Source organism: Bradyrhizobium niftali (assembly GCF_004571025.1).
Taxonomy (GTDB): domain Bacteria; phylum Pseudomonadota; class Alphaproteobacteria; order Rhizobiales; family Xanthobacteraceae; genus Bradyrhizobium; species Bradyrhizobium niftali.
The window spans coordinates 53,549-110,633 of the sequence record NZ_SPQT01000012.1 but is presented as its reverse complement, the minus strand read 5'-3'; the positions used below and the strand labels follow the sequence as shown (position 1 = coordinate 110,633).

The 57,085-nt window shown below is 65.9% G+C and carries 46 protein-coding genes, 1 other RNA gene and 1 pseudogene (1 of these 48 only partly in view); 14 read left to right on the top strand and 34 right to left on the bottom strand.

All coding sequences use genetic code 11. The annotated features are described in order from the left end of the window. Positions 1-133: 133 nt before the first annotated feature. Entirely contained in the window at positions 134-751 is a 618-nt protein-coding gene (locus tag E4K65_RS21475) for a CGNR zinc finger domain-containing protein (RefSeq protein WP_135175873.1), read from the bottom strand. Positions 752-871: 120 nt separating this feature from the next. Between E4K65_RS21475 and E4K65_RS21470 the strand changes: the two genes are divergently transcribed. Both E4K65_RS21470 and E4K65_RS21465 read left to right on the top strand, forming a co-directional pair. Next, positions 872-1,567, top strand: coding sequence for an alpha/beta fold hydrolase (locus tag E4K65_RS21470; protein ID WP_135175872.1), 696 nt, complete (start codon positions 872-874; stop codon positions 1,565-1,567). Positions 1,568-1,631: 64 nt separating this feature from the next. Continuing rightward, a complete protein-coding gene (locus tag E4K65_RS21465) occupies positions 1,632-2,483 on the top strand; it encodes an alpha/beta fold hydrolase (protein ID WP_135175871.1) in 852 nt (283 codons plus the stop codon). A 109-nt stretch (positions 2,484-2,592) separates the two neighbouring features. On the opposite strand, the gene E4K65_RS21460 is transcribed toward E4K65_RS21465, so the two are convergent. Next, entirely contained in the window at positions 2,593-3,312 is a 720-nt protein-coding gene (locus E4K65_RS21460) for a hypothetical protein (protein WP_135175870.1), read from the bottom strand. 276 nt (positions 3,313-3,588) lie between these two features. Here E4K65_RS21460 and E4K65_RS21455 point away from each other — a divergent pair, with 276 nt between their 5' ends. Continuing rightward, positions 3,589-4,512 carry an ABC transporter ATP-binding protein gene (locus E4K65_RS21455; RefSeq protein WP_135175869.1) on the top strand — a complete coding sequence of 308 codons (924 nt, stop codon included), beginning with the start codon at positions 3,589-3,591 and terminating at the stop codon, positions 4,510-4,512. Next, positions 4,509-5,270 (top strand): ABC transporter permease, encoded by a 762-nt coding sequence (locus E4K65_RS21450; RefSeq protein WP_135175868.1) that lies wholly within the window; start codon positions 4,509-4,511, stop codon positions 5,268-5,270. Before E4K65_RS21455 ends, E4K65_RS21450 begins: the two co-directional genes overlap by 4 nt. Positions 5,271-5,387: 117 nt before the next feature. Here the strand turns inward: E4K65_RS21450 and E4K65_RS21445 are convergent, their stop codons facing one another. Beyond that, positions 5,388-5,711, bottom strand: a complete 324-nt coding sequence (locus E4K65_RS21445; protein ID WP_135175953.1) for a hypothetical protein — start codon at positions 5,709-5,711, stop codon at positions 5,388-5,390. Between the two features lie 326 nt (positions 5,712-6,037). Between E4K65_RS21445 and E4K65_RS21435 the strand changes: the two genes are divergently transcribed. Beyond that, positions 6,038-6,817, top strand: coding sequence for a L,D-transpeptidase (locus E4K65_RS21435; protein WP_167771006.1), 780 nt, complete (start codon positions 6,038-6,040; stop codon positions 6,815-6,817). 72 nt (positions 6,818-6,889) lie between these two features. Further along, positions 6,890-7,873, top strand: a complete 984-nt coding sequence (locus E4K65_RS21430) for a glycerophosphodiester phosphodiesterase (protein ID WP_135175866.1) — start codon at positions 6,890-6,892, stop codon at positions 7,871-7,873. Between the two features lie 110 nt (positions 7,874-7,983). Here E4K65_RS21430 and E4K65_RS21425 read toward each other — a convergent pair whose 3' ends face one another. Continuing rightward, positions 7,984-10,263: a spermidine synthase gene (locus tag E4K65_RS21425; RefSeq protein ID WP_135175865.1), complete on the bottom strand. Its 2,280-nt coding sequence runs from the start codon at positions 10,261-10,263 to the stop codon at positions 7,984-7,986. Positions 10,264-10,467: 204 nt separating this feature from the next. Between E4K65_RS21425 and E4K65_RS21420 the strand changes: the two genes are divergently transcribed. After that, positions 10,468-12,078 (top strand): phytoene desaturase family protein, encoded by a 1,611-nt coding sequence (locus E4K65_RS21420; protein ID WP_135175864.1) that lies wholly within the window; start codon positions 10,468-10,470, stop codon positions 12,076-12,078. Positions 12,079-12,367: 289 nt separating this feature from the next. Here the strand turns inward: E4K65_RS21420 and E4K65_RS21415 are convergent, their stop codons facing one another. Next, the gene (locus E4K65_RS21415) at positions 12,368-12,523 is read right to left on the bottom strand and encodes a Flp family type IVb pilin (protein ID WP_135175952.1); all 156 of its coding nucleotides are present in this window, start codon (positions 12,521-12,523) and stop codon (positions 12,368-12,370) included. A gap of 164 nt (positions 12,524-12,687) precedes the next feature. Between E4K65_RS21415 and E4K65_RS21410 the strand changes: the two genes are divergently transcribed. Beyond that, a complete protein-coding gene (locus E4K65_RS21410) occupies positions 12,688-13,575 on the top strand; it encodes a 50S ribosomal protein L11 methyltransferase (RefSeq protein WP_135175863.1) in 888 nt (295 codons plus the stop codon). Positions 13,576-13,705: 130 nt separating this feature from the next. Here E4K65_RS21410 and E4K65_RS21405 read toward each other — a convergent pair whose 3' ends face one another. Further along, complete coding sequence (locus E4K65_RS21405; protein ID WP_135175862.1) at positions 13,706-13,885, bottom strand: hypothetical protein; 180 nt, start codon at positions 13,883-13,885, stop codon at positions 13,706-13,708. A 188-nt stretch (positions 13,886-14,073) separates the two neighbouring features. Between E4K65_RS21405 and E4K65_RS21400 the strand changes: the two genes are divergently transcribed. Both E4K65_RS21400 and E4K65_RS21395 read left to right on the top strand, forming a co-directional pair. After that, a complete protein-coding gene (locus E4K65_RS21400) occupies positions 14,074-15,903 on the top strand; it encodes an aminopeptidase P family protein (protein ID WP_135175861.1) in 1,830 nt (609 codons plus the stop codon). A 322-nt stretch (positions 15,904-16,225) separates the two neighbouring features. After that, on the top strand, positions 16,226-17,503 hold the full coding sequence (locus E4K65_RS21395; RefSeq protein ID WP_135175860.1) for a multidrug effflux MFS transporter: 1,278 nt from the start codon (positions 16,226-16,228) through the stop codon (positions 17,501-17,503). Between the two features lie 169 nt (positions 17,504-17,672). Here E4K65_RS21395 and ligA read toward each other — a convergent pair whose 3' ends face one another. The 19 genes from ligA to rsmH form a co-directional block, all read right to left on the bottom strand. After that, positions 17,673-19,820 carry an NAD-dependent DNA ligase LigA gene (gene ligA / locus E4K65_RS21390; RefSeq protein WP_135175859.1) on the bottom strand — a complete coding sequence of 716 codons (2,148 nt, stop codon included), beginning with the start codon at positions 19,818-19,820 and terminating at the stop codon, positions 17,673-17,675. Positions 19,821-19,987: 167 nt separating this feature from the next. Then, positions 19,988-21,661: a DNA repair protein RecN gene (recN, locus tag E4K65_RS21385; protein WP_135175858.1), complete on the bottom strand. Its 1,674-nt coding sequence runs from the start codon at positions 21,659-21,661 to the stop codon at positions 19,988-19,990. 13 nt (positions 21,662-21,674) lie between these two features. Continuing rightward, positions 21,675-22,565 (bottom strand): outer membrane protein assembly factor BamD, encoded by an 891-nt coding sequence (locus E4K65_RS21380; protein WP_027544674.1) that lies wholly within the window; start codon positions 22,563-22,565, stop codon positions 21,675-21,677. 246 nt (positions 22,566-22,811) lie between these two features. Beyond that, on the bottom strand, positions 22,812-23,774 hold the full coding sequence (gene lpxC / locus E4K65_RS21375) for a UDP-3-O-acyl-N-acetylglucosamine deacetylase (protein ID WP_135175857.1): 963 nt from the start codon (positions 23,772-23,774) through the stop codon (positions 22,812-22,814). A 356-nt stretch (positions 23,775-24,130) separates the two neighbouring features. After that, positions 24,131-25,930, bottom strand: a complete 1,800-nt coding sequence (gene ftsZ / locus E4K65_RS21370; RefSeq protein WP_135175856.1) for a cell division protein FtsZ — start codon at positions 25,928-25,930, stop codon at positions 24,131-24,133. An 87-nt stretch (positions 25,931-26,017) separates the two neighbouring features. Continuing rightward, positions 26,018-27,340 (bottom strand): cell division protein FtsA, encoded by a 1,323-nt coding sequence (ftsA, locus tag E4K65_RS21365; RefSeq protein ID WP_027544671.1) that lies wholly within the window; start codon positions 27,338-27,340, stop codon positions 26,018-26,020. Continuing rightward, complete coding sequence (locus E4K65_RS21360; RefSeq protein ID WP_135175855.1) at positions 27,337-28,365, bottom strand: cell division protein FtsQ/DivIB; 1,029 nt, start codon at positions 28,363-28,365, stop codon at positions 27,337-27,339. The genes ftsA and E4K65_RS21360 overlap by 4 nt, the downstream gene beginning before the upstream one ends. A gap of 339 nt (positions 28,366-28,704) precedes the next feature. Then, the gene (locus tag E4K65_RS21355) at positions 28,705-29,691 is read right to left on the bottom strand and encodes a D-alanine--D-alanine ligase family protein (RefSeq protein WP_135175854.1); all 987 of its coding nucleotides are present in this window, start codon (positions 29,689-29,691) and stop codon (positions 28,705-28,707) included. A 124-nt stretch (positions 29,692-29,815) separates the two neighbouring features. Beyond that, on the bottom strand, positions 29,816-30,733 hold the full coding sequence (murB, locus tag E4K65_RS21350) for a UDP-N-acetylmuramate dehydrogenase (protein WP_135175853.1): 918 nt from the start codon (positions 30,731-30,733) through the stop codon (positions 29,816-29,818). A 187-nt stretch (positions 30,734-30,920) separates the two neighbouring features. Continuing rightward, complete coding sequence (gene murC / locus E4K65_RS21345) at positions 30,921-32,324, bottom strand: UDP-N-acetylmuramate--L-alanine ligase (protein ID WP_135175852.1); 1,404 nt, start codon at positions 32,322-32,324, stop codon at positions 30,921-30,923. Between the two features lie 123 nt (positions 32,325-32,447). Continuing rightward, positions 32,448-33,548 (bottom strand): undecaprenyldiphospho-muramoylpentapeptide beta-N-acetylglucosaminyltransferase, encoded by a 1,101-nt coding sequence (murG, locus tag E4K65_RS21340; RefSeq protein WP_135175851.1) that lies wholly within the window; start codon positions 33,546-33,548, stop codon positions 32,448-32,450. Positions 33,549-33,726: 178 nt separating this feature from the next. After that, positions 33,727-34,878, bottom strand: a complete 1,152-nt coding sequence (ftsW, locus tag E4K65_RS21335) for a putative lipid II flippase FtsW (RefSeq protein ID WP_027544664.1) — start codon at positions 34,876-34,878, stop codon at positions 33,727-33,729. Positions 34,879-35,117: 239 nt separating this feature from the next. Next, positions 35,118-36,518 (bottom strand): UDP-N-acetylmuramoyl-L-alanine--D-glutamate ligase, encoded by a 1,401-nt coding sequence (gene murD, locus E4K65_RS21330; RefSeq protein WP_135175850.1) that lies wholly within the window; start codon positions 36,516-36,518, stop codon positions 35,118-35,120. 7 nt (positions 36,519-36,525) lie between these two features. After that, positions 36,526-37,629 carry a phospho-N-acetylmuramoyl-pentapeptide-transferase gene (mraY, locus tag E4K65_RS21325; RefSeq protein WP_011089345.1) on the bottom strand — a complete coding sequence of 368 codons (1,104 nt, stop codon included), beginning with the start codon at positions 37,627-37,629 and terminating at the stop codon, positions 36,526-36,528. A gap of 161 nt (positions 37,630-37,790) precedes the next feature. Continuing rightward, entirely contained in the window at positions 37,791-39,170 is a 1,380-nt protein-coding gene (locus E4K65_RS21320) for a UDP-N-acetylmuramoyl-tripeptide--D-alanyl-D-alanine ligase (RefSeq protein ID WP_135175849.1), read from the bottom strand. Beyond that, entirely contained in the window at positions 39,167-40,624 is a 1,458-nt protein-coding gene (locus E4K65_RS21315; RefSeq protein WP_135175848.1) for a UDP-N-acetylmuramoyl-L-alanyl-D-glutamate--2,6-diaminopimelate ligase, read from the bottom strand. Before E4K65_RS21315 ends, E4K65_RS21320 begins: the two co-directional genes overlap by 4 nt. 70 nt (positions 40,625-40,694) lie before the next feature. Beyond that, positions 40,695-42,437, bottom strand: coding sequence for a peptidoglycan D,D-transpeptidase FtsI family protein (locus tag E4K65_RS21310; RefSeq protein ID WP_135175847.1), 1,743 nt, complete (start codon positions 42,435-42,437; stop codon positions 40,695-40,697). Beyond that, positions 42,434-42,826, bottom strand: coding sequence for a cell division protein FtsL (gene ftsL, locus E4K65_RS21305; protein WP_135175846.1), 393 nt, complete (start codon positions 42,824-42,826; stop codon positions 42,434-42,436). The genes E4K65_RS21310 and ftsL overlap by 4 nt, the downstream gene beginning before the upstream one ends. 3 nt (positions 42,827-42,829) lie before the next feature. Further along, the gene (rsmH, locus tag E4K65_RS21300) at positions 42,830-43,819 is read right to left on the bottom strand and encodes a 16S rRNA (cytosine(1402)-N(4))-methyltransferase RsmH (RefSeq protein ID WP_167771004.1); all 990 of its coding nucleotides are present in this window, start codon (positions 43,817-43,819) and stop codon (positions 42,830-42,832) included. A 510-nt stretch (positions 43,820-44,329) separates the two neighbouring features. Between rsmH and E4K65_RS21295 the strand changes: the two genes are divergently transcribed. Beyond that, positions 44,330-45,109: an N-acetylmuramoyl-L-alanine amidase gene (locus E4K65_RS21295; protein WP_135175844.1), complete on the top strand. Its 780-nt coding sequence runs from the start codon at positions 44,330-44,332 to the stop codon at positions 45,107-45,109. Between the two features lie 118 nt (positions 45,110-45,227). On the opposite strand, the gene E4K65_RS21290 is transcribed toward E4K65_RS21295, so the two are convergent. The 3 genes from E4K65_RS21290 to E4K65_RS21280 form a co-directional block, all read right to left on the bottom strand. Continuing rightward, positions 45,228-46,463, bottom strand: coding sequence for an RNA polymerase sigma factor (locus E4K65_RS21290; RefSeq protein ID WP_135175843.1), 1,236 nt, complete (start codon positions 46,461-46,463; stop codon positions 45,228-45,230). Continuing rightward, on the bottom strand, positions 46,460-46,810 hold the full coding sequence (locus E4K65_RS21285) for a YciI family protein (protein ID WP_135175842.1): 351 nt from the start codon (positions 46,808-46,810) through the stop codon (positions 46,460-46,462). Before E4K65_RS21285 ends, E4K65_RS21290 begins: the two co-directional genes overlap by 4 nt. A 100-nt stretch (positions 46,811-46,910) precedes the next feature. Then, a complete protein-coding gene (locus E4K65_RS21280) occupies positions 46,911-47,261 on the bottom strand; it encodes a YciI family protein (RefSeq protein ID WP_135175841.1) in 351 nt (116 codons plus the stop codon). Between the two features lie 149 nt (positions 47,262-47,410). On the opposite strand from E4K65_RS21280, the gene rnpB reads away from it, so the two are divergent. Continuing rightward, positions 47,411-47,887: RNase P RNA component class A (gene rnpB / locus E4K65_RS21275), an RNA gene on the top strand. Positions 47,888-48,113: 226 nt separating this feature from the next. Here rnpB and E4K65_RS21270 read toward each other — a convergent pair. Together E4K65_RS21270 and E4K65_RS21265 are read right to left on the bottom strand one after the other, a co-directional pair. Then, positions 48,114-48,827, bottom strand: coding sequence for an alpha/beta fold hydrolase (locus tag E4K65_RS21270; RefSeq protein WP_167771003.1), 714 nt, complete (start codon positions 48,825-48,827; stop codon positions 48,114-48,116). 70 nt (positions 48,828-48,897) lie between these two features. Next, positions 48,898-49,326, bottom strand: a complete 429-nt coding sequence (locus E4K65_RS21265; RefSeq protein ID WP_135175839.1) for a DUF983 domain-containing protein — start codon at positions 49,324-49,326, stop codon at positions 48,898-48,900. Between the two features lie 79 nt (positions 49,327-49,405). Here E4K65_RS21265 and E4K65_RS21260 point away from each other — a divergent pair, with 79 nt between their 5' ends. Then, a complete protein-coding gene (locus E4K65_RS21260) occupies positions 49,406-50,776 on the top strand; it encodes an aminotransferase-like domain-containing protein (RefSeq protein WP_167771002.1) in 1,371 nt (456 codons plus the stop codon). Positions 50,777-50,911: 135 nt separating this feature from the next. Beyond that, the gene (locus tag E4K65_RS21255; protein WP_135175837.1) at positions 50,912-51,655 is read left to right on the top strand and encodes a sulfite exporter TauE/SafE family protein; all 744 of its coding nucleotides are present in this window, start codon (positions 50,912-50,914) and stop codon (positions 51,653-51,655) included. 50 nt (positions 51,656-51,705) lie between these two features. Here the strand turns inward: E4K65_RS21255 and E4K65_RS21250 are convergent, their stop codons facing one another. The 4 genes and pseudogenes from E4K65_RS21250 to E4K65_RS21230 all read right to left on the bottom strand — a co-directional run. Further along, positions 51,706-53,112, bottom strand: coding sequence for an MATE family efflux transporter (locus E4K65_RS21250; protein ID WP_135175836.1), 1,407 nt, complete (start codon positions 53,110-53,112; stop codon positions 51,706-51,708). Between the two features lie 66 nt (positions 53,113-53,178). Then, a pseudogene (locus tag E4K65_RS21245) lies at positions 53,179-54,979 on the bottom strand (ABC transporter ATP-binding protein). A gap of 475 nt (positions 54,980-55,454) precedes the next feature. After that, on the bottom strand, positions 55,455-57,038 hold the full coding sequence (locus E4K65_RS21235; RefSeq protein ID WP_135175834.1) for a DHA2 family efflux MFS transporter permease subunit: 1,584 nt from the start codon (positions 57,036-57,038) through the stop codon (positions 55,455-55,457). 28 nt (positions 57,039-57,066) lie between these two features. Beyond that, a protein-coding gene (locus tag E4K65_RS21230) for an HlyD family secretion protein (protein WP_135175833.1) crosses the window boundary here: on the bottom strand, positions 57,067-57,085 show its 3' end. 1,298 nt of this gene lie beyond the right edge of the window; the window shows 19 of its 1,317 coding nt (coding positions 1,299-1,317); its start codon lies off the right edge, out of view — the gene reads right to left on this strand; it ends in the stop codon at positions 57,067-57,069.

Here is a 57,085-nt window from a genome sequence, read left to right as displayed (position 1 = left end):
TTGGGGCACGGAACCACGGAAATTGTCGCATCCCGCAGGGCCATGAGGAGCCTCGATGCGCGCGCCGAGCCGGACGCAGGTCCTCGGCCGATGTGCCCAGCCTAGGCTGCGCCGCAGGTAGCGCTGCCGTCGGTCAGTGCCTGCTCTTGAGCCGGCTGCGGTGCGCAGCCTGCTTGGCCCGGTTGCCGCAGATCGCCATCGAGCACCATCGTCGCGCGCGTCTGCGGGTGTGGTCGGCGAACAGCATCGTGCAGTTATGGCCCTCGCACGCCTTCACGTGTGAAAAGTCCTCGTCGCAGACGAATTTCGCCAGCGCTTCGCCGACCGGCAAGAGCAGGGATTCGGGCGATCGCCAGTGCCGCATTCTTTGCAGCGCAAGCCCGCCCGCACCCTGGCGTCGCGCGATCTGTCGGAACGAGTCGTCGCGCGCCAGGAGGCTGTTCAGCGGCCCGAGCTCCTGCAGCGCCTTCACGGTGAGCGGCCGGCCTGCATGCTCAACCACAAAGCCGCGAAACCACTCGCGCAAGGCGCGGGCCTGGTCCGCGACCTTGTCCAGCTCGCCAAGCAAGGCACGCGCCTTCATCGCATCGAGCTCATCGACTGCAACGAGCCTCGCCTGAGCGAGCCAGTCGATCAGCCCATCACCATCGTCGATCCAATCGACGGGCGTATCGACCGGCGTGGCGATCGAATTGAGAAAATCGAGGCCAAGCGAGTCGGCGACGAACATGGCGGGCGGTCTACGTGACATGTGGGCTCCCCAGCCAAAACGGAACATTCCCCACATAACCTGTTAAATTCAAGTTGACAAGTTACGCATTACAGACATAACCTAACTGATGCTATTTTACAGGTTACTAAGGAGGCAACGATGGCTAGAGGCAGTGTGACGGCGGTCCTGGCTCACGGGGCGTGGGCGGATGGATCGAGCTGGGCACGAGTCATCACCGCGCTCGAGGCCGAGGGGATCAAGGCGCACGCGGCGCCGCTTCCACTGACCTCCCTTGCCGACGATGTCGCGGCACTCAACCGGAGCCTCGATCGCATTGAAGGCCCGGTCGTGATTGCCGGGCACGCCTATGCCGGCGCCGTCATCGCACTTGCGCGTCCGGCGCGCGTGAAGGCGCTGGTCTATGTCGCAGCCCTTGCGCCCGAGGAGGGGGAGAAGGTTGCAGACGTGTTCTATCGCCTTGTCCCCCACCCGCAGGCGCCAAAGCTTGCTCCCGATGACAATGGCCTGATCTGGTTGCCTGAGAATGCCTTTGCAGCGGCATTCGCACAGAACGCTTCAGCGCAGGATCACACTGTGCTGGCATCCGTGCAGCGGCCTATCTCGCTGAATTGCATAACGGTCCCGGCGGGCCGCCCGCTGTGGAAGGACGTTCCGACCTGGTACCTGATCGCCGAGCAGGACCGCATGATCGTGCCCGAGACGCAGCGCTTCATGGCGGAACGCATGAAGGCGAACATCCGAACGCTCGCCGTCGATCACACGCCCAGCGTCACGGCGCCCGCGGCTGTTGCCGATATCATTCGCGACGCGGTCCGCGCTGTGAGCGGCAATTAGCGCGCCCGACGTCCAGCAAACCCGCTCACGTCAACAACATCCCTTGCCAGGAACGGAGACTGCCATGACCTCCACCCGATATCGCACCGCCGACGTTGACGGATTCAAGGTCTTCTATCGCGAGGCCGGGCCGTCGGGGGCGCCGAAGCTTCTGCTACTGCACGGTTTCCCGAGCGCCGGCCACATGTTCCGCGACTTGATCCCGCTGCTTGCGGACAAGTTTCACATCGTGGCCCCGGACCTTCCCGGCTTCGGCCAGTCCGACATGCCCGCGCGCGAAACATTCAATTACACATTCGACAATATCGCGCGGGTGATCGAGCGGTTCACCGAAGTGATCGGCTTCGATCGCTTCGCCGTTTATGTCTTCGACTACGGCGCGCCGACCGGTTTCCGGCTCGCGTTGCGCCATCCTGAGCGGATCACGGCGATCATCTCGCAGAATGGCAACGCCTATGAGGATGGCCTCAGCGACGGCTGGACACCGATCAAGGCCTATTGGCAGGATCCGTCGTCGGCCAACCGCGATGCGCTGCGCGCTTTCCTCGTGCCGGAGGCGACACGCTGGCAGTACACCCATGGCGTCCCCGATGCGACCATGGTGTCGCCAGACGGCCAGAACCTCGACAACTTCTACCTGGCGCGTCTGGGCTCCGACGATATCCAGCTCGATCTGTTCGGCGACTACAGGAGCAATGTCGCGCTCTATCCGTCATTCCAGGAGTATTTTCGCAAGCACAAGCCGCCGTTCCTCGCGGTCTGGGGCAAGAACGATCCGTTCTTCATTCCGCCCGGCGCCGAAGCGTTCAAGCGCGACAATCCCAACGCCGTCGTGGAGTTCTTCGACACCGGTCATTTTGCGCTGGAAACGCATGCAGGCGAGATCGCGGATGCCATTCGCGCCTTCATGAGATGACGAGGGAGCGCGGGATGACGCGCACACGCTCACTGCCGCCCCTCGCGATCTCTGCACTTGCCGGAAAGATCGCGGCGCGACGGACAGCAGCCCGTCGCGCAAACGCGCCCTAGTTCCTGGCCGGCGCCGTCGCGGCCGCCGAGCGCGCCTGCCTGGGCGCGCCGGGTTCGGCAACCGGCGCCGGGGCGCGCGAGCGCATGATCGCGGCGTCGATCTCGGCGATGACGCGGCGCTGGATCGCCTCGTTCTTGTCGATCGAGATGTGGCCGACGCCGGTGCCGCGCACGTCGACATTGTCGAGCTTGCCGCGCAGGCCGGCCGCGGCCCGCACCGGCTCACCGGGACCATCGCCGATATAGATGTTGATGTAGCGTTCGGCGCCGGTCGAGAGTTTGGTCTTGAACACGGAATCGAGTCCGATCGCGAGCTTCACGGGCACGCCGAGCTGGTTGAGCTTGGCGATCATGTCCGGCAGCGCGGTCGCGCCCGAGGAATGGCCGACCAGGACGATGGTCTTGATGCGGCCGGCCTTGTAGGCGGTCGCGGCCTCATCGGCGAGCGAGGACCAGGACACGAAATTGGCAACCGTTACGGGAATGCCCTGCGCCTGGAGCCGGGAGCCGATCGTGTCGAGCCCGAGCGAGAAGATGTTGAGCACGCCGCGGAGCAGGTAGACATGCGTGGTCGCGGCCGCGGCCTGGCTCGTCGGCGCCGCCTTCGCGGTGGTCGGACTCATGGCAACAGCTGACAGCAGGAGCAGGCACATCGCCCACGCACGGATGGCGGGCAACTGGCTGGCGCCGGCGGTGTGACGGCCGTTCGGTCTCATCGATGGATTCCCTGGGGACAATACGCTTTGCGATCGGCCGGAATCGTAGCCATGGCCCGCTCGCAGACGCAACAAAGAGCCGCGTGAGCGGCAATCTTAGCCGCAGGCCGTGACCATCGCGCAACACTTGCCCGGAACCTGACACCGAAGGGCCTGTTTTGAGACCATTTTTCTCCGGCCAATTGCGACCCGGCAAGGGCATTCCTATGTCAGGACACCCGCTGACCTGCCCGCCCGGGCGGGTTCCAGCCTCCCTTCCCCATCCCGCCGGCCATCATGTCATCCATCATTTCCGTCGCCAATCTGTCGAAGACCTATGGGTCCGGCTTCAAGGCGCTCAAGAACGTCAATCTCGATATCAAGCGCGGCGAGATCTTCGCGCTGCTCGGGCCCAATGGCGCGGGCAAGACCACGCTGATCTCGATCATCTGCGGCATCGCCAATCCGAGCGAGGGAAAGGTCCTCGTCGGCGGCGAGGACATCCAGACCTCCTACCGCAAGGCGCGCTCGCTGATCGGCCTCGTGCCGCAGGAACTCCACACCGACGCCTTCGAGAGCGTGTGGGCGACCGTGAGCTTCTCCCGCGGCCTGTTCGGCAAGCCGAAGAACCCTGATCATGTCGAGAAGGTGCTCAAGGACCTCTCGCTGTGGGACAAGAAGGACAGCAAGATCATCACGCTCTCCGGCGGCATGAAGCGCCGCGTGATGATCGCCAAGGCGCTCTCGCACGAACCGCAGATCCTGTTCCTGGACGAGCCCACCGCCGGCGTCGACGTCGAGCTGCGCAAGGGCATGTGGGAGGTGGTGCGCACCCTGCAGCAGTCCGGCGTCACCATCATCCTCACCACGCACTACATCGAGGAAGCCGAGGAGATGGCCGACCGCATCGGCGTCATCAACAAGGGCGAGATCGTGCTGGTCGAGGACAAGGCGACCTTGATGCAGAAGCTCGGCAAGAAGCGGCTGACGCTGCATTTGCAGAACGAGATTACCTCGCTGCCGGAGAGCCTTGGCCATTACGAGCTCGACCTCTGCGATTCCGGCGCGACGCTGGTCTACGACTACGACACCAAGGGCGAGCGCACCGGCATCACCAGCCTGCTCAGCGACCTGCGCACCGCCGGCATCCGCTTCAACGATCTCGACACGACGCAATCGTCGCTCGAGGACATCTTCGTCGATCTCGTGAGGACGTCATGAATCACCGCGCCATCCGCGCCATCTATCTGTTCGAAATGGCACGCACCTGGCGCACGCTGCTGCAAAGCATCGTCTCGCCGGTGGTCTCCACCTCGCTCTATTTCGTGGTGTTCGGCGCCGCGATCGGCTCGCGCATCAGCCAGGTCGAGGGCGTCAGCTACGGCACCTTCATCGTGCCGGGCCTGATCATGCTCTCGGTGCTGACGCAGAGCATCGCCAACGCCTCGTTTGGCATCTACTTCCCGAAATTCACCGGCACGATCTACGAGATCCTGTCGGCGCCGATCTCCTATTTCGAGATCGTGCTCGGCTATGTCGGCGCCGCCGCGACCAAGTCGATCATCCTCGGCCTGATCATCCTCGCCACTGCCGGGCTTTTCGTTCCGTTGCATATTCACCATCCGGTCTGGATGCTGACCTTCCTGGTGCTGACGGGGGTGACGTTCAGCCTGTTCGGCTTCATCATCGGCATCTGGGCCGACGGGTTCGAGAAGCTGCAGATGATTCCGATGCTGGTGGTGACGCCGCTGACCTTCCTCGGCGGCAGCTTCTATTCCATCGACATGCTGCCGCCCACCTGGCGCACGGTGGCGCTGCTCAACCCGGTCGTCTATCTGATCTCCGGCTTCCGCTGGAGCTTCTACGAGATTGCGGACGTGAGCGTATCCGTCAGCATCGGCATGACGACGGCGTTCCTTGTGATCTGCCTGGTCACGATCTGGTGGATTTTCCGCACCGGGTACCGGCTGAAGAATTGACCCTTGCCGTCATTCCGGGGCGTGCGAAGCACGAGCCCGGAATCCATCGTGCGACAGGGTTGGTGGATGAATGGAGTCCGTGTTCGCGACTTCGTCGCGCTCCGGAATGACCAGCGGCTATCGATAGCAATGGAAACGGTGATAGCCGTCATAATAACCGCGGCAGTGGCGGTAGTGACGGTGGGGGATGCCGAGCACGCCCTCGACCGCGCCCACGGCGCCGCCGACACCGGCGCCGACCGCGCCTCCGACCACACCGCCCACCGGGCCGGCAATGCGGTTGCCTTCATGGGCGCCTTCCTGGGCACCGCGCACGATGCCCTGGGCATGGCCAGCTTGCGGCAGCGATAACAGTGCGAGCAGGATGGCGGCGGCTGCGAAAAGCAGGCGGACAGGTAAGGCGGCCGGCAATGGCGCAGCGGCGATACGGACTCTGTTCATCTTCGATCCCAAGGGAAATACACGAGGTAAACGGCGGCGAAAGCCGCCTGTCAGGCAGGCGATCATCAACGCCCAGAGCGGCCAAATGGTTGCGCCTTTGTGACGAATTGTCGGCGTCGTGAACGCGGCTCCGCTCGCGAAAATGTCAGCATCGCCGCGGGCGGCGCGGCACAAAGCGGCCTTGCTTACGCCCGGCATCACGTTAACGATGGCTGGGCCGGCTGCTGGAACGAAAGCCGGATTGCAGGCATAGTGCACGCCGGGGGACGGAGAGCCGCGGCGCTTGCGTGAACAGGCCGGAGGCCAGAACTCAAATGCGTTTTCAGATGCGTTCGTTTTTTATTGCTTTCACATCCCTGCTGCTTTTGAGCGCGGGCACCGCACAGGCCAAGGTCGAAATCACCGTCGACAAGGACAATCAGCAGATGACCGTCGCCGTCGACGGCGTCGCGCGCTATCGCTGGCCGGTGTCGACGGGCATTCCCTCGCGCGAGACGCCGAACGGAGCGTTCCGCGCCTTCCGCATGGAAGAGGATCACTACTCCAAGGAATTCGACGACGCGCCGATGCCGCACGCGATCTTCTTCACCAAGATCGGGCACGCCATCCACGGCACGGACTCGGTCGGCCGGCTCGGCGCGCCGGCCTCCCATGGCTGCGTGCGGCTGTCGCGCCAGAACGCATCGACGCTCTATGCGCTGGTGCAGCAGCAGGGCGTGCTCAATACCACGGTGACGCTGACCGGCTCGGCGCAGGTGGCGCTGGCGCGCAATCCGCGCGGCCGCACCAACAATGCCGTGGCCCGCGCCCCGCAGCCGGCCGAAGAGCAATACGCCACATCAGGCGATCCCGTGAATCTGGCGCCGCCGGCGCAGCCTGCCCGCCGCTACATGCCGCAGGACGACAACTACATCTACCCGGCCGACGGCAGCGACACCGGCACACGCTATCCGGCGCCGCGCTCGGCCAGCCGCCCGCTCTATGACGCGCAGGTCTATCATGAGCCGGCGCAGCAATATTACAACCAGGGCTACGGCCAGCAGGGCTATTATCAGCCGCAGCCCCGGCAGCTTTATCAGCCGCGCGGCTATTACTACCAGAACTGACGTGGCCGTCCGCCGTCGCCATCAACGGCGCTCGCCGGTCAGCACGAACTCCCGATCGCCATTCGAGGCACCATGTCATCACGTGCCACGACCGTTCTGACTTCGCTCTGGGTTTTGATGGCGGGACCGGCCATGGCCTTCGATCTCGAGGCGCATCGGGGCGGCCGGGCGCTGTTGCCGGAAAACACCCTGCCGGCCTTCGCCAACGCGCTGTCGATGGGCGTGGATACGCTGGAGCTCGACGTCGGCGTGACCACCGATGGCGAGGTCATCATCTCGCATGAACGCGGGCTCAATCCCGATCTCGCACGGAATGCGAACGGCGCCTATGTCACTCCGCCCGGTACGCCCTTCGTAAAATTGCAGTTCGCCGACGTCAGGACCTATGACGTCGGCCAGATCCGGCCGGACAGTTCTTACGCCAGGCAATTCCCCGAGCAGCGCCCCGTGCCGGGGACACGCATTCCCACCTTGAGGCAGCTGTTCGCACTGGTGCGCAAATCCGGCAACGATCGCGTGCGCTTCAACATCGAGACCAAGATCGATCCGAACCACCCGGACGAATCCCTCGACCCGCAAGGCTTTGTCGCCAAACTGCTCGGGCTAATCGAGGCCGAGAAGTTCTCCGAGCGCGTCATGATCCAGTCGTTCGACTGGAGGACCCTGCAACTCGTGCAGCGGCAGGCCCCGAACATTCCGACCGTGTACCTGACGCTCCAGCGCGGCTCGGGCCAGACGATCGCGCTGGACAAGGCCACCAGCTGGACTGCGGGTTTCAGTCCGGCCGATCACGGCGGCTCGCTGCCGCGAACCATCAAGGCTGCAGGCGGCGCGATCTGGTCGCCTTATTTCGGCGACGTGACTGCGGCACTCGTCTCGGAGGCTCACGGGCTCGGGCTGCGCGTCGTAGTCTGGACGGTCAACCAGCCTGAGGACATGGCGCGCATGATCGAGATCGGCGTCGACGGGATCATCTCGGATAGGCCCGACCTGTTGCGGCAGGTGGCGGGCGAGAGGGGAATTGCGCTGCCGGCGGGGACGCCGGTGGCGCCGTAGCTGCAAACCGTCTCATGTCCCGGATGCGGCGCGGCATGAAATGACGCGACGCAGAGCCGGGACCCAGGCTTACGCTCCGCTCCATCCGGCTACGAAGTTGCGAAGCGGCCCTACTCCCCATCCCTCAAACGCCGATACAGCGCGCCGAGGATGTTGGAATAATCGTCGGTCCAGACTCGCACCCTGTCGTCGGCTTCGGTCTGCTCCCAGACCTTGGACGAGGCGATCTTGCCGACGTCGGCGTCCTCGCGCGCGGAGATGACGACGTCGGTCGAAAAGATGTAATCGCCATCCCGCCCGGAATCCTCGTTGAAGACCCAGCTCTTGAGATCGTTGGCATCGGCGATGCCGACCACGACGGTCTCGAGATCGAGATGCCGGTTGGAGACGTGCATCACCACGGCGCCCTGGGGCGCGAGCTTGTCCTTGTAGATCTTCATCGCCTCCTCGGTCGCAAGATGGATCGGGATCGCATCCGACGAATAGGCATCGACGATGATCAAGTCATAGGCGCCGTCCGGCTCCTTCGCGAAGGTCAGGCGCGCGTCCCCGATCACCGGCTTCAGGTCCGGCAGGCAACTCGAGATGTAGCGGAAATTCTTCGGGTCGCGCGCCGCGTCGACCATCGACTGGTCGATCTCGAAGAATTTCCAGCTCTCCCCGGGCTCGGCGGCGCAGGCCAGCGTGCCCGATCCGACGCCGATCGCGGCGACCTTCAGCGGCGCGCCCTTGCGCTCGCGGAGCGCGGTGATGGCCTGACCGATGCCACCGTCCTTGTGATAGTAGGTGATCGGCTCGGGCCGGCCGGTGACCGGCGTGCCGTCATTGTTGCGGAAGCGCTCGGCGCCATGGATCGTGGTGCCGTGCATCAGCACATGGAAATAGCCGCCGGGCGTCTCCACGATCTTGTGGACGCCGAAGAAGCTTCGCACGGTGGTGACGCGGCCCTCGTCCGCCGGATAGACACGGATCAACGCCAGCGCGAGCGCAACGGTGGCAAAGATCTTCCAGCGGCCGGCATTGAGCGCCAGCGTCAGCAGCGCAGCGAGCACGCCGACGGAGCCCGCGACCCAGACGCGGTGATCCTCGAACCAGGTCGAGAGGCTGCCTGTGGTGTAGGACGGCGCAACGAGTGCCACCGCGAGCGCGGCGAGCGCCAGCCAGTACCATTTGACGATGCCGGCAAGACGCTCGTTGGCGGACGGGCGGCACAGCGCCGCGAGCGCGACCAGGATCGGATATTCGGCGATCCATGAGAAGGTGAATGGAGCAAAGAGGCCAGCAAAGAGGCCGCCGACCATGCCGCCGAACGACAGCGCGACATAGAAGCCGGTGAGATATTTGGCGGCCGGCCGGGTCCGCGCCAATTCGCCGTGACAGGCCATGGCGATGACGAAGAAGCACAATTGATGACCGCCGAGCGTCAGCAGCAGATTCTGTTCGCCGCCGAAGGCCAGCAGGAACACCACGCCCGCGATCGCGACCGGCTGGAGCACCAGCATCCATTTGTGCGGCAGCAGCGGCCGCGACTGGAACACCACCACCCAGGTGAGCAGATACAGCGACAGCGGCAGCACCCACAGAAGCGGCGCCGCCGCGACGTCGGTGGAGATGTGCGCGGTGACGGCGATGAGCAAGCCCGACGGCACCGCGGCGAGGAAGATCCAGCGCAGCCGCGTCACGAGGCCGGGTGCCGGCGCATTGATCTCCTCGGTTCGTGCATCGACCACCGCCAGTTTTGGCGAGCGCAACAACAGCACGCCGCAGGCGGCGATCAGGACGATCAGGAGGCCATAGCCGCCGGTCCAGAAGCGGTTCTGCGTGTGCAGCGTGAACACCGGTTCCAGCAGGAACGGATAGGACAACAGTGCGAGAAAGCTGCCGATGTTGGAGGACGCATAGAGGAAATAGGGATCGTGCCCGGCGGGATGGCCGGTGCGGACGAACCAGGCTTGCAGCAGCGGATTGTTGGCGGCGAGCGCGAAGAACGGCAGCCCGATCGAGACCACGAACAGGCCGAGCAGCCAGACCGCATAGCCCGACGCGGGCGGCTCGCCATAGGCGGTGGCAATGCCGAGCGGCAGCGTCGCGAAGGCCAGGACCAGCAACACCAGATGCACCGCCACCGGAACGATCCGGTTCCTCACCTGCATCAAGAGATGCGCATAGGCGTAGCCGGCCAGCAGCAGCGACTGGAAGAACACCATCGCGACCGACCACACCGCCGGCGAGCCGCCGAGCCGCGGCAGCACCATCTTCGTGAACAGCGGCTGCACCGAGAACAGGAGCAGCGCGCTGACGAAGATCGCAGCGGTGTAGACCGCCAGCAACAGCCGGTTGCGCGACGACGACGGCTGCTCCGTGGCGGCGGGGTGCACGATCGAATCCATGGAATCTCCGGCTAAATTCCGGCGGGCGCCGGGCGCGCGCAATGGAGCACACCACGCCTGAACGGGCAACAAAGGGTCTCGTGATGTTGCAGCGAGGAATGCTTGATATAGAGATGTCATTCCGGGGCGATGTGAAGCATCGAACCCGGAACCTCGAGATTCCGGATCGCGCTTCGCGCGCCCCGGAATGACGCCAGGGACATCATGACCGAAACCGACGTCGTCATCATCGGCGCTGGCCATAACGGCCTCACCTGCGCGGCCTATCTCGCGATGGCGGGCCTGCGCGTGCGCGTGGTCGAGCGTCGCAAGGTGGTCGGCGGAGCGGCAGTCACGGAGGAGTTTCATCCGGGTTTCCGCAATTCTGTCGCGGCCTACACCGTGAGCCTGCTCAATCCGCAGGTGATCCGCGACCTTGAGCTTGCCGGGCAGGGCCTGCGAATCGTCGAGCGGCGAGCGCAGAATTTTCTCCCCGCGCCGGACGGCAGCTATCTGCTCACCGGCGAGGGACGGACGAAACCGTCAGTCGCGCGGCTGAGCGCGCGTGATGCGGATGCACTCGACGGCTTCTCGCGCGAGCTGGAAGACATCGCCGACGTGCTGCGCCAATTCGTGCTGCGCGCACCGCCGAACCTGCTCGACGGTTTTGGCACGAACGCGATCCGCGAGGCCGTGAACGCATTGCAGAGCGCCAACATCCTCCGCGGCCTGACGCTGGAGCAAAGCCGCAGCCTGCTCGATCTCTTCACCCGCTCGGCCGGCGAGATGCTGGAGGAACGGTTCGAGCATGATCTGGTCAAGGCGCTGTTCGGCTTCGATGCCATCGTCGGCAATTATGCGAGCCCCTACGCCGCCGGCTCGGCCTATGTGATGCTGCATCACGCCTTCGGCGAGGTGAACGGCAAGAAGGGCGTCTGGGGCCATGCCATCGGCGGCATGGGCGCGATCACCCAGGCGATGGCGCGCGCCGCGCAGGGCCGGGGCGTCGCGATCGACACGGATGCCGGCGTGCGCGAGGTGATCGTCGAACGCGACCGCGCCGTCGGCGTCGTGCTGGAGAACGGCGCGACGATCCGCGCGAAATACGTCGCGGCCAACGTCAATCCAAAGCTGCTCTATACGCGGCTGATCGCGGCCGACGCCCTGCCGAAGGACTTCCTCGCCCGCATCCGCCACTGGAAGAACGGCTCCGGCACCTTCCGCATGAACGTGGCGCTGGACCGCCTGCCCTCCTTCACGGCGCTGCCGGATGACGGCGATCACCTCACCTCGGGCATCATCCTGGCGCCGAGCCTCGGCTACATGGACCGGGCCTTTCTCGATGCGCGCGCGCAGGGCTGGAGCCGCGAACCCGTGGTCGAGATGCTGATCCCCTCCACGCTCGACGACACGCTGGCGCCCGCAGGCAAGCATGTCGCGAGCCTGTTCTGCCAGCACGTCGCGCCGGAGCTTCCCGACGGCAGATCCTGGGACGACCATCGCGACGAGGTCGCCGATCTCATGATCGCGACGGTGGACAGCTACGCGCCGGGCTTTGCGGCGAGCGTGCTCGGCCGCCAGATCCTGTCACCGCTCGATCTCGAACGGCAGTTCGGCCTCCTCGGCGGCGACATCTTCCACGGCGCGCTGACGCTGAACCAGCTGTTCTCGGCCCGGCCGATGCTGGGCCATGCCGATTATCGCGGCCCCCTGAAAGGCCTCTATCACTGCGGTTCCGGCGCCCACCCCGGCGGCGGCGTCACCGGCGCCCCCGGCCACAATGCGGCGCAGGCGATCCTGCGGGATCATCGCTCGCTGTTCGGAAGCCGTGGATAGGTCTGTGCATGGGCTGTGGACAAGCCTGTTGGCAGGTGTGTGCCAGGAAGGGGATGGCGGCACCAGACCATCGGGACAAGTCTGGGGACAGGCGGTGCAAAACCGCCGGGCGATGACGGGAGGGGCCGGTGGATAACGCTCTGGCAAATGGCGGACAACCCGTGGATATCGGCCGGGAATCGCACGCGGGAAAACGACTTCGCCCGCCAGGGGCAATTCCCTAAGCGGGCGATCGTCAAAAAACAGCCTAAGAAGAAAGTAGCCCCCGCTGGAAAATGGGAGGCGGAAATTACTTCAATGAGGTGCTAATCGAAGTGAACTTATCGTTCATCGTGGTACCCAGGCCGTTCACCACGGTGATGATCGCGAGCGCGATACCGGCCGCGATAAGGCCGTACTCGATTGCGGTCGCACCGGACTCATTGGACCAGAACTTCAGAACCATGCGCGTCAAGACTCGCCTCCGTTTCTATTTCAAGCTGTGTTGGTTGGCCCCAACACCCGAAAATCTACGGGACGCAACCTTCGGGTGGGTTAATCCCGGAATTGCAAGTTATGCGAAAAATCGGGAACAAAAGTTCCAAAAATTGAACCTGACGGAACCCTAGTATGCAGAAGTCTCCCACCCATCGCGCCAGCTTTTCGATCGGCACCGAGGCCGCTGCCCGGCGTGTCGTCGACGTGCTCACCGAGGTGTTCTTCGAGGGCGATGCGGCGGTCGCCGCGTTCGAGCGGCCGGATGGACAATGGGACGTCACGCTGCATTTTGCGGATGCGCCGGACCAGGCCTGGCTGCGCGAACTCGTTGTAAATTCGGCAGGAAATGACATCGCCGACACTCTTGCCTTCGATACCGTCGAAGCCAAGGACTGGGTCAAGGCCAGCCTGGAAGATCTCGTCCCGGTGCCGGCCGGACGCTTCGTCGTGCACGGCAGCCATGACCGCGACCGCGTCGCGCCGAACAAGCTCAAGATTGAGATCGAGGCGGCGCTCGCCTTCGGCACCGGCCATCACGGCACCACGCGCGGCTGTTTACTCCTGCTTGACCATGTCCTGAAGAGTTCCCGCCCGAGGAACCTGCTCGACCTCGGCACCGGAACCGGCGTGCTGGCGATCGCGGCCGCGAAGGCGCTGCATCGCGCCGTGCTTGCCTCCGACATCGACCCGCCCTCGGTGCGGGTGGCGGCCGAGAACGGCCGGCTGAACGAAGTCGGTCACCATGTGCGGGTGATCCGCGCCACCGGCTTCGCCGCGCCGGATTTCACCCGGGCGGGCCGGTTCGACCTGGTGCTGGCCAACATCCTTGCCAATCCGCTGCGGCACCTGGCGAGCCCGATGGCGCGGCACCTGGCGCCCGGCGCGCTCGTCATCCTCTCCGGCCTGCTGACGCACCAGGCCCCCGCCGTGATCGCCGCCTATCGCGCACGCGGCCTCGTGCCGCTGCGGCATTTGCGGATCGAGGGGTGGAGCAGCCTGTTGCTGCGGAAGGTGGGGTGAAGTGCAACGGTGACGGCGTAGGGTGGGCAAAGCGAAGCGTGCTCACCGAGTTCATCTGCGATCACGGGGAGGTGGTGGGCACGGCGCTCTGCACCTTTGCCCACCCTACGACGACATCGCCATCGCCACGCTACTCTGCCGGCTTCTCGTCCCGGCGCATCGCGCGCTCACCCTGCAAGACGCGCCTCGCGCGGCGCTCGGCGATACGGTCGATCATCTGGCTGATGAGACCGCGCGGCTTCTTCGGTGTGGTTGCGGCCGGGGCCCGGCGGGCCGGCGGCGAAATCTTCTCAAACGTGAACGCTGGCATCGTGTGTCCCCTCGCCGTTGAGTAGAAACACTTGCTCGAACTTCCCTGTTATCCGGACGGAGCTCAAAGGCCGCATCCATTTACTCCACTCGACTCAAGCGGAACTTTTTCAAGCACAGTCCATGCCAGATGCGCCGCGAATGCGTCCACATTGCGGAGCGATCCCCATAATCCTAAAGTGATCCACCATGTTCGAAGCACACTTCCAGACATTCGAGGAGCCCGAGGCCGGCGTCGCATTGACGGCGCGCCTAGCCGCACTCCGCGAAGAACTCGCCCGCCGCAAGCTGACCGGCTTTGTCATTCCGCGCGCCGACCAGCAGCAGAATGAATATGTGGCGCCTTCGGAAGAGCGGCTCGCCTGGCTGACCGGCTTCACCGGATCGGCAGGCCTGGCGGTGGTGCTGGCCCACGAGGCCGCATTGTTCGTCGACGGCCGCTACACGATCCAGGCGGCCAAGCAGGTCGACGCAAAGGCCTGGGCGGTGGAATCGCTGATCGACCCTCCGCCGGAGAGCTGGGTGTCGGCGCATCTGAAAGCCGGCGACCGCCTCGGATTTGATCCCTGGTTGCACACTTTTGCGGCAGCCGAGCGCCTCGCCGCCGCCTGCACCAAGGCCGGCGCCGAGCTGGTGGCGGTCGACAGCAATCCGGTGGACGCGGTCTGGCACGACCGGCCGCAGCCGCCGGTTGCCCCCGTCGCCGTGCACGGAATGCAACATGCCGGCATCGGCGAGGCCGAGAAGCTGGCGCAGATCAAAAGCGAGATCGCCAACGTCGGCGCTGACGCGCTGGTGCTGTCGGACAGCCATGCCGTGGCCTGGACTTTCAACATCCGCGGCGCCGACGTCGCGCACACCCCGCTGCCGCTGTCCTACGCGCTGGTGCCGAAGGACGGCCGTCCGACCATCTTCATCGACCACCGCAAGCTTTCCAACCTGACGCGCGACCATCTCGAGCAGTCGGCCGACGTGCGCGAGCCCGATGCGATGGCGCCGACGCTGATGGCGCTGGCCAAGAGCGGCGCCGCGATCGCGCTCGACAATGCCACCGCGGCCGATGCGCTGAGCCGGCTGATCGCCGGCGCCGGCGGCAAGCCTGTGCGCGGCAGCGATCCGATTGCGCTGCTCAAGGCGGTCAAGAACGCGACCGAGATCAGGGGCACGCAGACGGCGCATCGCCGCGATGCCGTGGCGCTGGCGCGCTTCCTCGCCTTCATCGATCGCGAAGCGCCCAGCGGCAAGCTCACCGAGATCGACGCGGTGGAAGCGCTGGAGACGTTCCGCCGCGACACCGGCGCGCTGAAGGACGTGTCGTTCCCGACCATATCGGGCACCGGCCCGAACGGCGCCATCGTGCACTACCGCGTCACCCGCAAGAGCAACCGGCGCATCGCGCCCGGCGACCTGCTGCTGATCGATTCCGGTGCGCAATATGAAGACGGCACCACCGACGTGACGCGCACCATGGCGGTCGGCGAGCCCACGGGCGAGATGCGCGACCGCTTCACCCGCGTGCTGCGCGGCCATATCGCGATCGCGCGCGCGATCTTCCCCGACGGCACCAATGGCGCTCAGCTCGACACGCTGGCGCGGCAATATCTCTGGGCCGCCGGCGTCGATTTCGAGCACGGCACCGGCCATGGCGTCGGCAGCTATCTCAGCGTCCACGAAGGGCCGGCGCGGATCTCGAAGCTCGGCACCACGCCGCTGAAGCGCGGCATGATCCTCTCCAACGAGCCCGGCTACTACAAGACCGACGGTTTCGGCATCCGCATCGAGAACCTCGAGCTCGTGGTCGCCGCCGACATCAAGGGCGCCGAGAAGCCGATGAACGCGTTCGAGACGCTGACCCTGGCGCCGATCGACCGCCGGCTGATCGACGTCGCCATGCTGAGCCGCGACGAGCTCGACTGGCTCAATGCCTACCACGCGCGTGTAAGGGCCGCGGTAGGGCCGGCGCTGGACGAGACAACGAAAGCGTGGCTCGATCAGGCGACGGCGGAGCTGAAGGCGTAAGGTCGTCATTCAGAGTGCAGCGCATAGCACTACGCGATTTGTGCAACGCTGCTTCCCCACAATAACCGTCATGCCCCGCGAAGGCGGGGCATCCAGTACGCTGCAGCCTCTCCGTATCCCACTTCTGTCTCTGGAATACTGGATTCCCCGCCTTCGCGGGGAATGACACCGCTTTTGTAGCGCGAGCAACGCGCCCAATCGGTCGCCATCATGCCCTCATCATAACCGTCCCGGAATCCGTATAGCCGCATTCCGAAACGCCGATATCGGTCTTGCGCGAGCAAGCTACAGTCCGATTCGAACCTGTCAGAGACGGACACGCATGCACGGCATGATCAGCAGGCCGCCGGAAGCGGCAATGAAGACCATCGCGACCTCGCGCGTGGTGCTGCTGCTGCTCGTCGTCATGACCGGCATTGCGCCGATCTCGCTCTACATGCTGGTTCCGGCGCTCCCGGTGCTGGCGACGAACTTCGGCAGCGACATCTCGGTCGCGCAGATGACGGTGTCGCTCTTCATGGTCGGCATCGCCTGCTCGCAGCTGATCATGGGGCCGCTGTCGGACAAGTTCGGACGGCGCCCGGTGCTGCTCGCAGGGCTCGCGCTGATGGTGGCGGCGAGCGTTGCCTGCATCTTCGCGCAGAACCTGCCGCAACTGATCGCCGCGCGCTTCTTCCAGGCGCTCGGCGGCGCCACCGGCATGGTGGTGAGCCGCGCCATCATCCGCGACATCTACGAGCGCCAGCGCGTCGCCTCCATGATCAGCCTCGTCGTCGCGGCCCTGATGATCGGACAGATGCTCTCGCCGCTCACCGGCGGCCTGATCGAGACCGCGTTCGGCTGGCGCGCGATCTTCTACGCCATCACCATCGGCGCAGTTGCGGTCGCCGTCGGCATCGCCGTGGCGCTGCCGGAAACGCGCCGCAGCCGCGCGGCCGGCAGCGGCTTTCGCGCCGACATCGGCATCCTGATCAGGAACCGCGCCTTCGTCGGCTACGTGATGTGCCAGGTGCTGGCCTCGCAGATCATCTTCACCTTCGCCGGCGGCGGCCCCTATATCGTGGTGACGCAGATGGGCCGCAGCAGCGCCGAATACGGCGCGTGGTTTGCGACGTCAGGCTTTGCCTATCTCGTCGGCAATCTGCTCTGCGTGCGCTTTGCGCCGCGCCACGCGCTGGAAAAGCTGATCTGGTTCGGGCTCTGCCTTCAGCTCGGCGGCAGCCTGTTGAACCTGTTCTGGAGTTTTGCCGGCTGGAATGAAGCGCCCGCTTGGCTGTTCGGCACGCAGATGATCGTGATGGCCGGCAATGCCTTCGTGATGGCGAATTCCGCCGCGGGTGCGATCAGCATCCGCCCTGAAGCGGCCGGCACCGCGTCGGGCGCGATGGGCTTCCTCCAGCAGGGCATCGGCGCGCTGATGTCGCAGTTCGGCGCCTATCTCGGCGGCCACTCCTCGACGACGCTGCCGCTGACCTCCGCCGTGCTCGCGGTCTCGCTGCTCTGCGCCTGCATGATGATCTTCGTCGTCCCCCGTCGCGAGATCGTGGTGAGCGAGACGCTGATCGAGCAGGCGGAGGAGGAAGAGAGCGGGATGATGTAGCCGTCGCGGTGAGCGACTGCCGTTACAACACCCTCGGTGTCATCCCCCGCGAAGGCGGAGGATTCAGTATTCCAGAGACGGTGCAGGGATACGGAGAGGCCGCGGCGTACTGGATCGCCCGCCTGCGCGGGCGATGACAGCGGAGCAGGAGGTCAGGAAGGCGCCCACCTCACTCCCCGATCAGCTTCAGCCACTCGTCTTCGGTCAGCACCTTGACGCCGTGCTTGTTGGCCTCGGCGAGCTTCGAGCCAGCGCCGGGGCCGGCGACGACGAGATCGGTCTTCTTCGACACCGAGCCCGACACCTTCGCCCCTAGACGCTCGGCGGTGGCCTTGGCTTCATCGCGCGTCATCTTCTCCAGCGAACCCGTGAACACAACGGTCTTGCCGGCGACGGCCGAGTTGCTCTTCGGCTTCTCCGCGTCGACGATCTCGACTTCCCTGGTCAGGCGCTCCACGATGCCGCGGTTGTGGCTCTCGCCGAAATAGTCGGCGATGCTCTTGATCACGGTGTCGCCGATCTGGTCGAGCGCATCCATGTCCGCCATCGCCTCCTCGTCGCCCTTGGCGACCTTGAGGCAGGCGTCGTGGAACGCCTCCCAGGAGCCGTAGCCGCGCGCCAGCGCGAGCGCGGTGGTTTCGCCGACATGGCGCATGCCGAGCGCATAGACGAAACGCTCCAGCGCGATTCTGCGCCGGCTCTCGATCGCGGCGAAGAGGTTGCGCACGGAGGTGGCGCCGTAGCCCTCGATCTCCTCGAGCTTGAGTTTCGCGTTGCGCTTCTCCAGCGTGAAGATATCGGCGGGCTCCTTCACAAAACCTTCGTCGAAGAAGTACTGGAGCTGCTTCTCGCCGAGGCCGTCGATGTCGAAGGCGCGTCGCGACACGAACAGTTTGAGGTGCTCGATCTTCTGATAGGGGCAGGCGAACTCGCCGGTGCAGCGGGCGCGCGAGCCCTCTTCGCCGGCGGCCGTCTCCTCGCGCGTGACGTCGGTGTGCAGCGGGCACGGGCACTTCTTGGGGAAGTGGAATTCCTTGGCACTCTTCGGCCGCTTGTCGAGGACGACGTCGACCACCTGCGGGATGACGTCGCCGGCGCGCTGGATCACGACCGTGTCGCCGACCCTGATGTCGCGGCCCTCGCGCAGCACCTCGCCCTTGTTGCCGATGCCCTTGATGTAATCCTCGTTGTGGAGCGTGACGTTCTGCACGATCACGCCGCCGACGCCGACCGGCTCGAGCTTGCCGACCGGCGTGAACGAGCCGGTGCGGCCGACCTGGATCTCGATGTCGCGCAGCACCGTCATGGCGCGCTCGGCCGGGAATTTGTGTGCGATGCCCCAGCGCGGCGTGCGCGAGACGAAACCGAGCCGCTCCTGCCAGTCGATGCGGTCGACCTTGTAGACGACGCCGTCGATATCGTAGTCGAGCTCGGCGCGCTCTTCCTCGATCCTCTGATGGAACGCGATCAGCTCCTCGACCGAGTGACACAGCCTGGTCAGCGGATTGGTCTTGAAGCCGCAGCGCTCGAACCAGCGGATCATGCCGCTCTGCGTCGCCTCCGGCATCGCGCTCATCTCGCCCCAGGCGTAGGCGAAGAAGCCCAGGGGGCGCGAGGCGGTGATGGTCGGATCCTTCTGGCGGAGCGAGCCGGCGGCCGAGTTGCGCGGATTGGCGAAGATGGTGCTGCCTTCGGCCTTCTGCCGCTCGTTGAGCGCGAGGAAGGCCTTCTTGGTCATGTAGACCTCGCCGCGCACCTCGCAGATGTCGGGAATATTGCGCCCCTTGAGCTTTTGCGGGACGTCTTCGAGCGTGCGGATGTTGGCGGTGACGTCCTCGCCCTCCGCGCCGTCACCGCGCGTCGCGGCGGTGACGAGCTCGCCGCCCTCATAGCGCAGCGACATCGAGAGACCGTCGATCTTCGGCTCGGCGGAGAAGTCGATCTTGTCGTCGTCGAGCTTCAGGAAGCGCACGATGCGGCCGACGAAGTCGCGCACGTCCTCTTCGGCAAAGGCGTTGTCGAGCGACAGCATGGGAAGGGAATGCCGCACCTTCCTGAAGCGGCCTGACGGCGCAGCGCCGACCTTCTGCGAGGGCGATTCCGAGCTGACGAATTCCGGAAAGCGTTTTTCGATCGCGTTGAAGCGCTGGCGCAACGCGTCGTATTCGGCGTCGGTGACGGTGGGCGCGTCATCCTGATAGTAGCGCTTGTCATGCTCTTCGAGCTCGAGCGCGAGCCGCATGAGCTCGACCTTGGCCTGCGCCTTGGTGAGCTCGGCGACGTCACGGAGCGGTTTGGATTTTGCTGCTCTTGCCATGGTGCTTGGATACGACGGAGCGGGCGGGAGGGTAAAGATGGGCGGAGGTCTTGTTCCCCGGACGCAGTGTAGCGCTCGTTCAGCGGTGCACTGCAGAGCCGGGGCCCATGCGGCGGCATTCTGGGTCCCGGCTCACGGCGCGCTGCGCCGCGTCCGGGACACGAGGCTTAAGCCGTCGCCGCCCTGAGCAGCCGGTCTGCGGCCGCCCTCGCCTCGGCGGTGATCTCGGCGCCGGCGAGCATGCGCGCGATCTCCTCGCGGCGGTGGTCGGCGGCCAGCGCATTGACCCGGGTGGCGACGCGCTTGCCCTTGTCGAGGGCGTCCTTGGAGATGAGCAGGTGCTGGTCGGCCCGCGCGGCGACCTGCGGGGCGTGGGTCACGGCCATCACCTGCACCTTGCCGGCAAGCCGCGCCAGGCGCCCGCCGATGGCGTCGGCCACTGCGCCGCCGACGCCGGTGTCGATCTCGTCGAACACGAGGGTCGGCGCCGAGCCGCGGTCCGACAGCACGACCTTGAGCGCCAGGAGAAAGCGCGACAGCTCGCCGCCGGAGGCGACCTTCATCAGCGGGCCCGGCTTGGTGCCTGGATTGGTCTGCACCCAGAACTCGACGCGGTCGATGCCTTGCGGCCCCGGCGCGGCCTCGTCGGTTTCGACCTGGGTCATGAATTTCGCGCGCTCGAGCTTGAGCGGGGCGAGCTCGGCATTGACGGACTTGTTGAGCTTCTCGGCCGATTTCTGCCGCGCCATCGACAGTTTCTTCGCGGCAGCGGCATAACGCGCATCGGCCTCGATCGCAGCCTGCTCCAGCTTCTTCAGCCGCGAGGCGCCGGCATCGATCAGTACGACGTCGGCGGCGTATCTGGCGGCGAGCGCGGCGAGCCCGTCGACCGGCGTCGAATATTTGCGCGAGGCGGCGCGCAAGGCGAACAGGCGCTCCTCGATGCGTTCGAGCTCGGCCGGGTCGAAGTCGGTTGCGGCCAGCGCGGCCAGGAGATGCTGGTCGGCTTCCTCCAGCGCGTTGATCGCGGCGTCGATCGCCTTGACCGCGGGCTCGACCAGCGCCGGCGAATTGACGCCGCGGCGCTCCAGCCGGCGCACCGCGGCGGACAGCGTCGCGACCGGCGAGTGATTGCCGCCGACGGCCTCCTGCGCCTCGCGCAGGTCGGAGGCGATCTTCTCGCCCTGCATCATCGTGGTCCGGCGGGACGCCAGCGCGGTCTCCTCGCCGTCCTTGGGGGCGAGCTGCTTCAGCTCGTCGGAGGCGTGGCGCAGATAGTCGGCCTCGCGCGCGGCCCGCTCCATGCCGGCGCGATGCTCCTCCAGCTCGGTGTTGGCGGTGCGGCGCGCCTCCCAAAGCGACTCAACGACTGCAACGTCCTTCTCGAGGCCGGCAAAGGCATCGAGCAGGCGGCGGTGAGTGGCGGCATCGACCAGCGCACGCTCGTCATGCTGGCCGTGGATCTCGACCAGGGCGGCGCCGACCGCCTTCAGCGTCTGCACGCTGATCGACTGGTCATTGATGAAGGCGCGGGTGCGGCCGTCGGCGAGCTGGACGCGGCGGAGAATCATCTCGCCGGTGTCGTCGAGGCCGTTCTCGGCAAGGATCTTCGTCGCGGGGTGATTCTTGGGGATATCGAAGACGGCCGTGACCTGCCCCTGCTCCGCGCCGTGGCGCACGAGGCCGGCGTCGCCGCGGCCGCCGAGCGCCAGCGCAAAGGCATCGAGCAGGATGGATTTGCCCGCACCGGTCTCGCCGGTCAAAACCGCGAGTCCGGTGGCGAATTCGATATCGAGCCGTTCGATCAGGACGATGTCACGGATCGACAGTCGCGCCAGCATGGAACCAAATTTCCTAGCCGAGACCCATCTTCTTGAAGGTCTTGCTGATCCAGGACCCCTGATTCTCGCTCGGCTCGAGACCGCCGGATTTTACAAGATTATAGGCGTCCTTGTACCAGCGGCTGTCAGGAAAATTGTGGCCAAGTACGGCCGCCGCCGTTTGCGCCTCGCCGACGATGCCGATCGCCATATAGGCCTCGGTGAGCCGGTAGAGCGCTTCCTCGACGTGGCGCGTGGTCTGATACTGCGTGACCACGGCCTTGTAGCGGTTGATCGCGGCCGTGTAGTCGCGCTTCTGCGCGTAATAGCGGCCGACGTTCATTTCCCTGCCGGCGAGCTGGTCGCGCGCGCCCTCGATCTTGGCCTTGGCGGAGGTCGCGTATTCGGACGTCGGATATTTGCGGACCACCTCTTCCAGCGAGGCGATCGCCTTCTCGGTGCGGGTCTGGTCGCGGCTGATGTCCGGAATCTGGTCGTAATGCGAGGCGGCGATCAGGTATTGCGCGTAGGCCGCGTCCGGGCTGCCGGGGTGCAGCGTGACGTAGCGGGTGGCGGCGCCGATGCAGCTGTCATAGTCGCCGCCCTGGTAGGACGCATAGGCCGACATCAGCAGCGACTTGCGGGCCCAGTCGGAATAAGGATGCTGGCGGTCGACCTCTTCGAACTTCTTGTTCGCCGCCTTCATGTCCTTCTTCTCGTTCATGAGGTACAGGCCCTCATTGTAGATCTTGTCGGCGGGCTCCTCGACGAAGGTGTCGTCCTTGGCGGTGAACTTGTCCCAGAGCGCGCCGGTGCCGCAGCCGGCCAGCGGCAGCGCGAGCATGATGAAGGCAGCGGCCTGAAGCAGCCCGCGGGCGAGAGGCGAGATCAAGAGATATCCGCGCGTCATACGCTGTGCCGACATGAGTTTAAGCCCTGACGCCCTGTGATGCGGTGCCCGCCAGCCCACGAACCTCGTCATGGGCGCGAAATGTAGCCGTGGTGCCTGCCGTGCGACCACGCCGATGTATCCGAAAAACGATCGTTAACCTACCGTATGGGCAGGCATTTCGCCCGGATTAAGGCGAACGTGCCGCAATGCTAGTCGATCATGGTTACCAGGAGTTTCCCGGGGACAGCCGCCGCCAGACGCCCGCGGGCACAAGTCTCTTCAGGACACGTCCGGCCCGTAGGCCGCGGCGATCCGGCCGCCGACGATACCGCGACCGGTTTCGACCACGGGACGCGTGGTGCGACGCACCGCCTCGCCCTCGACCACCCGCCAGGCGGAACGGTCGGCAAGCAGCGCGGTCAGGACGGCGTGGTTGAGCTTGTGGCCGCCGCGCACCGAGCGGTAGGCGCCAAGCAGGGGCAGGCCGGCCAGCGCGAGGTCGCCGATCACGTCCAGCACCTTGTGGCGGGCACATTCGTCAGCGTAGCGCAGGCCCTCGGTGTTGAGCAGCCGCTCGTCGTCGAACACGACGGTGTTGTCGAAGGAGGCGCCGAGTGCGTAGCCCGCGCCCCAGAGCCGGGCGACGTCGCACATCAGGCCGAAAGTCCGGGCGCGGCCGACTTCGCGGCGGAAACGTTCCGGGCTGAGGTCGAAGGCGTAGCTCTGCCGGCCGATGACGGGATTGGTGAAGTCGATCTCGACCTCGGCGCGGAACCCGGTGGCGTAGGGCCGGATCTCGCCGAAGGAGTCGCCGATCTTGACCGAGATCGGCTTCAAAACCTGAATGAAGCGGCGCTGCGCCGGCTGGGTAACGATGCCGGCCTGGTCGATCGCCGCAATGAAGGCCGCGGCGCTGCCGTCCATGATCGGCACTTCCGGCCCGTCGATCTCGATCGTGGCGTTGTCAACGCCCATGCCCCGCAGCGCAGCAAGCACGTGCTCGGCGGTGGAGACCAGCGGACCGTTGCGATCGCCGAGGACGGTGGCGAGGTCGGTCGCGATCACCTGCTCGGCGGTCGCCTGAACTTCGCGGTCACTTCCTTCAAGGCCGGTGCGGACAAAAACAAAACCTGCATCGACGGGCGCAGGTCCAAGCGTGAGGTTGACGGGAAGACCGGAATGAACGCCGACGCCGGCCACGGTGGCTTGCGCACAAAGCGTTGTTTGCCGGCTAAATTTCATCAGGAACCCGCCCCACTACGACCCACTGCGACTTATACTCGACCCGACCGGCAAAGCCCGCCGTCCGAATCCGTATCCCCAAGTCACGACAAACCATAGTCACTGCCCCAAACAGCGCCAACTCACGCTTTTTTACCGATTGTTACCCCAAACCTGCCGTATTCGCGCCAAGGCTTAACCAAATTGCGCCGAGGTTTTGGGCCGCTGCTGGCGGTTTCACTGAACCACCGAGTACGTAATTAATGATTTAAAATCAGTTGCTTGGCCATGCAGCCCAGGCATGCCCGGTCAAAAAGGAAAGGTCCCGGCAGGCTTCCTGCCGGGACCTTTTTTCGTCCGCCTTATTGTAACAATCCTCAGGTCGCCTGCCGCCGCAGGAAGGCCGGGATATCAAGATGGTCGTCTCCCTGTGGCGCCGGCGCAACAGGCGCGGAGCGGCCATGCATGTCGAGGCCCTGCGGCGCGGGACGGCGGGCATACTCTGATACCGGCTCGCTGGCTGCGATCTGCTGCGCCACGCTCTTCTGCGGACGGCGGTCCGGCAGCGGCGGCATCGCCGGACCCGTGGTGCGGGCGGCAACCGGCGGCTCACTCTCCTCGTCGCGGCGGCCGAGGCCGACATTGGCGAGGCGCTGGAGCAACGACAGGCGGCTCTTCTGCGGGGTCTCTTCTTCAACCTCGCCGCGGGCCTGACGAATCTCGGCCTGGGCCGGCATCGGCAGTTCATCGAGGCGCGGCATCCGCGGCGCACGCACCGGCGCACGCTCGGCCTGCGGCGGGATGAAGTTTTCGGGCGTCATCGGCTCCTGCATCGCGACCGGGGCCATGTCGGGCTCCGGGAACAAGGTCGGCTTCTGCGCGATCGGGCGCACGGTGACGTCGCCGTAGGTCTGCATCGGGGCGGGCGCCTGCGGGACGTCGGCAACGGCAGCCGCGATGGCGGCGAGCGCAGCGCGCTCGACGTTCGCACGCGGCGCCATCGGCGCGGCCGGCGCGGAGGCGGACGCCGGGCCCTGCGTTTCCAGCTTCTGGGCACGTTCGGCCAGGCGCTGGTTGTCGGCACGCAGACGCGCGGTCAGATCGGCGAGACGGCTCTCGGCCACGGCGGCCGGAGCTGCGGGAGCCTGGTGCACCTGCGGCGCTGCGTTCGCAACCGGAGCGCTGGTGGCCTGGCTGTTGCGGGCGATCGTGGCCTGCTCGATCCCGGTGGCGACGACGGAAACGCGGATCAGACCATCGAGCGCTTCGTCGAAGGTGGCGCCGACGATGATGTTGGCGTCCTGGTCGACCTCCTCGCGGATGCGGGTCGCGGCTTCGTCGACCTCGAACAGCGTGAGGTCCTTGCCGCCGGTGATGGAGATGAGAAGGCCCTTTGCACCCTTCATCGAGCTGTCGTCGATCAGCGGGTTGGCGATCGCAGCTTCAGCGGCGGTCAGCGCGCGCTTGTCGCCGGAGGCCTCGCCCGTCCCCATCATTGCCTTGCCCATTTCGCGCATGACGGCGCGGACGTCGGCGAAGTCGAGGTTGATCAGGCCTTCCTTGACCATCAGGTCGGTGATGCAGGCGACGCCCGAGTAGAGCACCTGGTCGGCCATCGCGAAGGCGTCGGCGAAGGTGGTCTTCTCGTTGGCGACCCGGAACAGGTTCTGGTTCGGGATGATCAGCAGCGTATCGACCACCTTGTGCAGCTCGGCGATGCCGGATTCGGCAGTGCGCATGCGGCGGGCGCCCTCGAAGTGGAACGGCTTGGTCACCACGCCGACGGTGAGGATGCCCATGTCGCGCGCGGTCTTGGCGATGACGGGAGCAGCACCGGTGCCGGTGCCGCCGCCCATGCCGGCGGTGACGAACACCATGTTGGCGCCCGAGAGATGGTCGCGCAGCTCGTCGATCACCTCTTCGGCCGCCGCGGCGCCGACGTTCGGCTGCGAGCCGGCGCCGAGGCCTTGCGTGACCGCCGTGCCCATCTGCACGATGCGCTGCGCCTTCGACATCGTCAGCGCCTGCGCGTCGGTGTTGGCGACCACGAAGTCGACGCCCTGGAGGCCCGCCGTGATCATGTTGTTGACGGCGTTGCCACCGGCGCCACCGACGCCGAACACGGTGATCCGGGGCTTCAGTTCGTGAATATCAGGAACATTGATGCTGATGGTCATGTTTGCCTCTCGATCACGCGCGCGTGGGTTCGCCCCGGCCGGCGGCCGCGGGAGTTGGTGAAAATCGGGAATTACGGAAAGGAGTCATCAGAAGCCCTCGCGTAGCCATCGTCCAACCTTTCCGAAATAACCGCCGGTCCCTGTCCTGACCTGCTGCCGCGTATGCCGCGGTTCGACATGTTCCTGGTGAACATATTGCGGGTAGACGAGGAGTCCGGCCGGCACCGCGAACGCAGCGTTCTTCGCCTCGTTGGGCAGCCGGCCGAAGCCGAGCGGACGTCCGACCCGCACGGGCCGGCCGAGAATCTGGGTTCCGAGTTCGACGAGACCGGTCAGCTGCGAGGCACCGCCCGAGAGCACGACGCGGCCGTTGGGCTCTGACGCGAAGGGCGAATCCTTGAGCCGGTCCCGGACCATTTCGAAGATTTCCTCGGCACGGTGCTTGACGATGTTGGCGATGGTGGCGCGGGAGACGATCTGCGGCAGATCCTGCTCGTCACCGGCTGTCGGCACAGACATCAGCTCACGCGAGTCCGATCCGCCGGTGATGACGGTCCCGTATAACGTCTTGATTCGCTCGGCATCGGCAATGGTCGCGGAGAGTCCGCGCGCGAGATCCATCGTGATGTGTTGCCCGCCGACAGCAAAACCCGCCGCGTGCACGAAGCGGCCGCCGGCATAGACCGCGATCGTGGTGGTGCCGGCGCCCATCTCGACGACGGCCGCGCCGAGATCGGCCTCGTCGTCGGTCAGCACCGACAGGCCGGCGACATAGGGGCTCGCCGCCATGGCTTCGACATTGATGTGGCAGCGCTCCACCGCGAGCATCAGGTTCCGCGCCACGGTGGCGTCACAGGTGACGACATTCATGTCGACACCGAACTGATGCGCGACCATGCCGCGGGGATCGCGGATGCCCTTGACGCCGTCGAGCGTGTAGCCGACCGGCAGCGCGTGCAGAACGGTGCGGCCCTCGCCGGTGGCGTGGCGCATGCCGGTGGAGGTGACGCGGCTGACGTCGGCCGGGGTCACGGCGCCGCCGCGGATGTCAGCGGCGGCTTCGACCAGCTGGCCGGAGAGCCGGCCGCCGGAGACCGAGAGCAGCACGGACTCGACCCGCACCTTGGCCATCTTCTCCGCAAGCCCGACGGCCTGGCGCACCGCCTGCTCGCATTCGCCGAGATCGACCACCGCGCCGGCCTTCATGCCGCGCGACTGGATCTGGCTGTACCCGATCAGTTCCACCGCGTGGGTGCGGCCGCGCAACGCATCGCTCGGCGCCGACGGCTTCAGCCGCGCGATCATGCAGGCGATCTTGCTGGTGCCGATGTCGAGGCAGGCGACGATGCCGCCGCGCTTGTGCGGCATCTGGCGCGTCTTCGGCGTCTGGGTGCGATCGAGACCGGTCATGCAGCGTCCCCGGCCTTCTTTTTCTTCTTGTCCTTGAACTGGTCTTCGCGCGCCTTGGCGGCGTCCTCGGACAGCTGCACCACCAGGCGATCGGGCAGGCGCATGTCGACGGCGACGATGTCGCGGGAGAACAGCTTGTCTTCCTTGTCGAGCCTGGACAGCATCGCAAGCGCGTTGCCGACGTCCTGCTCGGGCAGGCGGATGTCGAGGCCGTCCTTGAGCCTCAGGTTCCAGCGCCGCTCGCCGACGTAGATCGCGGCCTTGGTGATCGAGTTGACCTGCGGATAGCGCGCCAGCAGCGCGAGAAAATCACGGGCCTGCGTGTCGGCGCCCTTGCCGACCACGAGCGGCAGCGCCAGGAACCGGCGCGAGACATAGGGCTCGAGCACCGCGCCGTCGTCGGCGATGACGGAGAGGCGGCCGGCCTCCTGCCACAGCGCGAACGCCTTGCGCTCCGTGAGCTCGATCATGAGCTGGCCCGGATAGAGCTTCAGCACGGTCGCATCCGCGATCCAGGGATTGGCCTTGAGCTTGTCGCGCACGGCGTCGGCGTCGAGGAACAGCAGCGAGGAACGGCCGCTGACGCCGCCGATCGCGAGGATCTCGTCCTGGGTGAGCTGCTTGCGGCCGTTGATCACGACGGAGGTGATGCGGAAGCCGGCGGAATTGGCCATCGCGTTGCGGGCGTCGCTGACCGCCGTGACGAAATCCTGGAGGTGGCCGCCCTTGACGATGCCGAAGCCGCAGCTTCCGATCAGCAGCAGCACGGTCATGCTGATCCCGACCCGGCGCGGCAGGTAGCGCTCGACCAGCGCGACCACGCGCGGCGGCGGCTCGCGCTCGACCAGCGCCTTGGCCTTCGCTTTGGTCTTGATCTTGTCCTTGGCGGCAGCGCGAACCTCGACGCGCTTGTCCTGCACCCACTCGCGCAGAAGCACGACCGCTCCGATAGCGGCCGCCTTCAGATCAGCTTGGGGCCTCAGCGATCTCAGAAGCGACCGGGTGAGGCTTCCTGCACCATCCATTGCACGAGCTCGTCAACAGTTTGCCCGCGACATCGCGCGGGTCCTGGCGAACATGACGTCTCGGACTTGCCGGGCCGGATCAGCAGACGAAGCCTCTCCCATCAAAGCGTTCGCTGGAGGTGACCTCACCCGCAACAGCTCACGCGCCGGCAGCCAAAGCGCCATATGCGCCGCCAGCGTTAACCTTCGGATGTCCTGGTAAACAAAAGGTAAACTTCGTTAACGCCGGACGCTTTTTGCCCAGCCCTGTGAGGCATTTATGCCGCGATGTCCGGCATTTTACCGGATTTGGGGCCCAAAGCGGGCCGTTTCGCCCGTTTGGCCGTTAACCAGTCCTAACTATTTCCGCACACCCCGCCCGGCGAGCTCGACCAGGCCGTGCAGGAAGTCGACGAACGCGATGCCCTCGGCCTTCAGCGCCTTGGGGTAGAGCGAGGACTTGGTCAGCCCGGGGAGCGTGTTGGTTTCGAGATAGATGAGGCCCTTGGCCGAGACGATGAAGTCCGAGCGGGAATAGCCGGTGCAGGACATCGCCCGGTGCGCCAGCATCGCCTGCTCCTTGAGGGCGGCGGTGATCTCGGGTGCGAAACGGCCGGGGCAGATCTCCTGGGTCGATTTCAGAAGGTATTTTGCGGCGTAGTCGAAATTGCCCTCGCCCGGAATGATCTCGATCGGCGGCAGCGAGACGATCGAGCCGTCGGTGCGCTCCAGCACGCCGCAGGTTGCCTCGATGCCGGCGATATAGGGTTCGATCACATACTCCTCGTGCTTCGCGGCATTGCGGACGGCGACGAGGTCCTGCCTGGCGTTGACGAAGATCAGGCCGTAGCTCGACCCGTCCCGCGCCGGCTTTGCGATCAGCCGGCCGTATTCGGCGAAGGCCTCGTCGATCTCGTCCAGTGCAATGTTTGCCGGCGGTGTCACGCCGCCGAGTGCGGCGAAGTGCTTCGCCGCGATCTTGTCGAAGGCGAGATGCGAGGAGGCCGAGCCCGAGCCGGTGAACGGCACGCCGCGCGCCTCGCACATCACCTGCAGTTCGCCGTTCTCGGCACGTCCGCCATGCAGGCCGAGCACCAGCACGCGATCTTCCGCCCTGGCCTGGTCGAGCGCGTCTGCCAGCGGAATGCCTGATGTGCCGGGCTTGAACTCGTCCTCGAACGGGCGAGCATGTTCGAGCAGCTGCTTCGACTGCACCACATGCACCTTGTCCTCGACGTCCCACCACCAGAGATCGGCCTCGGGCAGCGCCTGATGCAGCGCCTGGGCCGAGGCAACCGAGACCAGACGCTCCCGGTTGGAGCCGCCGAAGAGGATGGTGATGCGCATGTCTTCCGTTACCTATCCAGTCATCATTCCGGGATGCGCCGCAAGGCGCAGGCCCGGAATCCATACTCCCGATCGTGGTTATGGATTCCGGGCTCTCGCTTCGCGAGCCCCGGAATGACGGTGATCATGAAACCCCGATCCGCTTGATTTCCCAGTGCAGCTCAATTCCGGAATTGGCCTTCACGCGTTCGCGCACGGTCTCGCCCAGCGTCTCGATGTCGTGCGCGGTGGCATCGCCCGTGTTGATCAGGAAATTGCAGTGCATCTCCGAGACCTGCGCGCCGCCGACGCGCAAGCCGCGGCAGCCGGCGGCGTCCACCAGCTTCCAGGCAGAATGGCCGGGCGGATTCTTGAAGGTCGATCCGCCGGTCTTTTCGCGGATCGGCTGCGCGGTCTCGCGATGGCTCTGCACCTCCGCCATGCGCGCGCGGATCGCGTCCGCCTCCTTGACCTCACCGCGAAAGCGCGCGGACGTGAAGATGATGGAGGGATCGACGCCGCTGTTGCGATAGACGAACTTCATGTCGGCATTGGAGAAGACGTGCTTTGTGCCATCGCGGCCGACGCCTTGCGCCTCGATCAGCACGTCCTTGGTCTCGCCGCCATTGGCGCCCGCATTCATGCGCAGCGCACCGCCGATCGTGCCGGGAATGCCGAAGTAGAATTCGAGCCCGCCGATGTTGGCGGATGCCGCCACCTCCGCCACGCGCTTGTCGAGCGCAGCCGCGCCTGCAGTGACGATATCACCGCTCGCGGTCGCTTCGCCAAAGGCGCGCGGTGCCAAACGTATCACCACGCCCGCAATGCCGCCATCGCGCACGATCAGGTTGGAGCCGACGCCGACGACATAGACCGGGATGTCGGAAGCGAGATGCGCGAGGAAATAAGCGAGATCGTCCTCGTCCGCCGGCGTGAACAGCACCTGCGCCGGACCGCCGACGCGAAACCAGGTCAGCTCGGCCAGCGACTGGTTGGCCAGCAGCCGGCCGCGCAGATCCGGCATTGCGGCTTTGAGCGAGGGTGTGATGTCGGGGAAGGTCATGCAACTCCCTCAATGGAGGGAAGCACACTGCTTCCGTTCCCTCCCCCCTTGCGGGGGAGGGTCAGGGAGGGGGGTAGCCCCAAGCGAGATTGGAGTTTGTGGCCACCCCTCTCCCCCACCCTCCCCCGCAAGGGGGGAGGGAGCGCGGTGTGCCGTGTGGCCCCAGATGAGTTACACAAGCGCATGCTCACCCCAGCGCCTTCAATTCGCCGGGCAGTGCATACGCCCATTGCGTGATGTTGCCGGCGCCAAGGCACACGACGAGATCGCCCGATGTCGTGAGCCCCTTGACGATGCCCGCGAGCTCCGGCGCCGCCGGCAGCGGGACCACCTCACGGTGGCCATGGGCGCGCAGGCCGGCGACGAAATGATCGCGGTCGATACCTTCGATCGGCGCTTCGCCGGCGGCATAGACATCGGCGACAACAACCGCGTCCGCATCGTTGAAGCAGGTGCAGAATTCCTCGAACAGCGATTGCAGGCGGGTGTAGCGATGCGGCTGCACCACGGCGACGATCTTGCCGTTGGTGGATTCCCGCGCCGCCTTCAGCACCGCCGCGATCTCAACGGGGTGGTGGCCGTAGTCGTCGATCACGGTGACGCCGTTCCATTCGCCGGTCTTGGTGAAGCGGCGCTTGACGCCGCCGAAACCGGCGATCGCCTTGCGGATCGCATCGTCCGTAACGCCGAGCTCGCGTGCGACGGCAATCGCGGCCGTCGCGTTGGAGGCGTTGTGGCGGCCCGGCATCGGCAGCATGAGATCGGCGATCTCGTGCACGGCGCCGGTCTTGCGATCGCGGAACGCGACCTTGAACTTCGATCCGCCGCCCGTCGGGGTGAGATCGACCAGTCGCGCATCGGCCTGCGGATTCTCGCCGTAAGTGATGATGCGGCGATCCTCGATCTCGCCGACGAGACTCTGCACCACGGGATGATCGATGCACATCACGGCAAAGCCGTAGAACGGCAGGTTCTCGACGAAATGACGGAACGCGTCCTGCACCGCCTCGAAGGTCTTGAAGTGATCGAGATGCTCGGGGTCGACATTGGTGACGATCGCGACATCGGTCGGCAGCTTCAGGAACGTGCCGTCGCTCTCGTCGGCTTCCACCACCATCCAGTCGCCGGCGCCGAGACGTGCGTTGGAGCCGTAGGCGTTGATGATGCCGCCATTGATGACGGTGGGATCGAGCCCGCCGGAATCGAGCAGCGTCGCGACCATCGTCGTCGTCGTGGTCTTGCCATGGGTGCCGGCGATGGCGACGCAGCTCTTCAGCCGCATCAGCTCGGCCAGCATCTCGGCGCGGCGCACCACAGGGATGCGCCGTTCGCGCGCCGCCATCAATTCCGGATTGTCGCGCTTGATCGCGGTGGACACGACGACGACCTCGGCGCCGTCGACATTCTCCGCCTTGTGGCCGACCGAGACCTTGGCGCCCTTCTTGCGCAGACGGTCGAGATTGTAATTGTCGGAGGCGTCCGAGCCCTGCACGGCGTAGCCGAGATTGACCAGCACCTCGGCGATCCCGCTCATGCCGATCCCGCCGATCCCGACGAAGTGGATGGGTCCGATCTCGCGCGGCAGTCTCATGCTCTGTTCCCTGACCTCGCCGCCGGAGACGGCGGCATCTGGCGAAGGTCACGGCCAAATCAGCCGCGCGCCTTTCCTATTGGATGCCCCGCTTTAGAAGGCGAAGACAAGGGCTTTTTCGCGTCAGATTCCCGCGACCTTGACCACCAGATCGGCCAGCCGTTCGGCGGCATCGAGCCGCCCTGCCCCCTTTGCAGCCGCAGCCATGGCGGCAAGGCGCGCCGGCTCGGCGGCGAAGGCGGAGATTTCGGAAGCCAGCCGATCCGAGGTGAACTCGGTCTGCGGAATGCGGATCGCGCCATCGACCTTGGCCAGCACGCCGGCATTGGCGAACTGGTCCTGGTCGATCGAGCCCGGCAGCGGCACCAGGATCGACGGCCGGCCGATGGCGGCGAGCTCGGCGACGGTGCCGGCGCCGGAGCGCGACACCACCAGATGGTTGGAGGCGAGCCGCGCCGGCAGATCGGTAAAGAACGGCGCGAGCTCGGCATTGATCTTGAGCCTGTCGTAGACCGCGCGCACGCGATTCATGTCCTCGTCGCGCACCTGCTGTGTGAGGCTGAGCCGGCCCCACAGCGCAGGCTCGAGCCGCTCGATCGCGCCTGGCACGATGTCGGCCATGATACGCGCCCCCTGGCTGCCGCCGACGACGAGCAGGCGCAGCGGGCCGTTCGCCTCGGGTGCGGCATAGGGCACGGCGGCCGCGGCGAGGATCGCCGGTCGCATCGGCGTGCCGACGGTCGTGGTCTTGCCTGATAGCGCCGGGTCGCGGTCGAGCACGCCCGGCAACGACGTCGCGATGGCGCGGACGCGGCTCGACAGAAACCGGTTGGCGCGGCCGAGCACCGCATTGGCGTCATGGATGATGCCGGGCACGCCGGCGAATTTTGCCGCGACCAGCGGCGGCAGCGTCGGGTAGCCGCCGAAGCCGACGACGGCGACCGGCTTCAATCGCTTGATCAGGCTGTAAGCGGAAAGCGTGCCGGCGGCGAGCGTGAGACCGGCGTAGGCGAGCTGGAACGGATTGCGGCCGCGCGCAGTCTCGCTCGAGACGACGTCGATCATGTCCTTGCTGAACAGCCCGCTGTAGCGCAGCGCCCGCTCGTCCGTGACGAGACGCACGCGAAAGCCGCGCCGGATCAATTCGACGCCGAGCGCCTCGGCCGGAAACAGATGGCCGCCGGTGCCGCCCGCGGCGAGAAGAATCAGGGGGGAGGTGTCCATGGCGGGGAGGTTTTACAATGTCTCCATTGTCATTGCGAGCCGGCTACACGATGCGCGTGCACCGGGCGCAGCGCAGCGCGCTGCCCTTCGCAGCGTGGTGCGCTGCTGAACCGGGGCCCATGGTTGCACCGTTCTGGGTCCCGGCTCTGCGCTTCGCTTGTCCGGGACACGAGACTTGTCACGCGTAGCTGCGCATCGCCTCGGCGTGGCCGCTGGCCTCGACCTCGGTGCGCGGACGCAGCCGCGTCAGCGCCAGCATCATGCCGACGCCATAGGCGAGCGACACGATCGAGGAGCCGCCATAGGAGATGAAGGGCAGCGTCATGCCCTTCGCCGGGATGAGCTGGAGGTTGACCGACATGTTGATCGCCGCCTGCACGCCGAACAGGATCGCAAGGCCGGAGGCCGCAAAGCGCGAGAACATGTCCTCATTGGCATAGGCCCGCGACAGCGTGCGGATGACGACGAAGGCGAACAGCGCCAGCATGGCAAGGCACAGGATGATACCGAACTCTTCCGCCGCGACCGCGAACACGAAGTCGGTATGACTGTCCGGCAGGCTGCGCTTGGCGATGCCCTCGCCCGGTCCGAGCCCGAACCAGCCGCCGTTGTAGAAGGCCTCCATGGCGGTATCGACCTGGAAGGTGTCGCCCGAGGCGGGATTCATGAAGCGCCTGATGCGGCCGGCGACGTGCGGGACGAACAGGTAGGCGCTGAAAAGCCCGGCGGCGCCGAGGCCGGCGAGCCCGAACACCCAGATCATGCGCATGCCCGCGATGAAGAACAGGGAGCCCCACACCATCAGGACCAGCATGGTCTGGCCGAAATCCGGCTCCATCACCAGCAGCGAGACCAGCATCAGCAGCAGCACCAGCGCCATCGAGGTCGCCGGCATCTCCGGCCGCCTGGTCGATTCCGCGAACAGCCACGCGGCGATGACGACGAACGATGGTTTTGCGATTTCGGAGGCCTGGATGTTGACGCCGAGCAGCGTGATCCAGCGCCGCGAGCCCTTCACTTCCGGACCGATCGCGAGCGTCACCACGATCAGGATGATGCTGACCGCGAAGATGAGCAGCGCGCTTCGCCGGATCGCGCGCGGCGACAGGAAGGAGACCCCGAGCAGCACCAGGCAGGACGGCGCCAGGAACATCACGTGCCGGCTGAAGAAATGGAAGGGATCGAGCCCGATGCGGGTCGCAACCGGCGGGCTCGCCGCCAGCGACAGGATCACGCCGGTCAGCATCAGCGCCAGGATGGCGCCCATCAGCGGCTTGTCGACGGTCCACCACCACTCGGAAAAGGGGGTGCGTTCTTCACGGGAGAGCATGGGCGGCCGCTTTCGGACGGAGGTCAGCCCATTGGTCGCCGAGGTTGGTTTACGGGGGGTTAAGGAAACGGGAATGTTTCGAGATAGAGGGAGCCCTCACCTCAAATGCTCGTCATGCCCCGCGAAGGCGGGGCATCCAGTATTCCAGAGCCGTCGAGATTCATAACGACAGCCGCGGCGTACTGGATCGCCCGGTCAAGCCGGGCGATGACAGCGGAGTGAGGGACGGGGGCGTTGCCTCACACCACCGGCTTCACACCCGGCAGCGCCTGCACCAGCTCGCGGAACCTGGTGCCGCGGATCTCGAAGTTGCGGTACTGATCGAAGGACGCGCAGGCGGGCGAGAGCAGCACGACGGCGTCGGTGAGACCCGAGGCCTCCGCGTCGCGCGCGGCGTGCTCGACCGCAACGTCCAGCGTCTGGCTGATCTCGTGCGCCACCTGCGTGCCCAGCGTGCCGGAAAACTCCGGCGCGGCCTCGCCGATCAGGTAGGCCTTGCGGATGCGCGGGAAGTAGCCCGTGAGGCTTGTGATACCGCCGGCCTTCGGCTTGCCGCCGGCGATCCAGAAGATGTCGGCAAAGGACGACAGCGCATGCGCGGTGGCATCCGCATTGGTGCCCTTGGAGTCGTTGACGAACAGCACGTTGCCGCGGCGGCCGACCTGCTCCATGCGATGTGCAAGGCCCGGAAAGCTGCGCAGGCCGTTCTGAAGCACCTCAAAGCTGATACCCATTGCGAGCGCGGCGGCGGCGGCGCAGGCCGCGTTCTGCGCGTTGTGCAGGCCGCGCAGCGAACCGATGCCGCCGAGCCTGGCGACCTCGCTGCGCGCGCCGCCCGCGGTGCGCACGATGGTGCCGTGCTCGACATGAATGCCGCTCGCCAGCGGATTCTTGACGGAGATGCGCACCACGTTCTTGCCGGCGCGGTCGAGCCGGTCGGCGATGTCGCGGCAAAACCCGTCGTCGACGCCGACGATCGAGGTGCCGCCTGCCTGCACGCCGGCGACGAGGCGCTCCTTCACCGCGGCGTAGTGCGCGATGGTGCCGTGACGGTCGATGTGGTCTTCGCTGACATTGAGCAGGATGCCGACGGAGGGATCGAGCGAGGGGGTGAGGTCGATCTGGTAGGACGACATCTCGATGACGTGGACGCGGCCCGTGCGCGGCGGCTCCAGCGACAGGATCGCGGTGCCGATATTGCCGCCCATCTGGGTGTCGTAGCCGGCGACCTTGGTGAGATGCGCGATCAGCGCCGTCGTGGTCGACTTGCCGTTGGTGCCGGTGATGGCGACGAACGGCGCATCCGGCGCATGGCGCCGCCGCTCGCGGCAGAACAGCTCGATGTCGCCGATCACCTCGACGCCGGCCTCGCGCGCCTTCAGCACGCTCCAGTGCGGCACGGGATGGGTCAGCGGCACGCCGGGCGCAAGCACCAGCGCTGCGAAATTCGCCCAGGAGACGTTGCGCAAGTCCGCGGTGATGAAACCGGCCTGCGCGGCCTTGGCGACGTTGTCGGCATTGTCGTCGGCGGCGATCACCTCGGCGCCGCCGGCTTTCAGCGCGTGACAGGACGCGAGCCCCGAGCCGCCGAGGCCGAATACCGCGACTGTCTTGCCGGCGAAGGACGTAACCGGGATCATCGATCGATCACCGCAGCTTCAGCGTCGAGAGGCCGGCCAGCGCCAGCATCACCGAGATGATCCAGAAGCGGATCACGATCTGCGGCTCGGTCCAGCCGAGCTGCTCGAAATGGTGGTGGATCGGCGCCATGCGGAAAATGCGTTTTCCGGTGAGCTTGAACGACACCACCTGCACGATGACGGAGACCGCCTCCAGCACGAACAGGCCACCGATCACCGCGAGCACGATCTCGTGCTTCACCGCGACCGCGATGGCGCCGAGCATGCCACCGAGCGCGAGCGAGCCGGTGTCGCCCATGAAGATCGAGGCCGGCGGCGCGTTGAACCAGAGGAAGCCGAGGCCGGCGCCCAGCAGCGCGCCGCAGAGCACCGCAAGCTCGCCGGTGCCGGCGACATATTTGATCTGGAGGTAGTCGGCGAACACCGCGTTGCCGGCGAGATAGGCGATCATCGCAAAGCTCGCGGTCGCGATCATCACGGGCACGATGGCGAGGCCGTCGAGACCGTCGGTGAGGTTCACCGCATTGCCGGCGCCGACGATGACGAAGGCACCGAACACGACGAAGAACCAGCCGAAATGCAGCACGGTGTCCTTCAGGAACGGGATCGTCAGCGCGGTCGACGCGGGATCGCGGTTCAGGCGCACCAGCGCATAGCAGGCCACCAGCGCGATGGCCGCCTCGATCAGCAGGCGAAGCTTGCTGCCGAATCCGGTCGTGGTCTGCTTGGTTACCTTGAGGTAGTCATCATAGAAGCCGACGAAGCCGAAGCCGAGCGTCACCGCCAGCACGATCCAGACATAGGGATTGAGCGGATTGGCCCACAGCACCGTGCCGACCGTGAGGCCGGACAGGATCATCAGCCCGCCCATGGTGGGCGTGCCCTTCTTGGCGAGATGCGATTGCGGTCCATCGGTCCGGATCGGCTGGCCCTTGCCCTGGCGGATACGCAAATGATCGATGATCCAGGGACCGAACAGGAACACGAACAGCGCGCCGGTGACCACCGCGCCGCCGGTGCGGAAGGTGATGTAACGGAAGACGTTCAGGAAGGTGCGAAAGGCACCGAAGCCCGGAAATGTGTTGGAGAGCTCGATCAGCCAGTAAAACATTCAGTCGGTCCTATGGCGCCTTCGCACGGGCCTTGGTTTTAATCTTGGCCTCAGCGTGCCTCACGCGCATTCGCTGGTCTTCATCATGGGGTCGGGCGACCTCTGGGAAAAAGCTTCGCGCCGCAAAGGGTGGGATTCGGGAACAGCGCCTTCCAAGCAGTTTACGCCTTTGCCTGCAAGGCGGCCACTAGGCCCGGCACAAACTTGTTGACCCAGAACATCTTCTTGCTGCCCTTGACAACCACGACGTCGCCTGCCCTCAGCAGGCTTGCGACCTCGCCCGGCTTCAGCGTGGCGGGATCGTCGTGCCAGCCAAGGCCCTTGCCGGCCGGCAGCACGTCGTAGAGGTGGCGCATCAGCGGCCCGACGCAATAGACGCCATCGATGCCTTCAAGATGCTTGGTGAGGCCGGTGTGGTAGCTCGGTGCGTCATCGCCCAGTTCCAGCATATCGCCGAGCACCGCAATGCGGCGGCCGCCAGTCACATTGCGCGCCTGCAGGCTTTGCAGCGCAGCAGCCACGCTGGCCGGATTGCCGTTGAAGCTGTCGTCGATCACGGTGACGCCGCCGACCGCCTGCTCGACGCCGCGGCCGGTCATGATGCCGACGCGGTCGAGCTTGATCGCGAGCGTCGCGGCATCGAGATTCGCCGCGCGGATCGAAGCGAGCGCGGCGAGCGCATTCTGCACGCGGTGCGGCGCGCCCGGCGTCAGGCTGAAGGCGATCTGCTTCTTGCCGATCATCGCGACGACCTGCCAGCTCTCGCCATGCGGCGCGTGCGTGACCTCGTGCACCTCGGCATGCTCGCCGAAGCGCACCACCTTGCCCTTCCATTCGGATGCCTTGAGCCCGGCGGGCAGCACCAGCACGCCATTCTCCTGCAGACCGAGCGCGATCGAGACCTTCTCGCGCCGGATGGCCTCGAGCGAGCCGAGCTTTTCCAGATGCACCGGCTGGACGTTGACGACGAGCGCGACGGTCGGCCGCGTCAACTCGCTGAGCCGCGCGATCTCGCCCGTCTGGTTCATGCCCATCTCGACGACCCAGAGGCTGGCATCGGGCCGCGCATTGCACAGCGTCAGCGGCACGCCCCAGAAATTGTTGAAGCTCGACGGGCTGGCATAGGCGCTCGGATAAGCCGCCAGGAATTCCTTGGTGCTGGTCTTGCCCGCGCTGCCGGTGAGCCCGATCACCGGCCCGCTGAAGCGCGCGCGTGCGGCACGCGCGAGGCCCCAGAGGCCGTCGATCAGCGTGTCCTTCACGACGATCTGCGGGATGCGGATGCCCGCGATCTCGTGCGGCACGATCATCGCGACCGCGCCCGAGGCTTCCGCCTTGTCGGCGAACTCCCAGCCGTCGCGCGCGCTGGCGAAGGCCGAGATGAAGCCGCCGCTCGGCGTGCCGCTGAGCGCGACGAACAGGCTGCCCGGTTTCACCAGGCGGCTGTCCTGCGTCACGAAGTCGATAGGCGTGTCCGGGAATGATCCGGCAGCGCCCAGCGCCCGCGCCACCTCCGCAACCGTCCATATTGGCGCGCTCATGCAACCCTCGACGCTAGTGCGGCGGCAACCGCCTCGTGATCACTGAAGGGCAGCACCTCGCCGCCGACGATCTGCCCGGTCTCGTGGCCCTTGCCGGCGATGAGCAGCGCATCGCCCTCTTCCAGTTCCTCGATCGCGGCGCGGATCGCGGCAGCACGGTCGCCGATCTCGCGGCCGCCCTTCGCAGTGGCGAGGATCGCGGCGCGGATCGCTTCGGGCTGCTCGCTGCGCGGATTGTCGTCGGTGATGATGACGCCGTCGGCATTGTCGGCGGCGATCTCACCCATGATCGGACGCTTGCCGGCATCGCGGTCGCCGCCGGCGCCGAACACGACGACCAGCCTGCGCTTCGCATAAGGCCGCAGCGCCTGCAACGCCTTCGCCAGCGCGTCCGGCTTGTGCGCATAGTCGACGAATATCGGCGCGCCGTTGCGCTCACCGACGCGCTCGAGCCGGCCCTTGGCGCCTTCGAGATGTTCGAGGCTCGCGAACACGTTTGCCGGATCGCTGCCGGTGCCGATGGCAAGGCCGGCCGACACCAGCGCATTCTCGATCTGGAATTCACCGACCAGCGGCAACCGGATCGCGTATCGCTTGCCGCGATGCTCGACCGTGAGCTTCTGCGAAAAGCCCTCGACCTCCGCCTCGGTGAGGCGAATGCCCTCGCCTGCCCCGTCGCCGTGACGGCCGACCGCCATCACGCGCAGGCCGCGCGCCTTCGCCGCATCGATTGCTTCGGCCGAGCAATCATGATCAGCCGAAATCACGGCCGCGCCACCGGGCGGGACCAGATCGCGGAACAGGCGCAGCTTCGCCGCAAGATAATGCGCGACGGTCGGGTGGTAATCCATGTGATCGCGCGAGAGATTGGTGAAGCCGCCGGCGGAGACGCGCACGCCGTCGAGGCGATATTGATCGAGCCCGTGCGACGACGCTTCGAAGGCGAGATGCGTGACGCCCTCGCGCGCGATCTCGTCCAATTGCCGGTGCAGCGCGATCGGATCCGGCGTGGTCAGCGAACCGTACACGGTGCGCTTGGGCGAGACGAGACCGATGGTGCCGATGCTGGCGGAGGCATGGCCCAGCCGCTCCCAGATCTGGCGCGTGAACGCGGCGACCGAGGTCTTGCCGCTGGTGCCGGTCACCGCGGCGATGGTCGCGGGCTGCGACGGGAAGAATCTTGCCGCGGCCAGCGCCAGCGCGCGGCGCGGATTGGTCACCGTGACGAACGGCACCTTGCCGCCATCAGGCGCATGATCGCCGACAATCGCTACCGCACCTGCGGCGACCGCGGCATCGATGAAGCGTGCGCCGTCGGTCTTGCTGCCTGCGAGCGCGAAGAAGAGATCACCTGGCCTGACCACGCGGCTGTCGAGCGCAAGCCCCGTCACTTCGAGCGCCGCGATAGCGGGCTCGATTGCGGCGTCATTGCCTATGAGATCGCGCAGTTTCATGGTCGTCCAGTCGACATGCCGGAAAGCCGAAAACTCCCGACTCAGCACCGGCGATGGCCTACCCGGTTGATTACTGGGTTGTCCTGGATGCTGCAAGAATAAGGCGCTCGGACGGCGGCAGGTCGAACCGCGGCTCGACGCCCAGGAGCGGCGCGATCCGCTCGATCACCCTGCCGCCGGTCGGCACCGCGTTCCAGCCCGAGGTGATGAACCCCTTCGTTTCAGGGATCGCCTGCGGCTCGTCCAGCATGATCAGGATCTGATATTTCGGATCGTCGCAGGGCATGATCGCGGTGAAGGAGTTGAGCACGCGCTTCTTGGCATAGCGGCCGTTGATGACCTTCTCGGACGTGCCGGTCTTGCCGCCGACATAGTAGCCCTTGACGTCCGCGGTCTTGGCGGTACCGATCTCGGCGTTGAGCCGCATCAGGAACCGCATCTTGTCGCTGGTGTCCTGCTTGATCACGCGCTTGGCCATCGCCGCCGCTTCCGCTTCGCTGCGCTTCATGAAGGTCGGCGGAATCAAATAGCCGCCGTTCACCAGCGCGTTGATGCCCATCACCGCCTGCAGCGGCGCCACCGACAGGCCCTGGCCGAACGCAGCGGTGACCGTGTTCAGCTCGCTCCAGCGGCGCGGAATCAGCGGAGCAGCGCTCTCCGGCAGCTCGGTGCGCAGCCGCGTCAGCTGGCCCATCTTGGCGAGGAACGCCTTGTGCGCCTCGACGCCCTGGCCGAGCGCGATCCGTGCGGCGCCGATGTTGGACGAGTAGGTGAACACTTCCTTGGTGTTGATGAAACGTCCGAGCGGATGGCTGTCGTGGATGGTGAACTTGCCGTAGTGCAGGTTTCCGCGCGCATCCCACGACGAGTTCAGATTGATCTTTCCGGAATCGAGCGCCATCGCCAGCGTGAACGCCTTGAAGGTCGAGCCCATCTCGTAGACGCCGGTGGTGAGGCGGTTGATGCGGTCGGGGTCGTGCGCTTCCTTCGGATTGTTCGGGTCGAAGTCCGGAAGGGAGACCATCGCCACGATCTCGCCGGTCTTGACGTTGGAGACGATGCCGGACGCCGCCTTGGTGTGGAACTTCTCCTTGGCCTTCAGCAGCTCGTCGCGCAGCGCGTGCTCGACGCGCAGATCGACCGAGAGCTCGATCGGCTTTTGCAGGCGGTCGGTGGCAAAGCCCGCGCGGTGGAGATCGGCGAGCCCTTGATTGTCGAGCCACTTCTCCATGCCGGCGATGCCCTGGTTGTCGATATTGACGAGACCGATGAGGTGGGCGACCTCGTTGCCGGTCGGATAGACGCGCTTGTTCTCGCGCAGGAAGCCGATGCCGGGAATGCCGAGCTTGTGGATGTCCTGCTGCTGCTTCGGCGTGATCTCGCGCTTGAGCCAGACGAAGCCCTTGCGTGTCTTCAGGCGCTCGCGCACCTCGGCCTCGTCGAGGTCGGGCACGGTCGCGGTCAGAAGCTCGATCGCCTCGTCCTTGTCGATGATGCGGCGCGGCTCGCCGAACAGGCTCGCCGCCTTGACGTCGGTCGCCAGGATGGCGCCGTTGCGGTCGACGATGTCGGGCCGCGCAGTCGCAACCACCTCCTGCGACGCCGCACGGCGCGCACTGTGGGCGTCGGCACCGATCGCGAACATCACGAGCCGGCCGCCGATCAGGACGTAGACCGAGGCGAAGGCGAGCATCGCAAGTCCGACGCGCGCGCGCGCCTTCGCGGCGCGGTCGACATTGCGCCCGTAGAGCAGGCTGCGGATCAGCCGCTGCCGCCAGGGTTCGGTCGGTTTGGCCGGAGTCACGGCGTTCATCGCTTGTCCTCGGGCTGCGGCACGGAGCCCGTCACGGTGTCGGGGTCGCTCGCGGCTTCGATGGTGTTGAGCATGGCCCCGATCGGGTCGGGCTCGCCGGGCCTGAACATCCGCGGCGGACGCTCGGGCAGGTTTTTCAGCGAGTCATATTGCGTGCCGTTGACCGGCTTGAGCGGCAGGTGCCGCTCGGACAGGCCCTGCAGGCGCAAGGGCGCATCGAGCTTGGCCCATTCAGAGCGGAGCGAGGCGATCGCATCGCGCTGCTCGCGGATCTCCGCATGCAGCCGCAGCACTTTCTCCGTGCGCGCGGTGGAGTCCATCTTGATCCGGTAGACATAGGCCGCCGCGAAGATCAGCGCGCCGATGACGAGGAGGTGAATGAAGCGCATGCGCTAGCCTCCCCTCATCACGTCGGAGAGTCTTGGCCAGGACGAGGACTCGTCGCTCCTGTGCGCCGCCGCCGTGGTGCGCTCGGCTGCGCGCAGTTTTGCCGAACGCGCGCGCGGGTTATGCGCAACTTCGTCCTCACCGGCGACGACAGGCCGCCGCGTCAGGAGCTGGAAGCTCGGCGCGGTTTGCGCCACCTCCGGCAGGTGCCGCGAGCCGCCGCCGGTCTTGGACCGGTCGGCGAGGAAATTCTTCACGATGCGGTCTTCCAGCGAATGGAACGAGACGACCACGAGGCGACCGCCGGGCTTGAGCACGCGCTCGGCCGCGGCGAGCGCGGTCTGGAGTTCCTCGAGCTCCTCGTTGACGAAGATGCGCAGGGCCTGGAACGTCCGCGTCGCGGGATGAATGTCGCCGGGCTTGGAGCGAACCACCCTGCCGACGAGATCGGCGAGCGCACGCGTGGTCGTGAACGGCGTCTCTTGCCGGTCTGCGGCGATGGCGCGGGCGATGCGGCGCGACTGCCGCTCCTCGCCGAAGAGATAAATGATGTCGGCGAGATCGCCTTCCGAGGCGCGCGCGACCACGTCGGCCGCCGTCGGTCCCGCCTGCCCCATTCGCATGTCGAGCGGACCGTCGAGGCGAAACGAGAAGCCGCGTCCGGCCTGGTCGAGCTGCATCGAGGACACCCCGACGTCCATCACGACGCCGTCCACGGCATCGACGCCGTGCGCCGCGCAGACGTCGGCGAGATTGGAGAAGCGGTCCTCGACCAGTGTCAGCCTACCGGCAGAGCGCTCGACCAGTTCGGCGCCGCCAGCGATTGCCGTGCGGTCGCGGTCGATGGCGATGAGTCGGGTTCCAGGCACGTCGAGGATGGCGCGGCTATAGCCGCCGGCGCCGAAGGTGGCGTCGACATAGATCCCGCCTTCGCGCGGCGCGAGATGATCGACGGCCTCGCGGCCGAGCACGGGAATGTGAGGAGCGGAGCTCATGCGCCACGCCTGCCGAACAACCAAGCCAGATCCGGGGCGAGCCAGCCCATAACGCCTCGAATGATTCCGCGTCGCGGCGGTTCCACGACCCAACCCTTGTCCAGCATGATTACCGAGCCCGGTCGTCCCGGGCCGCCAACCCAGTGTTCCCAGTGGAATTTGTCGGGCAGCCATGGGATTTCGAGCCAAAATACGCTTTGGCCGCCTCCGGACGCGGGTCGGCACTTCATCTCTCAGTAACGGCCCTTAGCGTTAAGAAAGCGTTGATCGGCCCGTTACAAGTCGAAAAGGTGAGGCGGCAGTGATGCCTCATCCACACACCCGCCCAAAATGCATCCGTTAACCGCGACGCGCGATTGCGCACGGCGGAGGGTAAAGGAATAGTAAAGAGAAGGGCTTGGCCCTCTCCTGTTCCGACTTGAGCTGTTTATGTCGTCCGGTTCGTCCACGCCATCTGGATCTGATTCGAAGCGCCATCGCGTTCTCCCGGTTCCCAAGGCCGCGGCGAACATGCGGACGTTCGAGCCGGATTCCTCGATCGTCTCCGACATCATCCCCTCGCCGAACCATGGCGAACGCGCCAAGGGACGGCAGCCTGACATGATCGTGCTGCACTACACCGGCATGCCCGATGTCGAGGGCGCGCTGGCGCGGCTGTGCACGGCGGGCACCGAAGTGTCGGCGCATTATGTCGTGCTCGAGGACGGCCGCATCGTGCAATGCGTGCCCGAGGCGAGGCGCGCCTGGCACGCCGGCGTCGCGTCCTGGGCCGGCGAGGACGACGTCAACTCCTGCTCGATCGGCATCGAGATCGTCAATCGCGGCCACGACTGGGGCTATCCGGAGTTTCCGCTGCGCCAGATCGCCGCCGTGATCGCGCTGTGCCGCGGCATCATGCTCCGCCGCAAGGTGGCGGCGCACCGCGTGCTGGGCCATTCCGACGTCGCGCCCGCGCGCAAGAAGGATCCCGGCGAGAAATTTCCGTGGCATTCGCTGGCCAATTCCGGCGTCGGCCACTGGGTCACGCCCACGCCCGTCGTGCGCGGCGAGAGCCTGATGCTCGGCACCATCAGCGACGAGGTGCTGAGCCTGCAGCAGGCGCTCGCGCGATACGGCTATGGCGTGCCGCTGACCGGCAAATACGACGCCGCGACCATGGAAGTCGTCACCGCCTTCCAGCGCCATTTCCGCCCGGCGCGGCTGGATGGTGTCGCCGATCATTCGACGCTGTCGACCTTGCAGGCGCTGCTGGCGAGCCTGCCGGACGGGACGGCGGTCGCGTCGAAGTGACGGCGCCAGCCACGCACTCGTCATTGCGAGGAGCTCTTGCGACGAAGCAATCCAGACTGTCTCCGCGGAACCATTCTGGATTGCTTCGCTGCGCTCGCAATGACGGAGTCCGGAACAGCTACCCCATCTCCCTCATCCTTCGCGCATAGAGCCGCCGCAGCGGCTCCAGCTGCGTCGCCTCCGTCGCCGCGATATACGCCTCGCGCGCTTCGTCCTTGCGCCCCAGCCGTCGCAACAGATCCGCGCGCACCGCGGGCAGCAGCTCGTAGCCGCCAAGCCCGCCGCGCGCGGTGATCGCGTCGACGAGATCGAGCGCGCGCGCCGGGCCGTCGACCATCGAGATTGCAGCGGCGTGGTTGAGCTCGATCACCGGCGAAGGATTGATCCGCAGCAGCACCTCATAGAGCCCGGCGATCTGCGGCCAGTCGGTCTCTTCAAAGCTCGGCGCGCGCGCATGCAGCGCGGCGATCGCGGCCTGCACCGCATAGGGTTGCGGCCGGCCGGGTATCTGCAGTGCGTCGTCCACGAGGCGCAGCCCTTCGTCGATCTGTGCGCGATCCCAGAGCGTGCGGTCCTGCTCTTCCAGCAGCACAATGTCGCCGGCCGCAGTCTCGCGCCCTGCGCGGCGCGCATCGTGCAGCAACATCAAGGCGAGCAGACCTTTGATCCCGGCGCGGTCGGGCATCAGCCCGTCGAGCAACCGGCCGAGCCTGATCGCTTCGACCGCGAGATCGGGCCGCATCAAATCCGCGCCCGAGGTCGCAACATAGCCTTCGGTGAAGACGAGATAGATCACGGCGAGCACGCCGTTGAGCCGCGGCGCCAGCGCGGCGTGCTCAGGCACTTCATAAGGAATGCCGGCGAGCCTGATCTTCTGCTTGGCGCGGACGAGGCGCTGCGCCATCGCCTCCTCACCGACGAGGAACGCGCGCGCGACCTGCGCGGTCGAGAGGCCGCACACGGTGCGCAGCGTCAGCGCGACCTGGACCTCGATGGCGAAGGCTGGATGGCAGCACGTGAAGATCAGCCGCAGCATATCGTCATCAAGCGTCGCCGGCGGCTCGTCGGGCGCCTGCGCGTTGAGCTCGAGCTCATGCAGGAGCGCCCGCTGCTTGCCGCGGAACGCGGCCTGCCGCCGGATGCGGTCGATCGCCTTGTTGCGACCGACATTGACGAGCCACGCGCGCGGATTATCGGGCACCTCGCCCGCCGACCAGCGTTCGAGCGCGACCGCGAAGGCATCCTGGAGTGCGTCCTCGGCGAGATCGAAATCGCCGACGAGGCGGATCAGCGTGGCAAGCACCCGCCCCGCCTCGTCGCGAAAAATCCGAGCGATGTCGGCAGAAAAGATCACTTGTAGATCATGACCGGCCTGACCTCGATGGATCCCTCCTTGGCCCCGGGAATCCGCGCGGCCAGCCCAATGGCGGTGTCGAGATCCTTGGCCTCGACCATATAGTAGCCGCCGAGTTGTTCGCGAGTCTCGGCGAACGGACCGTCGGTGGTCAGGGTCTTGCCCTCGCGGACGCGCACGGTGGTCGCGGTCGTGGTCGGCTGAAGCCCGTCGCCGGCCTTGAAATGGCCGCTCTGGACGATGGACTGCGTATAAGTGCCGTACTCCGCCGACATCGCCTGACGGTCGGCGGGGGTCATCTTGCTCAGTTCCGCTTCGCTCCGGTAGATCAGCAGCAGGTACTGCATGGCTTACTCCTGTTGTTCGGCTTGATTGCCGACATCCAGTCGAACGGCGCCAACATCAAACGACATCCTCGGGATAATTATTCGATATCAGCGGACGAGATCATTTGTAGATCATGACCGGCCCGACTTCGATCGATCCGTCCCTGGCTCCGGGAATCCGCGCCGCCATTTCGATCGCGGCGTCGAGGTCTCTCGCTTCGACGAGATAATAGCCGCCGAGCTGCTCGCGGGTCTCGGCGAAGGGACCGTCGGTCGCGAGTGTCTTGCCGTCGCGAACGCGAACAGTCGTCGCAGTCGAGGTCGGCTGAAGCCCGTCGCCGGCCTTGAAGTTGCCGCTCTGGACGATGGACTGGGTGTAGGCGGAATACTCCGTCAACAGCTTCTGGTAATCCGCAGGGTCCATCTTGCTCTGTTGAGCTTCGTTCCGGTAGATCAGCAGCAGATACTGCATCGCTTAACTCCTGTTGCTCGGCTGGATCGCCGGCATCCAGTCGAACCGGGCCCACGCCCAACGACATCTTCAGGATAAATTATTTGCAGATCGCGTGCGCGACGATCTCGGCTTGACGAAACCGTCACAAATGCCCATGCCTAACCCCGTCAGTCGGCCGGACGGCCGCTCCGGCAACGGTCGAAAGGCCGCCGGGGAGGAAAGTCCGGGCTCCCTTGACATACGGTGCCGGATAACGTCCGGCGGGGGCAACCCCAGGGAAAGTGCCACAGAGAACGAACCGCCCGCCTCCGCCCTTTGGGCTTCGGCGAGGCAAGCCCAGGCTTGCCACGTCGTAGCAGCGAAAGCTGCGTAGACGGGTAAGGGTGAAAAGGTGCGGTAAGAGCGCACCGCGGCTCCGGCAACGGAGCCGGCATGGTAAACCCCACCGGGAGCAAAACCGAATAGGGACGGCAAATGCGGGCCGATCGCGCAAGCGATAACGCCGCGGGGCGATGTCAGGCCAGCCGTCCGGGTAGGTTGCTCGAGGCCATGTGCAAACATGGCCCCAGAGGAATGGCCGTCACGTATCGTTCGCGCAAGCGGACGGTGCCCTACAGAACCCGGCTTACAGGCCGGCTGATATTCTAAAGCGTTTTCGAGCGAAGTGGTTTTCCGGTTCGCGTGAAGAAAACGCGTCTTACTAAGACGTGACGAGGGGTTCGATGCTGACCGCATCGGACCCCTCACCATTTTTGCTGCTGTCATTCCGGGGCGTGCGCAGCACGAACCCGGAATCCATCGAGCCGCAGAGTTGGTGGAGGAACGGATTCCGGGTTCTCGCTTCGCGAGCCCCGGAATGACGGCTGTGGGTCAGGCGACGATCTCGTTCAACACACCCATCAGCGCCTCCGGCGCGGTGACATTCGGCGCGTGGCTCGCGTCGAGCTCGAAATAGCGCCAGCCCTCCTCGCTCTTCGTGCGCTTCGCGAATTGCCCGAACACATCGCCCGGCGGAGTGCGCGTGCAGTAGATGTAGCTGCGCGGCATTGCAGGTTCGCCGTGCCCAAGTTTCAGCTTCGTCTCGAAACATTTGACCGGCATGGCAACCCTGCGCGCGTTGAGCCAGTCGAGATCGGCTTGCGGCGTATCCGATGGCGGCGGGTTCGGCGGGATGCGGTAGCCGTCGGCGGCGGCCGCCGCCTTGTGCATCGGCTCGCGCCCGCTCTCGTTGAGATCGAACAGCGACTGGCCGTCACGCGGCACGAAGGCGTCGAGATAGATCAGCTGCGTCACACGCTCGCGCGCGCGATCGGCAACGCCGGTCGCGACCATGCCGCCATAGCTGTGGCCGAGCAGCACGATATCGCGGAGATCCTCGAAGGCGATGACGTTGAGGATGTCCTGGATGTGCGTCTCGAGATCAATTGCGGGATTGGCCAGATGCGAGCGCTCGCCGAGCCCGGTGTAGGTCGGCGCGACCAGGCGGTGGCCGGCCTGCGCCATCAGCGGATGCATCTTCTTCCAGGCCCATCCGCCGGACCACGCGCCGTGACAGAGCAGGAAGGTCTTCACGCGTGCGGTCATCGGCGTTTCCATCGTTCTTGTTTGTACGATGGAGTGTAGCGGCCGCGCGCGCGATGTAAACGCTACCCGCTCACGCCGCGCGCGTATTCACTTTTGCGAGGACGAGCGCACCGGCCTCGCGCCGCAACTTGCCAGCCTCAAAGCCATGCATGCCGATCTGCCATTGCAGGCCGACGATGGCGCCTTTGGTCGGTTGCAACAACGCAAGCGACGCGAACAGCGTCACCGGCAGCCACACCGCCAGTTGCAGCCAGACCGCCGGCGCGTAGGCGGTCTCGACCGCGAGGATCGCCGGCACCACGAGATGGCCGACCACGACCATCACCAGATAGGCCGGGAAGTCATCGGCGCGCTGGTGGAACAACTCCTCGCCGCAATGGTCGCAGCTGTCCGCGACCTTCAGGAAACGACCGAACATATGTCCTTCGCCGCAGTTCGGGCACTTGCCCAAGAAACCGCGCCACATCGCCTTCGTGAGAGAGACTGAACCGGTTGCCATGACAGCACCTCTTCCTTTTCACCGATCCATACAATAATATCCTGCATCCATACATTCAAAGGATATAGGCCTACATTGCATGGATTGGACCCCTACAATCTCGGAGCTGAGCGGGCCGCGCTACCAGCGCATCGTCGATGCCATGGAGGCCGACATCGCAGCCGGCCGGCTGGTGCGTGGCCAGCAGCTGCCGACGCAGCGCGCACTCGCCAAAGCGCTCGACATCGACCTCACCACGGTGACGCGCGCCTACACCGAGGCGCGGCGCCGCGGGATCCTGGAGGCCCGCGTCGGCCAGGGCTCGTTCGTGTCGGAGACCAGCGCGCGCCGCGCGGTCGACTTGCCGCATCCCGTTGCGATCGATCTCTCGATGAACGTGCCGCCGCATCCGCTGGAAGCGCAGCTCGACGAGCGCATCATCGCCGGGATGGAAGCCATCCGCGCGCAATCGGGGTTGACCGCATTCCTGAACTACCAGCCGCCCGGCGGCAGCGCGCATGAGCGCGAGGTCGCGGCGCGGTGGATGCGCGCGCGCGTTCCGCACGCGCACGCCGACCGGCTCGTGATCTTTCCCGGCACGCAAACCATTCTGTTCAACCTGCTCGCCCATCTCGCGCGGCCCGGCGACGTCGTGCTCACGGAAGCGCTCACCTTCCCCGGCATCAAGGCCGCCGCGGCACGGCTCGGCATCAAGCTCGTCGGCGTCGCCATGGATGACGGCGGCATCCTGCCCGATGCGCTCGCAAAGGCCTGCCGCGTGCACAGACCGAAGGCCGTCTACCTCATCCCGACGCTGCACAATCCGACCACGGCGACACTTTCCGCCGAGCGGCGCGGCGCCATCGCAAGGATCATCCGCGATGCCGACACCACGCTGATCGAGGACGACGCCTACGGGCTGCTCGACCGCTCGGCAGCGCCGATCGCCAACCTCATTCCGGAGCGGACGTATCTAGCCACCACGCTGTCAAAATGCATCGCACCGGCACTGCGGGTCGCTTATCTCGTGGCTCCCGGCAACGCCGCGCAGCAGGAGATGCGTTCCTATTTGCAGGCCACCGTGCAGATGCCGGCGCCGCTGATGGTTGCGCTGGTGACGCATTGGCTCGAGACCGGCATCGCCGATCGCATCATCACCGCCATTCGCAACGAGGCGGTGGGCCGCCAGCAACTCGCGCAGCGCGCACTGAAAGGCTTTCAATTCCTGGCCAAGCCCGCCGCCCATCATCTGTGGCTGCGTCTGCCGGAGGGCCGCCCCGACGTCGCGGCGCATCTGCTGCGGAATGGTCTCGCGGTGGTGGCCGGCGATGCCTTCACCATCGACGGGACGCCGCCGCATGCGGCCCGTGTCTCGCTGGGCGCGGCACGCAACAGGGCGGAATTGACCGAAGCGCTGCGCATCCTCGTCGGCGCGCTGCACAAGCCCGCCGACATCAGGCAGATCGTCTAGAGCATGATCCGGAAAAGCCCGAAGCCGCAGACCACGCCTGCGTGCAGGATGGATTGACCTGCACGGCCGCAGCCGTGCTATGCGGGCGGTGGCGGTCAACAGTTCGGGATCGCCGGTGGCGACAAGGACAATCCGTTGGAAACCTACGCTTACGCGCTGCTGCCGCTCGGCGCACTGGCCGGCGGCTTCGTCTCGGGCCTGGCCGGGTTCGGCACGGCGCTGATGGCGCTCGGCATCTGGCTCTACGTGCTGCCGCCCTCGCTCGCGGTGCCCCTGGTGCTGATCTGCTCGGTGATCGCGCAGACCTCGACGCTGCCGTCGATGTGGAAGAGTTTTGATCTCTCGCTGGTCTGGCCGTTCCTGATCGGCGGGCTGATCGGCGTGCCGCTGGGGACCATGATGGTCGCCTCGGCAGATCCAAAGGTATTCAAGCTGAGCATCGGCGTGCTGCTGCTGGTCTTCTCGAGCGCGCTCTATCTGAACAAGAGGCCGCTCGCCATCACCTTCGGCGGCCGGATCGCCGACGGCGCAATCGGTTTTGCCGGCGGCATTCTGGGCGGCCTTGCGGGACTGTCCGGACCGCTGCCGATCCTGTGGGCCAACATTCGCGGCTGGAACAAGCACGAGCGGCGCGGCATCTTCCAGCTCTTCAATTTCACCGTGCTCGCGACCGCGCTGGTGTTGCAGACGGCATCGGGCCTCGTCGCGTTCAAGGTGGTCTGGCTCGCGCTGGTCGCGTTTCCCGGCACGTTGATCGGCGCATGGGCCGGCGCACGCGTCTATCACGCGCTGAGCGACAAGCACTTTGGCGATGTCGTGCTCGGTCTGCTGTTCCTGTCGGGGCTCGGCCTCGTCTGGAACAGCTTTGGTGCGCATTGACGCGCGCGCCAACGAACATGCGTCCTTGTCGCGGCAGGACCAGGCTGTCGCTATGCCGGCAAGCGCGCAGGAGGCGCTTCAGGCTCAGCCTCCACGTGCTCCGGAACCCCGGCGTGTCGAAGCGGAGTCAGGCGCTTGCCGAATTCGCGGTGTAGCAACCACACGCTCAACGCGGCCTGAAGCGTCGTTGTCGCGATCGATAAATACCAGACGTGCTCCATCCGAAAGCCCGGCCACGTCGAGAGCCAGATCGACGGTAGGGAATAGGTGAGGACCCGCATTGCCGAGGTCACCAGCACGGGCTTGGTGTTGCCGAGCCCCTGGAACATGCTGGAGGTGGTGAAGATCAGCCCCTGCGCCACCATGTTGAACGAGACGATGCGCAGGAAGAGCGACGCGACCGCCATCGTTTCCCGATCACTCGAGAAGCCGGCAAGCAACAGACCTGGCGCGAGTTGCGCGAGGATCAGGAAGACAATCATCACGGCGGTCGCGACAAGCGCCGCCTTGACAAAGGTCTCCCGCACGCGCGCGCCATTGCCGGCGCCGAAGTTCTGGCCGGCGATGGGCCCCGCCGCCAGCGCAATGGCGAGCGCAGGCATCTGGATCAGGCCGAGCAGACGCGTGCCGATACCAAATCCGGCCTGCGCCGCCGGTCCGAAAACGCTCAGCACATAATAGCCCACGGCCATGATGATGAAGACCATCGCGAACTCGCCGCCGGCCGGCAGGCCAACATTGAGGATTCTCTTCCACTGCCGAAGCTGCGGCCGCCATTGCGCAGGATGAAAGGCGACGTAGCGCTCCAGTTTCAAGAAATACGCGAGCAGCATCAGCACGCCGACGAAGACTGCGATCGAGCTTGCGAGGCCTGCCCCGGCGACACCGAGCGGATGCCCGGTGCCCCAGCCCGAGATCAGGACCGGCGCCAGCGCAATGTTGATGCCCACCGCGAGCGCCTGCACCAGCATGCTCGGCCGCACGATGCCGGTCGCCCGCAATGCGGATGCCATCACTTGCGTCGCGAATTGCAGCGCCAGCGCCGGCATGAACCAGAGCAGATAGACGGTGCCGGCTTCGACCGTTGCCTTGTCGGCCGCGACCGCGCGCATATAGGGACGCGACAGCGCGAAACCCGCAACCAGTGTCAGCAGCCCGAACAGCACCGACAGGACGACCGACTGGTTGAACACCAGATTGGCATCGCCACGATCCTTGCGGCCCACCGCATGCGCCATCAACGCAACCGTGCCGACGCCGAGCACCTGCATCAAGGCATTGACGAGAAAGCCGGCGTTGCCGGCCGCGGCGACGCCCGCGATCGCGGCCTCGCCCAGGCTCGAAACGAAGTAGAGGTCGACGAGCTGGCAGATCATGATCGTGATCATGCCAACCACGATCGGTGGCGCCATGCTCAGGATGTGGCCCACGATGGAGCCGCGCGTCAGGTCTTTCATTTCAGTCCATCCCTGCCCTAATCCTTCGCAGCTTGCGGACGCTCTCCTCCGTCCGCAGGCTGCGCCTCATTCCGCTGCTGCCAGGCGTCCGAGGTCCACCACCTGGCGCTCGAACAAGCCGCGATAGATGCCGCCGGGCTTGCCCGCGAGCACGGCGTGGGTGCCCTGCTCGACGATCTCGCCGCGGTCGAACACCAGGATCCGATCGAGACTGCGCACCGTCGAGAGCCGGTGCGCGATCACGATCGAGGTGCGGCCCTTCATCAGCCGCTCCATCGCCTGCTGGATCAGCGCCTCCGATTCCGAATCGAGGCTCGACGTCGCCTCGTCCAGGATCAGCACCGGCGCGTCCGCCAGGAAGGCGCGCGCCAGCGCCACGCGCTGCCGCTCGCCGCCCGACAGCTTCACGCCGCGCTCGCCGACGAGCGTGCCGTAGCCCTTGGGCAGACGCAGGATGAAGTCGTGCGCATTGGCCAGCCGCGCCGCCTGCTCGATCGCCTCCAGGCTGGCGCCGGGCCGGCCATAGGCGATGTTCTCGGCGAGCGAGCGGTGAAACAGGATCGGGTCCTGCTGCACGATCGCGATCTGGCTGCGCAGCGATTGCTGCGTGGCCTTGGCGATGTCTTGGCCGTCGATCAGCACGCGGCCATCGCTGACGTCGTAGAGCCGCTGCACCAGCTTGACGAAGGTGGTCTTGCCGGAGCCGGAGCGGCCGACCAGGCCGACCCGTTCGCCGGCGCGGATCGTGACCGACAGGCCGTCGTACAGCGGTTCGCGATGGCCGCCATAGTGGAACGTAACGTCGTCGAACACGATCTCGCCGCCCTCGATCGCGATCGGCCGCGCGTCCGACGCATCGACAATCCCGATCGGCTCGTCATGGATCGCCACCAGTTCGTCCATGTCGTTGACCGAGCGCTGGAGGTTGTTGATGTGCATGCCGACGTCGCGCAAGTAAGCGTGGATGACGTAGTAGCTCGTCAGCACGTAGGTGACGTCGCCGGGCGAGGCGTGCCCGGACATCCACAGCAGCACCGAGCCGCCGATCACGGAGGCACGCAAGGCCAGCAGCAGTGAGAGCTGCGCCATGGCCGTGTAGTTGTAGCGAAACCAGGTCCGCCGCACGCGCACGCGCCAGCGGTTGATGACGCGGGCGAGCCGCGTATCCTCGCGCAACTCCGCGCCGAAGGATTTCACCACGGCGTTGCAGGTCAGCGCGTCCGCCAGCGTGCCACCGACCTTGGTGTCCCAGGCGTTGGAGATTCGCGCGGCCGGCGCGATGTAGCGCGTCGAGAACAGCACGGTGATGGCGACGTAGAAAAGCGCTCCCACCGCGATCACCGCGCCGAGCGAAGCCCAGTGCAGGCCGATCAGGACCATGGAGCCGATCAACACCAGCAGGGACGGCGCCAACGCCATCAGGATGGTGTCGTTCAGCAGGTCGAGCGCCCACATGCCGCGGGTGATCTTGCGTACCGTGGAGCCGGCAAAGAGAGTTGGCGTGCCATTCGGTCGAGAAGCGCTGCACGCGCGTGAAGGCGCCCTCGGCGACATCCGACATGATCTTGAGCGTGAACGGGACGATCGCCTGGAGACCGATCAACCTCAGCACCACGGAGGCCGCACCGAGCGCCACGATGGCGCCGAACGCAACCAGCGCTGCGTGGCGCGCGTCAGGATCGGACGGGCCGCGTGTCAGCGCATCGACCAGATGTCCGGAGAAGACCGGCATGAACAGGTCAGCGACGGTCGCGCCCAGCAGGCCACCGGCCACGATCAGGCCGCGACCGGGCTGGTTCAGCCAGTGCCGGAACACGAAGGGCAACACCACGCGTATGGCCGCGGGCCTTTTCGAGAGAGAGGTCATGACATCATCCAGCCGCTTTTTGGCGCGGGCCGGCTCCATCAACGGACGCAAGTCGGCCACGAAGGGCAGACGGCGTCACTCACAGGTGATTTTGACTTGGGGAAGTGGGGCGATCGGGACTCGTGACCCGATCGAATCTGGCGGAGGAGGCCTCTAGCAGGCCGCCGACATACCGAACCAGAACATCGAACGCGGGCGTACGATCTGCGAATGCGACGAAATCATGCAAATCCCCCCCGGTTCGATTGAATGAGGTGCGCTTTATAGATGTGCCGTTCGCACTTTGCAACGGGGCGCGCGCGAGATCACGAACGAGTGTTGCAATTTGGTTCGCGGGCCGCCGTCGATCTCATATTCCGCCGTCATGCCCCGCGAAGGCGGGGCATCCAGTACGCCGCGGCCTCTCGGCTCAACCACTACTGTCCCGGAATACTGGGTCGCCCGGTCAAGCCGGGCGACGACAGCGTGCGTGGCGTCAATGCGCGTCGCCGCCGCCGGTCAGCGAGGCCGGCTTGTTCAGCAGCGTGACCAGCAGGCTGAGGCCGAGATAGAACAACGTCAGCATGAAGAAGGCGTCGCCAAAGCTCATCACCACGGCCTGGCGGTGCACCAGCTGCGAGAGCTGCTTCATCGCCATCAGCGTGGAATCGCCGAGCCCCTGAAACTTCTGCATGAACATGGTCAGGGTTTCGGTCGCGGTCGCGTTGCCCCAGGTCACGCGCTCCTGGAGGCGCGTGATGTGCAGGTCGGTGCGGTCGTTGAGCACGGTGTTGATGACGGCGAGCCCGACCGCGCCGCCGAGATTGCGCATCAGGTTGAACAGGCCGCTTGCGTTCTTCACCCTGTCAGGCGCCAGCGTGCCGAGCGCGATGTTGTTGGTCGGCACCATCGCGAACATCATGCCGACGCCGCGCAGGATCTGCGGCACCAGCAGCTCGTAGAAATCGTAGTCGCGGGTGATCCAGGTCATCTGGTAGGAGCCGATCGCGAACACGACGAGGCCGAAGGCGATCATGTAGCGCATGTCGAATTTCACCATCAGCCGGCCGACCAGCGGCGCGACCAGGAACATGGTGATGCCGGAGACGAACATGGTCTCGCCGATCATCAGCGCGCTGTAGCCGCGCACTTCGGCGAGATAGCGCGGATAGATGTAGGTCAGGCCGTAGAGGCCGATGCCGATGCAGAATTGGAGCACGCAGCCGACCGCAAAGTTGCGGTTGGAGAAGGTGCGCAGGTTGACGATCGGCTCGGCCGCCGTGAAGACGCGCCAGAAGAAGGCGATCGCCGATACGGCGCACACCGCGGCGCAGATCGCCACTGTCGTGTCCTGCAGCCATTCATATTGCGGGCCTTCCTCCAGCACATATTCCAGCGTGCCGAGGAAGCCGGCCATGAAGAGCAGGCCCCACCAGTCGAAGCGGTCGAGCAATTCGAAATGCGGCTCGTCGAAATCGACCAGCGCCAGCACGCCCAAGGTAATGGCGATGCCGGGCACGACGTTGATGAAGAACAGCCAGTTCCACGACATCAGATCGGTGATGTAGCCGCCGACCGTCGGCCCAATGGTCGGCGCCAGCGTCGCGACAAGCCCGATGATGGGACCGACGATGTGGAATTTGGAGCGCGGAAACACGGTGTAGGCTGAGGCGAACACTGTCGGGATCATGCCGGCGCCGAGAAAGCCCTGGAGCGCGCGCCAGAGGATCATCTCCTCGATAGTGGTGGCGAAGCCGCAGAGCAGGCTCGAGGCGGTGAACCCCGCGGCCGAGATCGCGAACAGCAGCCGCGTGCCGAACGCGCGCGACAGGAAGCCCGACAGCGGGATCGCGATGACTTCGGCGATCAGATAGGCGGTCTGGACCCAGGAGACTTCGCTGGAGCTCGCCGACAGGCCGGCCTGGATTTCGCTGAGGGACGCCGAGACGATCTGGATGTCCAGGATCGACATGAACATCCCGAACACCATGATGATGAAGGCGAACAGCCGCTTCGGCGCGATGCGCTCCGAAGCGGGGGCCGCCATCATCGCAGGTGAAGCAGTCGTGGCGTTCGCCATGGTCTGAGCTCGCAGCGCCCGGGTGCGCCTACTGCGGATGGATCATG

Excerpts from the sequence above, each read along its gene's own strand:
- murD (WP_135175850.1), bottom strand. The coding sequence starts at position 36,518 with ATGATCCCGGTTACGTCCTTCGCCGGCAAGACAGTCGCGGTATTCGGC.
- E4K65_RS21395 (WP_135175860.1), top strand. The coding sequence starts at position 16,226 with ATGCACGGCATGATCAGCAGGCCGCCGGAAGCGGCAATGAAGACCATC.
- E4K65_RS21260 (WP_167771002.1), top strand. The coding sequence starts at position 49,406 with ATGGATTGGACCCCTACAATCTCGGAGCTGAGCGGGCCGCGCTACCAG.
- E4K65_RS21235 (WP_135175834.1), bottom strand. The coding sequence starts at position 57,038 with ATGGCGAACGCCACGACTGCTTCACCTGCGATGATGGCGGCCCCCGCT.
- E4K65_RS21455 (WP_135175869.1), top strand. The coding sequence starts at position 3,589 with ATGTCATCCATCATTTCCGTCGCCAATCTGTCGAAGACCTATGGGTCC.
- E4K65_RS21360 (WP_135175855.1), bottom strand. The coding sequence starts at position 28,365 with ATGGATGGTGCAGGAAGCCTCACCCGGTCGCTTCTGAGATCGCTGAGG.
- E4K65_RS21250 (WP_135175836.1), bottom strand. The coding sequence starts at position 53,112 with ATGAAAGACCTGACGCGCGGCTCCATCGTGGGCCACATCCTGAGCATG.
- ftsW (WP_027544664.1), bottom strand. The coding sequence starts at position 34,878 with ATGCTCTCCCGTGAAGAACGCACCCCCTTTTCCGAGTGGTGGTGGACC.
- E4K65_RS21475 (WP_135175873.1), bottom strand. The coding sequence starts at position 751 with ATGTCACGTAGACCGCCCGCCATGTTCGTCGCCGACTCGCTTGGCCTC.
- E4K65_RS21400 (WP_135175861.1), top strand. The coding sequence starts at position 14,074 with ATGTTCGAAGCACACTTCCAGACATTCGAGGAGCCCGAGGCCGGCGTC.
- E4K65_RS21420 (WP_135175864.1), top strand. The coding sequence starts at position 10,468 with ATGACCGAAACCGACGTCGTCATCATCGGCGCTGGCCATAACGGCCTC.
- E4K65_RS21405 (WP_135175862.1), bottom strand. The coding sequence starts at position 13,885 with ATGCCAGCGTTCACGTTTGAGAAGATTTCGCCGCCGGCCCGCCGGGCC.
- E4K65_RS21285 (WP_135175842.1), bottom strand. The coding sequence starts at position 46,810 with ATGCAGTACCTGCTGCTGATCTACCGGAGCGAAGCGGAACTGAGCAAG.
- rsmH (WP_167771004.1), bottom strand. The coding sequence starts at position 43,819 with ATGAGCTCCGCTCCTCACATTCCCGTGCTCGGCCGCGAGGCCGTCGAT.
- E4K65_RS21265 (WP_135175839.1), bottom strand. The coding sequence starts at position 49,326 with ATGGCAACCGGTTCAGTCTCTCTCACGAAGGCGATGTGGCGCGGTTTC.
- E4K65_RS21415 (WP_135175952.1), bottom strand. The coding sequence starts at position 12,523 with ATGGTTCTGAAGTTCTGGTCCAATGAGTCCGGTGCGACCGCAATCGAG.
- E4K65_RS21355 (WP_135175854.1), bottom strand. The coding sequence starts at position 29,691 with ATGCGCATCACCATCCTCTTCGGCGGCTCCAACCGGGAGCGTCTGGTC.
- E4K65_RS21430 (WP_135175866.1), top strand. The coding sequence starts at position 6,890 with ATGTCATCACGTGCCACGACCGTTCTGACTTCGCTCTGGGTTTTGATG.
- E4K65_RS21425 (WP_135175865.1), bottom strand. The coding sequence starts at position 10,263 with ATGGATTCGATCGTGCACCCCGCCGCCACGGAGCAGCCGTCGTCGTCG.
- murB (WP_135175853.1), bottom strand. The coding sequence starts at position 30,733 with ATGACCTTCCCCGACATCACACCCTCGCTCAAAGCCGCAATGCCGGAT.
- mraY (WP_011089345.1), bottom strand. The coding sequence starts at position 37,629 with ATGTTTTACTGGCTGATCGAGCTCTCCAACACATTTCCGGGCTTCGGT.
- ftsZ (WP_135175856.1), bottom strand. The coding sequence starts at position 25,930 with ATGACCATCAGCATCAATGTTCCTGATATTCACGAACTGAAGCCCCGG.
- ligA (WP_135175859.1), bottom strand. The coding sequence starts at position 19,820 with ATGGCAAGAGCAGCAAAATCCAAACCGCTCCGTGACGTCGCCGAGCTC.
- E4K65_RS21445 (WP_135175953.1), bottom strand. The coding sequence starts at position 5,711 with ATGAACAGAGTCCGTATCGCCGCTGCGCCATTGCCGGCCGCCTTACCT.
- E4K65_RS21280 (WP_135175841.1), bottom strand. The coding sequence starts at position 47,261 with ATGCAGTATCTGCTGCTGATCTACCGGAACGAAGCTCAACAGAGCAAG.
- murC (WP_135175852.1), bottom strand. The coding sequence starts at position 32,324 with ATGAGACTGCCGCGCGAGATCGGACCCATCCACTTCGTCGGGATCGGC.
- E4K65_RS21295 (WP_135175844.1), top strand. The coding sequence starts at position 44,330 with ATGCGGACGTTCGAGCCGGATTCCTCGATCGTCTCCGACATCATCCCC.
- ftsA (WP_027544671.1), bottom strand. The coding sequence starts at position 27,340 with ATGACCGGTCTCGATCGCACCCAGACGCCGAAGACGCGCCAGATGCCG.
- E4K65_RS21315 (WP_135175848.1), bottom strand. The coding sequence starts at position 40,624 with ATGAAACTGCGCGATCTCATAGGCAATGACGCCGCAATCGAGCCCGCT.
- lpxC (WP_135175857.1), bottom strand. The coding sequence starts at position 23,774 with ATGAAATTTAGCCGGCAAACAACGCTTTGTGCGCAAGCCACCGTGGCC.
- E4K65_RS21410 (WP_135175863.1), top strand. The coding sequence starts at position 12,688 with ATGCAGAAGTCTCCCACCCATCGCGCCAGCTTTTCGATCGGCACCGAG.
- E4K65_RS21310 (WP_135175847.1), bottom strand. The coding sequence starts at position 42,437 with ATGAACGCCGTGACTCCGGCCAAACCGACCGAACCCTGGCGGCAGCGG.
- E4K65_RS21450 (WP_135175868.1), top strand. The coding sequence starts at position 4,509 with ATGAATCACCGCGCCATCCGCGCCATCTATCTGTTCGAAATGGCACGC.
- E4K65_RS21435 (WP_167771006.1), top strand. The coding sequence starts at position 6,038 with ATGCGTTCGTTTTTTATTGCTTTCACATCCCTGCTGCTTTTGAGCGCG.
- E4K65_RS21460 (WP_135175870.1), bottom strand. The coding sequence starts at position 3,312 with ATGAGACCGAACGGCCGTCACACCGCCGGCGCCAGCCAGTTGCCCGCC.
- E4K65_RS21465 (WP_135175871.1), top strand. The coding sequence starts at position 1,632 with ATGACCTCCACCCGATATCGCACCGCCGACGTTGACGGATTCAAGGTC.
- E4K65_RS21270 (WP_167771003.1), bottom strand. The coding sequence starts at position 48,827 with ATGACCGCACGCGTGAAGACCTTCCTGCTCTGTCACGGCGCGTGGTCC.
- E4K65_RS21380 (WP_027544674.1), bottom strand. The coding sequence starts at position 22,565 with ATGTCGGCACAGCGTATGACGCGCGGATATCTCTTGATCTCGCCTCTC.
- E4K65_RS21320 (WP_135175849.1), bottom strand. The coding sequence starts at position 39,170 with ATGAGCGCGCCAATATGGACGGTTGCGGAGGTGGCGCGGGCGCTGGGC.
- murG (WP_135175851.1), bottom strand. The coding sequence starts at position 33,548 with ATGGACACCTCCCCCCTGATTCTTCTCGCCGCGGGCGGCACCGGCGGC.
- recN (WP_135175858.1), bottom strand. The coding sequence starts at position 21,661 with ATGCTGGCGCGACTGTCGATCCGTGACATCGTCCTGATCGAACGGCTC.
- E4K65_RS21470 (WP_135175872.1), top strand. The coding sequence starts at position 872 with ATGGCTAGAGGCAGTGTGACGGCGGTCCTGGCTCACGGGGCGTGGGCG.
- ftsL (WP_135175846.1), bottom strand. The coding sequence starts at position 42,826 with ATGCGCTTCATTCACCTCCTCGTCATCGGCGCGCTGATCTTCGCGGCG.